We start from the raw sequence: 57,671 nt of genomic DNA, 5'->3' as shown, positions 1-57,671 counted from the left end.
GCAAACCGCCCGTGACTACGAAGGGGATCATGTGGCTCACGCCATTCATCAGGGATTTATACAGCGTCTGGCCAAAGCCGCGCAGACCCGAATCGGCAGTACCTTCTGTGCGGCCTCCCGCCGGGGTGGCGCTCTCGGCGGAGTCACGCCGGGCCTCAGCTGTAGTTAGCGCCGTTGCCTCCAGTGCACGGCCCAGTAGCTCCTCCGGGCGGCTAATGGCTTCGTCGACGCCGGTAGCTACGAGCCGCTTTCCGACGAAGCGGTCCTTAGCCACCACCGTATCCGCCGCGATGACAACGGCGTCTGCCGCATCGATGTCTGCCTGCGAAAACTTCCCCTCGACTCCGATGGAGCCGTGGGTTTCCACCTTAAGCTCGTAGCCCAGCTTCTGCGCCGCGGCCTCAAGGTTTTCCGCCGCCATGTAGGTATGTGCGATTCCCGTTGGGCAGGCCGTGATGGCAAGCAGCCTCGGCCTTGATTGCGATGTACTCATAACTGTGATCTAACAGGACGGGGAATCGGGAATCTAGCGGCGGTGGTGTTTGGCCTGAGAACCGAAGTGAGGGAAGAGGGAGCTGAATTGCGATAGTGTTTCGGATGTACGTGCTAATTGGAAAAGGGGAGAATGAAGATGATCAAAAAGGGTGACAGATTGGACTTGTCAGGCGTATTCGACGATGTAGGCATTACGCTAAAACGCACTGATGATAAAGATGTCGGCGAATATCAGTACTCAATTCCACTATCTTTCAGTGACGATCCAGCATCTATTGCTGGTGCTGTGGATGTGTCATCTTCCGGCGAAATCTTAGGAGTCGAGCTCGTGATGATTCAACAGGCTATAGCTAATCCGAAGCCTTCAAATCATGAGTAGCTAGTAACTTTTGGCCACACTGGAAGTCGGACAATTCCGAGTCACTCGCGAAATTGCTGTTGATGCAGGCATGACGTTGTCGGGCTTGAACGAGGTTTTGCAGGTGGCTTTTGCTTGGGAGGACTGCCATCGGGATCAGTTCACGCATCGAAATTGTGCTTTAAGGGATAGTTGGGTCCACCGCGTTGAAGCGCTGTTAATAACGTGTGGAAAAGCCACTTCGTGAGACTGATTAGCGTGGTAGGTTGCGTTTATGAATAAGTTCTCTCGTGTTTGTGCTCGTGCTTTGACAGTTGGGCTTTTGTCCCTTGGCGTGGTTAGTGGTGGTGGCGTGGGTGCGACTGCGCCAGAGGCTGCCGCGTTGACGCCGGAGGAGCAGCATCAGTTCCTAGTTGATCCGGTTGGGGCAGTCTTGTGGCAGGGAATCAAGGGTTCCTCTGATGCGCTGAACAGCAATCGCGGTGCGGCGATGGCAGCGTCGTTCTATTCGATGAATTCGCCGGCACCCGGTATCGGCTTGCCTGCCTTTGATCGTTGCGTGCAAGGCGTGGGTTCCTCCACCACGGTTCCCGGAGTCCGTTACGTGGTCGGCGGATTGTGCGCGATGTTGGACCCGGCCGCGCGAGCGGAGATTGAACGTATCAACTTCACCCCGCAGTACTAGTCTTGAAGGCTGTGAACTCTACTAAGGTGAACACGGACCTTGCCCATAAACACGTCATCGTGATGGGAGTGTCCAGCTGCGGGAAATCCACGGTGGGGCAGCTGCTGGGAGGCCAGGTGGGCCTCGTCTTTAAGGACGGCGACGACATGCATCCGGCCGCCAACATCGAAAAGATGTCCGCGGGGCACGCGCTTAACGACGCCGACCGCTGGCCCTGGCTCGAAGCAATCGGGCACTGGATGCAGGGGCAAACCGAAGGCGCCATCGTGGGATGTTCAGCGCTTAAGCGTTCGTACCGGGATCTGATTCGCACCCATGCGCCTGACACGGTTTTCGTTCATCTGCACGGCAGCTACGAGCTTTTGCTGGAACGCATGCAAAACCGTGCAGGCCATTTCATGCCGGTATCGCTTTTGCAATCGCAGTTCGAAACTTTAGAGGAACTGGGTGAGGACGAGCCGGGGATAGTGCTCGACGTAGCACAAAGCCCCGCAGAACTAGCTGCCGAAGCAGCGAGGTATCTGCGGGGCTAGATGCCCTAAACCGTTGTGGATTGGCTTTCTTGGACTGAGGCTAACTGGGGCTAAAGCGCTGCAGTAATCCCAAAGATAATAAGCACGAAGACGAAGCCGACGAAGGAAACGAGTGCCTGGTTGAGGGTCCACGTGCGCAGCGTGGTTGCCACGTCCATGCCCATGAGGCGGCCGACCAACCAGAAGCCCGAGTCATTGACGTGGCTGCCAAAAACCGAACCCGCGGCGGTGGCAAGCACGATAAGAGCAAGCTGCACTGCAGAGTAGTCTGCTGCTTCCACAGCCGGGACCATGAGCGCTGCTGCAGTAGTAAGAGCCACGGTGGCAGAACCCTGCGCAAGACGTAGCGCGACCGCAATGAGGTAGCAGGCAAGAATGACAGGAATGCCGAGGCCTGCCATCGAATCAGCCAGAGCATCGCCGATTCCAGAAGTGCGTAGCACGCCGCCGAACATGCCGCCGGCACCGGTAATCAGCACCACTGAGCAAATCGGCCTCAGGGAAGACTCCATGGTCTTTTCGATCGCCGTCTTATCCATTCCGCGCTTGAATCCGAGCGCAATCATCGCGGCAATCGCCGTGATGAGCAGTGCGATGGGGGTCTGGCCTAGGAAGATGAAGAATTTCACCCAGGTGGCATCGCCCGAAATGTGACCGGCGGAGGAAAGCGCCGACAAGCCGGTGTTGCCAAAGATAAGGAGCATTGGGATAAGAAGAATTCCGATGACCGTCGCCGGTGAAGCTGGCTTTTCCGGAAGCTTTTCATCCGCCACGCGTTCGCCGGTCAAAATATCGCCGACAACGAAGGGGTACTTCTTGCCCAAGTGCAGGCCCAGGCGGTAGCCGGAGAGATACCACGTAGGAAGCGCGACCAGCAGGCCGAAGACCAAAATGAGACCGATGTCAGCGCCATAGAATTCGCTGGCAGCGACAGGACCCGGGTGGGGCGGAAGGTAGATGTGCATTACTGAGAACGCGCCGGCCGCGGGAATACCGTAGGCGAGAACCGGGCCGTTAAGACGCCGCGCCACTGCGAAGATCACCGGCAGCATCACGATTAAGCCAGCGTCGAAGAAGATGGGGAAACCCATAATGAGCGAGGCAACGCCTAGCGCAAACGGTGCTTTATCTTCGCCGAAGAGTTTAACCAGGGCGTCGGCAAGCGATTTAGCGCCACCGGAGGTTTCAACCAAGCGCCCGATCATGGCGCCCAAACCAACCAACAGCGCAACGGAACCAAGCGTTGAACCAAAGCCCTTGGTTAGCGTCGGTACTACGCCTTCAAGAGGGATACCGGCAATAAGCGCAGTCAGGGTAGAAACTATGGTCAACACGATGAATGCGTGAACCTTGAAGTAGATCACCATGACCAGAATCAAGGCAACCGCGGCAGCTGCTATCCCCAGCAGAGGGCCGGTTGTAAGCACCGGCTCCCAGGTTTCCATGACGTCCATGGAACTAATCCTTTCTTAAGTTACGGCCTTGCTGTCAAGCCGTAGTTGTGAGTCAGATTATCATCGGAAATAAGCGTGGATATAACCACTCAAATGTGACTTTCGTACCGTGCAGCTCAAATTGGAACCTAAGCGTCAGCGCTACCTCGAAGGAGGACGATGACGACGATTCCATTTATTTAGGACACCGATCTGGGCCAGGCCGACAGACTCGAGACATGTCGACACATATGATGTGGTGTGCAGCGCAATTGAGTAGCTCAACGCATTGATCCAACAAGCTAGAAGGAAGGCCCCATGGTTGCCCCTAAGCGATACGCCGTCGTTGACTTCGAGACCACAGGCTTTGGCTCGACTGATCGAGTCATCGAGATAGGTGTGGTTCTGTTGGACCACAACCGGGATGTGGAGTCAACGTGGGAGACCTTGGTGCAGCCGCAGCGGGATATTCCGAACTCATTCGTTCACCGCATCACACCGACTGACGTTGTGGATGCGCCCCTTTTCGGCGAAGTCGCAGGGGAATTCTTCGAACTTCTCAACGGGCGCACGGTGGTCGCACACAATGCGCCTTTCGAGGCGCGGTTCTTGAAGAGGGAGTTTTCTAGTTTAGGGGTGGCGTGGCCCAACTACGGGGCGTGGGTGGTTGATACCAAGCGGTTGTTCCAGCAGACGTATCCAGGCGAGGGTGCAACCCTTGAGCACGCCTTGGAAGTTGTTGGGATTACAAACGCCCGTCCGCACTCGGCACTGGCAGATGCACTGGCGACTGCAGAGCTGTTTGCCCGGCTGGTTAGCCAAGGTACTGATGTGGTGATAAGCAGCAGAGCAATTACCCTCCCACCGCAGGAGTTTCCTGCTCGCGGCGCGCTTCTACCTCGCACCGCGTTGGCAGAAGATTTGACGCACAAGCGTGGTGAATGGCTGGTCCGCCTGGCAGATACTGCAGCACCTGAAGGCTCCGGAGATGCGGAGAAGTACAAGAAACTGCTCGCGGCAGCGTTGGTAGATAAGGAACTTTCCAAGTCTGAAATTGTCCAGCTGCAGAACCAAGCGCAGCAGGAGGGGCTCACCAGCAATGACGTGATGAGTATTCATGAAGAATTCATCCGGCAGCTCGCCGTGGAGGTTTGGCTTGATGGTGAGGTGACAGAGGAAGAACGTGCCACGCTGCTGTTGCTCAACGAGCAGCTGGGGCTGCCTGCCGATACCGCCGAGGCACTCCTTGCGGCACCACAGCGAGGGGAAAATGAACTGGGTATCAGCCTGTCTGCTGGGGACAGAGTGACGTTTACGGGGCAGTTCGATCTTCCCCGAGAAGAATGGGAACGTCGCGCAATGGCAGTAGGGCTAAGTGTCGGCGGCGTGACGAAGAAGTCCGTGCTACTCGTTGCAGCGAACCCTGACTCCATGAGTGGAAAGGCGCGCAAGGCCAGGGAGTACGGCGTCCCAATTATTGGTGAGACGGCTTTTGCTCGTCTGTTGGGCAATATGTCTGGGGGCGGACAACTCGTGGAGCAGGACCTGTCGGCACAGCCTGCTGAACTTGAGCTGACAGAAACCTACGGGATCTTCCCGTGGAGCACTGGCGTTTCTGGCACAAGTGCGCACACTGGCACAAAGGCATTGGCGGTGGAGTGGTGCGCCAAGCACCCAAGACGGAAGCTTTTGGAGCTCTCACCCCAGTTGACGCCGTTTAGTGAGATCGAGGTGCAAAGTTCTTACAAGAGCGGGTACACACAGTGGTTTGCGCGGTTCCCGCAACCGCTGGAGGCAACCGTGGAGGACTTGCGTGATCTTCCAGGAGTAGGCGAACACAAGCTTGTGGCCATGGTGGAAGCCGTGGTTCTTGCAGCCAGTGACAGCGGAAATGCCGCGGTGATCGATAGCATTGGCGCAGCGGAGAACCTTTATGGTGACATCCCCTTGGGGAACAATCCTTTTAGCGATGATGACTCCGCGGGGCGTGCTGCTGAATTTTTGTGTCGAACGTCCGAAGAAATCCGTGCGTTGGACCAAGCCGCGTTGTACATCGGGTGGGCACAGCTAAATGGCGCGGTTGTAGAGGTTGCGTCGTTACCAAGTGCCGTCGCAGCCGAGGTCCCCATAATTACTGCACACCTTGAGCACCAATCCCCAGTGCGGGCTTTGTTCCAACGCGCCGTGGATGAGCTCGATCGAGCCATTGACGGTGATGAACGCAAACGCGGAATCGTTTGCAGCCGGTGGCTTGGTGGGGCGACGTTGGATTCCATCGGCACCGCGTTTGGTCTCACGCGCGAGAGGATCCGTCAGTTGGAGCGACAATTGGCGGAAGATTTTGAGAAGGATAGTGCTCTCTTTAAAGAAGTCGTGGCGGCTGTGGGTAAGCGTGCCCGTCCAATCTTGCCTGTGGATGAGCTCCGAAGGGAGCTACCTGATCTCGTACGAAAGCCAGCAGGGTTTGACGCAACGTTCGGTGAAATTTTCACGGGCATTGGCAAGCAATGGGAAGTTGTTAACGGCTGGTTGGTGTTCAATGGCTTCACTCAGGCCTTGTCAGAGAGGTTAACAACGCTGGCGGACGACCACGGTATTGTTCGGATTGATGAACTCGCCGTGGGCTTAGAAGTTACGCCGGAACGGCTGGAGCAGTACATCGTGACCAACGATGAACTTAAGGTCGCAGTCTTGGACAACTACGTGCTGACAAAGGTCGGCAGCTACCAAGACCGTGCTGTGAGCGTGCTTGCTATAAACGGTGAGCCGATGACTGCAGAGGCGATCATGGATACCCTCGGGGGCGGCAGCCCACGGTCTGCTTCTAATCAATTCTCCATTGACCCTCGTCTGACAAAAGTCTCTGCCGATCAATGGGCGCTGACGGAGTGGGGACACGAGGAATTCAAGAGTATTGCTAGCTGGATCTCTACGCGCCTGGCCGCTAGCACCCGAACTCATACGGTTGTCGATGCCGCAGGCTCCTCGCAGGAAGTCCCTGCGATTGCTTTGAATGAGCTGCTAGCGCAGGCAGAGAGATTGCGAATTTCAGAACTCTCGATCCGCCAATATGCGGCCAATGGAGATTTTGAGACTCGCGACGGCATGGTTATTGCACGAGTGGATGAGTCTGGAAACGTCATGGAGGGCGATATCGCAGATGCCCGCGATGCCTATCTCCGTGACGGCGAGTGGAACCTCTTGCTGACAGTTAACAAGGACCACCTGCGTGGCAGCGGCTTCGCTGTGCCCGCGCCCATTGCTGCGTACTACGGAGTAAAAGTGGGCGAGAGCTGTGCGCTGAGTAGCCGGTTAGGTGAGGAGTTTGTTCGTGTCAATCGTCTTAAGCAAGTCTCGTTGTCAACGATAAAGCGGTTCCTCGACGAGCTCGGTGTCCGCGAGGGCCAGCGGGTGTGGCTCAAGCTGGGCAAAGAAAGGACCTTTGATGTCTCGATCGCACCTGCTGTCCAGCATCATGAGGCTGGGTTGGCTCGCCTCTATGACTTCGTGGGACTTGACGGCACGCTGATGCAGCCTGGTGAATCGACGGAAGATTCGCTAGCTCGAGTTAACGAGATACTGGGACTGAGCCCGCAGGCGCCGCGCCGGCGAACGGTGGCGGTCTTCCGTCATCGCCACCAGGACGAGATCGCTGACCTTATTCAGGAGCTCTAGGGGATTTCATGGAGCAAGGGGGGCTGAAATAACGCAGTCCCGTGCATTGCTTAAGATTAAAAAGGGCGAATTTTTCATTTTAGGCGAGTTTTTGGGGTAGATTAATTACAAAAATCGCGATTTTTAACGTTTAGGCGGTGTAATGCCTGTGGAAAAATACGAACCACTGAAAAAGGTGTTTTATCGTGCTACGAGCGGTGGCAGGGAGCTTGTTGCTGAGCAGCTCCGTGTGCGGCGTTCAAGTCCTGCTGCTTTTACCTGGCCCTATGAGGTGGGCAAGCACGGGCTTTTCTACGTTCACACCCGTGGTCTCGCAGAAAGGGTGGAGCGCGTCTGGCGCCAAGAGGTTCAGATTGCTGCGTTGTGGCAGAAGCTTCCAGTGACGGCTAGGGAACACTATTTTCACGAGCTGGTGGTCGATGAAATAAAGGCGACCAACGATATTGAGAACATTTCCTCCACCCGCAAAGAAGTCGCCGCTGCGGTTGAGGCTGAACGCAGCATGGGAAAGGCGTCGGAAGGCGCGCCAGTGCGACGATTCCGGGAAATGGTGCGGCAATACTTGGCCCTCCCCGGCGAATTTTTGGGGCGAGATGACCTTCCACCATTGGGTTTTCCCTCAAACCTGTCTGAGATTCGCTCGCTGTACGACTCCCTCGTCGGCGAAGAAGTAGACAAAGCCGATGTGCCCGATGGCGAGCTCTTCCGAACTGGTGATGTTTCGCTAAACGATGGAGTGCGTGAGCTTCATGCGGGCGCACGGGGCGAGTCCGCCATTCGGGCGCGCCTCGAGGTGATGCTCGATTCTGTTCATGAGTCTCGCGGGGTTCAGCTCTTCGCGGCCTTTGTGGAGCACTTCATGTTTGAACATACCCATCCGTTCTACGACGGCAACGGACGCATGGGGCGATTCCTCCTGAGCATTCGGCTATCACGGCTACTTTCTACCCCGACAGCGTTGTCGCTCTCGGCGGAAATCTTTAGGCAGAAGAGGCGCTACTACGATGCCTTCACTACGGCAGAAGACCCCATGAACTATGGTGAGCTGACTTTCTTTGTCGAGGATATGGCTGCGATGGTCAATGCTGCCCAGGCCCGTTTGTTGTCCTCCCTCGAGGAAAGAAGCGACCGACTGAATAGGCTGGAACAGAGCCTGCGTGCGCTAGAGAGCGAAGGAGCTGCAAGCGAGCTGGCATTGTCAATCGCATTCTTGCTTGGACAGGTCGCGCTTTTTGGTCCACGTGCTGGCCTGAGCTTGGACGAGGTAGCCGGCGTTGTCCGAGTGTCTAAGCAGACCGCGCGTAAAGGGATTGCCGAGCTCGAGAGCATGGGCTACGTCGAGTTCTTGTCGCGGCGCCCGCTCGTTACGGCACTTACCGCGCCGGGATTGACGTGGCTTGGGCTCGTAGAGTGACGAGCCCAGAAATCTTCGCTGCTGAGGTTGGTTACGCCCAAGGACTCGGCGGCTTCATCGAGGGTCTCGAAGATGTTGATGCCGTCGATGACAAGCTGGCCGTCGTCGTTGACCACAGCATCGACAACCCACTCTGGATCCACGGGATCGAGGAGGTCGCCGGCATCGCATGCCAATACATTTGATGTGCCAGCCACTCATCGCCTTGCGAGCGATCTGCAACCAATTCAGGCCAGTAATCGTGTGATGCACGGTCTGCGATGTGAATGTTGGTTGATCAGTCGGTGGGCGCGAAATTCGCGGCTTGGTTAATACGGCTAAAGCGCCAGAAGGCATCAGTGAGTTGTGTGCCGATGATGTGATTGGGAGCGTTTTTGAAAGCCACGGCGTAAAAACTTTCGGCCTGCTCTGCCTGAAGGTGTGCAGTTGCGAATGCGGCTTCCATTCTTGGTTGCGTGATAAAGGCAGCAACGAGTGTTGAGTGGCATGTGCCTAAATCTTCGTCAACGACTAGGTAAACGTTTGCATACCTGGTAATTACTTTAGCTAGGGCTGGTCATATCTTTCGTGGCCGGCAAAGAGTTAAGGTAGGAGGACACGTATGTCCATGCTGAATGCGTTACTCGCAGAAGGTGCAGTTGACCTGCACGGCCGCGCGAGTGACTGGCGTGAGGCTATTGAGTTGGCGGGCGGTTTGCTCGTTGCGGCGGGCAAGACGAGCCCGGCATACACCGAGGCGATGGTGCAGTCGGTGGAAGTAAATGGTCCATACATTGTGGTCGCACCGGGCTTTGCCTTTGCTCATGCGCGGCCGTCGGAAGCAGTGCGCGAAACGGCGTTGTCGTGGGTGCGCTTGGACACTCCAGTGGAGTTTGGCTCCAAGGCCAATGACCCCGTGACTCTTGTCGTAGCACTTGCAGCGAAGGATTCGTCCGAGCATCTGAAGGCTATGAAGGAGCTGGCCGGGCTGCTGGGGAAGAAGGACGTGCGTGCGCGTCTGGATTCTGTAGAAAGCGAAGCTGAGCTGCGCCAGGCGCTTGTGGATGTTGCGAACGGTGGGGCAGGAGCGGCGTCGGCAAGCGCGTCTCTTGCAGCTGATCACAGTGACGCGCGCGATGGCGCCGAGCACCAGACCGCGGCTGATTCGGTGGCCTCAAAGGGCAAAATCTACACCGTGTGCGGTAATGGCCTGGGCACGTCGTTGTTCCTGAAGAACACGCTGGAGCAGGTCCTTGATGAATGGGGCTGGGGCAAGTACCTCACCGTCGAGGCAACAGACACGATTTCGGCCAAGGGGCGTGCGAAGGAAGCTGATTTCCTGCTGACCTCCGGGGAGATCGCTGCAACGCTCGGCGATGTCGGAGTGCCCGTCCACGTCATCGAAGACTTTACGAACATGTCCGAAATCGATTCTGCTCTGCGCGAGCTTTACGACGTCTAAGGAGCACTCATGGATGTCCTATTGAACATTGCCAACTTCTTGGTCAATGAAATTCTCTCCGTGCCGGCGTTCCTAATCGGCATCATTACCGCGGTGGGTCTCGCCGCGATGGGCCGTGGCGTGGGCCAGGTCCTCGGCGGCGCTATCAAGGCAACGCTCGGCTTCTTGCTCGTGGGCGCGGGTGCCGGCTTGGTCACCGCCTCGCTGGAACCCCTCGGCGCCATGATCACCGGCGCCACCGGCGCGCAGGGCGTGGTGCCCACCAACGAGGCCATCGTGGGCATTGCCCAGGACCAGTTCGGTTCCCAAGTGGCGTGGATTATGATTCTGGGCTTCGTGGTCTCCTTGATCCTGGCCCGGTTTACCCCGATGAGCTATGTGTTCCTGACCGGCCACCACGTGCTGTTCATGGCCACCTTGCTGACCATGGTCCTTGCACCTGCTGGATACTCTTCCTGGATCGTGGTTGCCTTTGGCGCCGCGTTGCTGGGTATCTTGATGGTCTCCCTGCCTGCCATCGCACACCCGTGGACGCGCCGCATCACCGGCGACGACTCCATCGCAATTGGTCACTTCGGCACCGCCGGCTACCTCGCTGCCGGTGCCGTGGGCAAGGCAGTTGGCGGCAAGGGCGAGAAGATGTCCAAGTCCACGGAGGAGCTCAAGCTTCCCGAAGGCCTGCGCTTCCTGCGCGACTCTATGGTGGCTACCGCACTGTCCATGGCGCTCATGTACATCGTGCTCGCCGTCATGTTCATGGTGCGCGCTGGTACCGAGGAGGCCTTCACTGCATTCGAAGGCGGTGCCACCAACGTGGGTAACTACCTTATGCAGTCCTTTACCCAAGGCCTCCAATTCGGCGTGGCCGTGGCCGTGATCCTCTTCGGCGTGCGCACCATCCTGGGCGAGCTCGTCCCTGCATTCCAGGGCATCGCTGCCAAGGTCGTCCCCGGTGCCATCCCGGCTCTGGACGCGCCTATCGTCTTCCCGTATGCACAAAACGCCGTGCTGGTGGGCTTCATCTTCTCCTTCATCGGCGGCCTCATCGGCCTCGCTGTTCTGGCCGCATGGCTCGGCCCAACATTCGGCGTGGCGCTGATCCTGCCAGGCCTCGTGCCGCACTTCTTCACAGGTGGTGCAGCGGGCGTCTACGCCAACGCAACCGGCGGACGCCGCGGCGCCATCTTCGGTGCGTTTGTTAACGGCCTCATCATCACTTTCCTACCGGCCTTCCTCTTGGGCGTGCTCGGCTCCTTCGGCGATGCCAACACCACCTTTGGCGACGCCGACTTTGGCTGGTTCGGCCTGCTTTTGGGTTGGTCCTCCAAGGCCGGTGGAGCGTTGGGCCTCGTGCTCATCGCTGTACTTGGCTTGGTCGTCTTGGCCCTGGGCTGGTTCTCTCAGCGCAAGCTTGTGGCCACCAACTGGGACCCCACTCCGTGGCGTGAGCAGCCGGGCGCTGCCACCCCAAAGGCTGAGGAATCTGGCGTTAAGCCGCTTGCCGCTGGCCAGACCGCAGCTTCGAAGAAGTACCCCAAGGTGCTTCCTCCGAAGGGTGCTCCGGTTCCGCCTTTTCGGGGCTAACCTCCAAAGCGCGCAAGGTTCTCCTTGCGCGCTTTTTTGCGCGCCCGTGCACAGGATAAATTGGAGGCCTAACTAGCCGATGTCCACACTGCTTAAGGAAGATAATGTCTACTGTTCCTTTCATTCTCGATACCGATACCGCCCAAGACGATTGCGTAGCAATCTTGGTTGGATTGTTGGACAAGCGCGCGGATTTCCGTGCCATCACGATGGTGGCTGGCAACGTGGGCTTTGAGCAGCAGATTAAGAATGCGCACATGACCTTGAATGCGGCGGGCAAGCTGGGCGAGGTGCCTATCTATGCCGGTTGCTCGCAGCCGATGCTGCAGGAGTGGGCCTCGGCAGAAGACGTGCACGGTGACGGTTCGGGAGGCCTCAGCATGGACTACTCGGGCTGCGAGGTAGAAAAAGAGCATGCTGTCGACGCCCTGTTGCGTATCACCGCGGAGAACCCAGGCGAGGTGTCCGTGGTGGCAATCGGGCCGCTGACGAATATCGCAACGGCAGTGGTCAAAGACCGCAACTTTGTGAAGAACGTGAAGTCGCTCTACATCATGGGCGGTTCCAACAATGGCCGTGGAAACATTACGCCGGCCGCGGAGTTTAACTTTTACGTCGACCCGGAAGCGGCGCAGATTGTCTTCAGCGCCGGCTTCGCGGACATCGTCGTGATGCCATGGGATCCAGTGACCTTCAATGACGCCACCATGCCGCGTGCAGAGTATGACCAAAAGGTCGCGGTGGGTACCCCGATTGCCAAGTTTTTCAAGGCCATGTGCGATACCACCTTGGACTTCGATGAAGCCGCCGGTATTGGCGGTTCCACCCACCCGGATTCGATGACGCTAGCAACGCTGTTGCACCCAGAACTCATCCAAGAATCCGGGCGCTACAAGGTAGACGTGGTCACGGGCAACGGGATTACGCGAGGCTATGCGGCAATGGCGTGGGAGACCTTTGGCTTGGAAGCTAACGCGACGGTCATCGAAAAGGCGGACCGCGAAAGCTTCTTTGGCTTGCTTGACGACGTCCTGGAAACCCAGACCAACCCAAACCGTCCGATTCAGAAAGCGGACTAGAACAGGTCCCAGATGGTGACTGCCAGAATCACCGAACCAAAGAAGAACACAAAGTAGTTCCACGGGTCATGGCGGTAGGCCTTGTACTCCTTGACCCGGTGGAACATGTAGACCGGAAGCAGGAAGATAAGCACCGCATCGAAGACGCCACCCACCAAGTAGATGAGGTTGAGAATTGGCGGATTGAACACCGAGACCAGCGTGCCGGTGACAAAGATGAACGTGTAGACGATGGTGAGCAATCCGCGGCGGTTCAGACGGTTCGCAGTGCGTGGCGCGATGAGGCGCACCATGTAAGAGGTGCCCTCCTCAGCGCCGAGCATGGTGCCGAAGTAAGAGGTAATAATCGCGAAGATAACGACCATCGGGGCCAGCCAGGCAAGCAGCGGTACGCCGGTGACGTTGGCGAAGTAGGACAGCACGGGCAGGTTCTGCTCCGTTGCTTCCTTCATGCCATCGGCGCCCAAGGCCAACACGCAGGACCAGACAAAGAACATCGTGAAGATGACCAGCAGAGCGGCGGTGTAGAGCTCGATGCGGGTAACGCGCTTTTCCGTCTTCTCGCCGTAGGTTGGCTGCATATCCACGGAGAATTGGGAAAGGCCGGCCATGTGCGAGAAAGAAAAGGCAAGAACCGGCAGAATCAGCACCGAGCCCAGCAGAATATAAGGCCAGCTGCCATCTTGATATTCCACTTCCATGAAGGAACGCAGGTCCCACTGCGGGATCAGATAAATCGAGGTAGCAGCCAAAGAGATGATGAGCGGATAGACCAGTGCCTGCGCCAGCCACAGCATGGGCTTGCGGCCGATGGCGAAGATGCCGGTCAGGATGCCCACGCACAGGACCGAAAGAACCCAGCGGTTAATGGATGGTCCGTGGAGCTGATTGACAATGAAGCTGTCGATGGCGTTGGTCAACGAGATGGCGTAGATGAACACCGTGGGGATGTTCGCCAGCGAGTACATCAATGCCACGAAGAGGCCGGTATGCCGGCCCAAGTACTTGCGTACCAGCTCGAGGACGTCAAGCCCGTGGTCTTTGACCGGAGCGCCCGAGACGATGCGCGCGTAGGTGCGGTGGGAGAAATAGACCACTGGGAAGATGATGGCCGTAGCAAAGGCCAGCGGCCAGAAGCCAAAGGTGCCCGCCTGTAGCGGAAGGAAGAGGATACCTGCGCCCATCGCGGTGCCGAAGAGCGCGAGCACCCAGCCCAGCGCAGTACCTTCGGTCTTCTTTCCCTCGCGACCTACTGGGGAGGCAGTAGATGCGGTCTCGTCCGCGGCGGGCGCGGCAGTGTCAAAAGTTGTCATCGGCTAGTTCTCCCCTTAGTAGTCCACTGCATCGCGCACGATAGGGCAGGTCATGCAGTGTCCGCCACCGCGACCACGGCCCAGTTCGGCGGAGCCGATCTCGATGACTTCGACGCCGGCGTCGCGAAGCTTGGCATTGGTGTGTTTGTTGCGATCGTAAGCCACGACCACTCCGGGCTCCAAGGCAACCACGTTGTTGGCGTCATCCCACTGCTCACGCGCCGCGGCATAGGAATTGCCGCCAGTTTCTACGACGTGGAGCTTATCCAGGCCGAGCGCTTCCTCGACCACCGTGACGAAGTGCTTGTCTGGGCTTTCGAGTTCCAGCTTCTTCTGATCATCTGCAGGGCGCAGGATAAGCGGACGGATGGTATCCACCACGCGCGGATAGGCGGTGGCCTTGTCGGCGTCGAGGAAGGTGAACACGGTATCCAGGTGCATCGAGGCGCGATCTGGGGCCATGGCTGCGATGATGACCTTTTCTGCTGCACCCGCCTTGAACAGGTTGCTGGCCAAGCGGCTCACACCCTGCCAAGTAGTGCGCTCGCCCATGCCCACTAGGACTGCACCATTGCCCACCGGCATGATGTCGCCGCCTTCGAGGGCGGCAAGGCCTGGGTCCTCGTCCGTGTCGCCGTACCAGAACTCAAAGGATGCGTTGGCAAAGCGCGGATGGTAGCGGTAGATAGCACGCGTGAGCATCGTCTCCTGGTGGCGGGCAGGAAGGCGCATCGGATTCAGCGAGACACCGCCGTAAATCCAGGCGGAGTTATCGCGGGAGAACTGGCTATTGGGCAGAGGACGCAGCGCGAACTCATCGGGAGCGTACACGTTGCGCATGGTGTCAATGACGCCGTGGCCGAGGCCTTTGGGGATTTCGTTGAAAGGCACTCCGCCGATGAGAAGTTCGGCCAGAGTCTTGTTGTCCAGCCCGCTAAACCACTCGCGCAATTCGCTGCCCACGCCCACGCCGACGTTCTTATCCAGTAGCTTGTTGCCGAGGATGAACTCGCGGCCTTCCTTGGTCGCCAGCGTTTCTTCTAGCAGGATGCGCATGTGCAACACCTCGACGCCGCGCTCTTCCATGCGGGCGACGAACTCATCGTGGTGGCGTTGCGCTTCCTCGACCCACAGGACGTCGTCGAAAAGCAGCTCCTTGCAGTTGTTTGGAGTGAGCCTCTCGTGTGCCAAGCCGGGGCGGCAGACCATTACCTGGCGGAGTTTGCCTACCTCTGACCAAGCGCCGAGTTGCTGTCCGTCTTTGTTACCGGAGGTTTCAACAGAATCCATCATGTAAATCTGTGCCTTCCTTTTTCAAGTATTTGGTGCTGGAGGCAACAGTAACTAAACCCTTATGAGTTATGGGTCACATAATGAAATGAATAGTAATTTGAATCATACATATCATTCATGCTGCTGGTAGTGAATAAGATTTGCATAATTCGCAAAAGATTCAGGAATCTCGTGTTGCACCCGTCTGGGGGTGGGACTCGTCGTAGGAGGCGGGGAGAAGCGCAACGACGATAATCGTCGCGATGACGACGGCGCAGAAAACCAAAACCCACGGCCAAAACTTGATGAAGATGCTGATACCTACCAATGCGCACAGCACGGCCAACAGATAGGTGGTGCCGCGTCCGGCCTCTTGCTCCTCCCGCTTGGCGGTCTCCAAAGCCTTTGCCATGCGTGCCGATTCGCGGGCTTTTTCCGCGAAGGCGTTGCTGCGGTATCGGTTGGGAATGTCCATCGTGGTCACCACGGCATTCTCACCTAAACCAAAGCGGCAGCCATCAGCGCCATGTAGACCAGCAGGGCCCCAGACAGGATGCCTAGGAACACGGTATCGAAGTCGCGTTCCTGCTTGCGTGCCTTAGACAAGGCTTCACGCTCGAGCTTGGCGACGCGCGCCATTGCCTTCTTGTTGGACTGAATCCGGGAGCGTTCCTGTGCGATGCGTTCAGGCATTAGAGCTGGCATCTGCGTGGTCTGGGACTGCATGAGAGATCTAGGTTCCTTCCTTATCGAGGTCAGCGATTCTGATAAGGAGTATGCGGTAAAAGTCCCAAGTGCCCTCTGAAAATGGGGATTATTCCTCTAGCTCTAGTTCTGGGTCTTCTGCCTGGGCGGCTTCTAGAACTTCCTTCGCAGCGCTCAAGTTGATAGCGCCTACTACAATGCCGACAGCGATGTCCGGCCACGGGCTAAACCACCAGATGGTGATAACGCCAGCCAGCAGGATAAGAAGATTGGCCGCTACGTCGTTACGGGCCGCCAGCCAGGCGCCCTTGGTCAGCGCGCTTCCATGCTTGCGCAGGCTAAGTAGCAATACCGCGCAAAGTAGGTTGATGAGCATAGCAAATACCGCGGTACCGGAAAGCAGGAAGGCTTCTGGCGGAGTGCCGCTAATCATCTTCCAGATTGCAGTGGCAAAGGCCGCGATTGCCGGAATGAGGATAAGTCCCGCAAGCCCGTAACTTGCTTTCCGACGCCCCGCTACCGACCATCCAAGCGCCGCCAAGACGAGTGTGTTGATGAGGAAGTCTTCGAGGAAATCCGCGGCGTCGGCCAGCAGCGAAGCTGACCCGATGTGCCAGGCCATGGCCACTTCAACGAAAAAGCCAAACAGGTTCAATGCTGCAACCCCCGCCACCACGCGCCGGGCGCGGGTGCCGAGGGTGGAAGAAGTTAGTTCAGAGCTCACGGAGCTCGATATTAGTCTTTAACGACCACGTCATCGGTACGACGGTGACGCTCAGCCCAGAATGAGCCCAACGCTGTAATCAGGGAGATTGCCACGAGGATGATAACTCCAGGAATCGAGCTTGGCGTCTCGTTTGAAGCGTTCATTGCAGTCGCGATAAACGGCAGGAGTCCGGAAATTGCTCCAGCGATGTTTGCAGCGATAGCGACGCCGGAATAGCGGACGTTCGCTGGGAAGATTTCGGACAAAAGAACGCCGGAGACAGAGTAGGTGCTCGTTACTAACGAGAGGCCGAGACAGACAGCCACAGTTAACAAGGCTGCGTTTCCAGAGTCGATCATTGCCCAGATGGGATAGGCCATGACAGCAGTTGCAATACCTCCCCAGCCCATTACTTTGCCTGGCCCGATCTTCTCGCCGAGCCGGCCAAAGTAAAGGTTGATGAAGATCTGGCAAACAGCGGCAGCGAGCGTCGCATTGACTACCGTTTGGCGCTCGAAGTTCAAGGTGATTGTGGCGTAACTGATGGTGTAGGTGGTCAATACGAAGAACCCGCCGATTCCGAGCAGGGCTGCTGCAGCGGCAAGAACTATTTGCCCGAAGTGCTCGGTAAATAGTTCTTTGAGGGATCCTTTGTGTTTCGCTTCATCTTCTTCTGCTTCCTTCTCCAAGGCTTGATAGACCGGAGATTCCTCTACTTTTGTGCGGATATAAAGCGCAATTGCGAGGAATGGGAACGCGATCAAGAAAGGAATGCGCCAACCCCAGCTTGAAACTGCGTCATCAGGCAGCATGAGGATGAGGGAGAAGACGCCAGAAGAAAGGAGCGTGCCAGCGGGCGAGCCAATTTGGACGAATGCGGCGTAGCGCCCTCGCTTTTCTGCAGGTGCGTGTTCAATTGCCATCGTGGTGGCGCCGCCCCACTCGCCACCAACTGCAATTCCCTGTACAAGACGTAGAACGGTTAGCGCAATCGGAGCCCAAATGCCGATTGAATTGTAATTAGGTAATAGGCCGATTAAGCCCGTTGCTACGCCGATAGCGACAATCGAGATGAGAAGTGCTGGGCGACGTCCCATCCTGTCGCCGATCTGGCCGAATAAAATTGCGCCAAAAGGTCGAGCAAGGAAGCCAACGCCTAGCGTCGCGAAAGACGCGAGAGTTGCTGTGGTTTCGCTGGCGTCGGAGAAGAAGAGGTCATTGAAGACCAATGCTGAGGCGGTGCCGAACAGGAAGAAGTCATACCACTCAAGCGCGGTACCAATGAATGCTGAGCTAGCAATTTTGAATACGTCTTTGGAGTTGACTTCGACTTGCTCGGGGGTTGAAGACTGAGTGTCTAGGGGAGCGGTCGGGCCAGTCAAGATATTCCCTCCTGTCGTTAAGGTGTGGTGTGGATAACACAATAACGGTGGAGAAATTGTAGCGGGATGAAAAATATAAAAGTTGGGATTTTTTCCTGCGGATTGAACATGGGCTGTGCAATTGCACAGCCCATGGCTTGAAGGGCGTGTTTGCCGTGTGGATCGAGAGGCGGGGGAAGAGGATTAGAAAGTGGTTACCGGTTTATAGTTGAGCGCGAGAATGACTGCGGCAGCGTCGTAAGGACGCGTGACGTCGTAGCCTGTTGCATCTGCGAATTGGCTGAGCCGATTGATGACAGTGTTGCGGTGGCAGTAGCTGATGGCTGCTGTTTGTTTGATTGAGCCGGTGCGAAGATAAGCTTCTACAGTTTCTAGGGCCGGGGAGTTGGAATTGCGTAACTTCGTAATATCGGCGCTTAGCTCGTTTTGCTTCGAACCGGGAAAAGATGCGAGTGCGCTTCCTGCAATTGCCCAAGATAGTTCATGGGCTGGGGTCGGCTGTGTGGGCGTGCGTGAAGCCTCAAAGAGTTTGGGGCTAGCTAGTACTGCATCGCGGACATTTGCAAGCCCTTCGACCTTACTGAAAACAGCGCTGGGTAATGCTGGAATGTTCGGCTGATTCTCGGCGCTTATGGGCCAGAAAGCGGTGAATAAACCATTGTGCGGATAGCCGAAGATCTTTCCTTCCGCTGTTGCAAGTTCGAGTGCGTCTCGAGCTTTCAAGGCGCTGTTTGCGTGGAAAACGACGACTTTGAAATTGCTATGTGCGTCGCAGCCTATTGCTTGGGCTATTTCCTTGATTGTGATGGTGTCAATGGAGGCGGAGGAGAATAATTTGTCGAGATGGCGGGCGTTGGCTAGGCGTAAATCTTGCGCAATACGGGCATTTTCTCTCCGGAAGCCATCGCGAACGAAGAAATTGTATTTTGCGACCGCATTGTGCAGTTGGTCCACGTGAGAGATAAGTACTTCTTGGTTTCCTCCGGCGGCTTGACGGATGCGGTTCCAAATCACCAGAAAATCCAGTTGAACTGCATCTATGAGCGTGCTGATGGGGACGCCTTGCTGCGCGCGTCTGCGTCCTAAGGCGTCTGCATGCTGGCGAAAAGTCGTGTCGTCCAGTGTGCCTGCGATGGCCTCCATCAGCATGGTGAGCACCTCAAAAGCAGTGCGGCGAAGTTCTTTCTCACTGACAGGGGAGTTGCCATAGCTGCCAAGACTGCTGAAATCAGCAATGAAGTCATCGACCAATCCTGGGATGTCTGACTGAACTTCTTTGAGGATTCTTTCCCAATCGCCATCGTGCATATGCACAACACTACTGGCTAAAGGGTGGGAAAATGACTCAATTTGTGGGAAATGACTGTGCAGCTGCCCTTCTTCGCTTAGTGTGACTTGCAGCATAAGTAAGGAGGAGTGAATGAATCAGAATCAAATCACTATCATCTACGATGCTCATGTACTGACTCAGGATCCGTCTTACCCTGAAGCGCATGCGATTGCCTTCGCGAATGGGAAGATACTTGCCCTTGATGATGCTGCGTTAGCTCTTCCGGGTGAACGTTGGGATGCACAAGGAAAAGTCCTTACCCCAGGGTTTAACGATGTGCATTCGCACTCCGTGTGGTTCGGGCAAACGCTCATGGAAGTTGATTTGTCCAAGGTTGTTAGCGCGCAAGATGTATATGATGCAGTTGCCTCCGCTGAGCCTTCTGGCGAATGGATTATTGCTTCGGGCTTCGTCGCATCTAGCTTGGGTGGACAGACCCTTGAACTTAGCGAGTTGGATCGCGCGGCCGCTGGACGTCCGCTTCTTATCAAACACAACTCTGGCCATGCTTATACCGTTAATACTCGTGCACTCGAATTAGCGGGAATTGATCCTGCGGCGCCGCCGACAGTAGAAGGCGGAGAATTCGTTCGCGATTCAGCTGGTCGATGTACTGGTTTGCTGGACGAAAATGCGATGCGCCCGATTCAGCAGGTGCTTTTGCCTGAATCTCAAACTGAGATTTCAAGTGCATTGGAACGAGCGCACCAAGTTTACCTCGAACGAGGAATTACGTCAGTTACTGATGCTGGTGTAGCGGGCGGATGGATTGGACATAGCCCTCGCGAGATTGCGGCTTACCAAGCTGCTGATTTACAAGTCCGTACGCAGGTAATGGTGACCATGGATGTTCTCCACGAACTCGATGGGCATCAAACTGATGGCATAGGTTGGGGTATCGACGCCGGCATCCGAAGCGGGCTCGGTAACGAATGGTTGCAAATTGGCCCCACCAAGATTTTTACGGACGGCTCCCTGCTTGGGACTACGGCTGCGATGACGGAAAATTATGAGTGCTGCCAGCATTCAGGCTATTTTCAAGGCGACCCGGAGCTAATCAAGCGTAATGCCTTAATGGCAGCGGGCGCCGGATGGTCACTCGCTTTACACGCAATCGGTGATGCTGCGGTTGACTTCGCGATTGAAACGCTCGAAGAAGCCATTCGTGTGCACGGCGCACCCAAGATTCCGCACCGAATCGAACATGGAGGCGTTGTTAGAGCAGAACAGATTGATCGCTTGGCGAAGCTGCCTGTAGTTCTGGTCCCACAGCCGTATTTCATTAAAGAATTCGGTGATGCAATGGCGCAGAAACTCGGTGCCAAGCGTGTAGAGCTGTCTTATCCAGCTAAGCGTCTCCTTGATGCCGGAATGACTCTGCCTGGTAGTTCAGATCAACCGGTGACGCGTGGTATCCCACTCGAAGTCATGCAAGCTTTCGCGCAAAGAACTACTGCTGCGGGCAATGAATATGGGCCTGCAGACAAGATCACCGTATCTGAAGCTCTTTACGCGTATACCGCGGGTTCAGCGGCAGCTACAGGCTGGGCAGGTCGAAAGGGACAAATAAAGCCCGGGCAGCTCGCGGATTTCGTTCTGTTGGGCTCGAACCCACTGGAAACACAAGTGGAAGCGCTATCTGAGATAGAAATTCTGGCGACTGTGGTCGGTGGCGAACTTCGCTACGGAAGCTTCTAAAACCCAAAAAATCTAATACACATTGCGAATTAACTCGGAAAGGAATACATAATGCGAGCAACAACTGATGAACAGTACCTGGCGGACTTTCGTGAGATGTCGGCGAACGGCGCGACTGCGGGAGGTGGCGTCGAAAGGCAGGCTGCGAGCGAAGGCGACCGCGTTAATCGTGCGTGGTTTGCGCAGGTGCTGGAGTCGATGGGTGCGCGCGTGCACTACGACGAGATTGGCAATCAGTACGGTCTCTTCGAGTTCGTTCCGGACGCGCCTTTTGTAGGCCTGGGTTCGCACCTCGATTCACAGCCTTTGGCCGGGCGCTATGACGGTGCATACGGCGTGCTGGCGGCAGCGCATGCGGCAAACCGGGTGGCCCGCCATGCGGAAGAGGGGAAGATTTCGCCGCGTTATAACCTGGCCGTAATCAACTGGTTCAACGAGGAAGGCTCGCGTTTTTCTCCGTCCATGATGGGCAGCTCCGTGTTCACCGGAGTTATGCCGTTGGAAAAGGCGCTGGAATCGACGGACCTTGCAGGAACCACCGTGGCAGAGGCTTTTGAGGAAGCGAAATGGACCCCGGTCGAGCAGGCCCCGAAGGTGGTTTCCTATGGCGAAATCCATGTTGAACAGGGCAAGGGTTTGGAGGCTGCTGGCAACACCATCGGCCTGGTGACCGCGACCTGGGGCGCGAAGAAGTTCCAGGCGGTAGTGCACGGTGAGCAGGGACATACCGGTTCCACCATGATGGTGGATCGTCGTGATGCGCTGTTTGGCGCTTCTCTCATCATTGCCGAAGTACAGCGTTTAACGCGAGAGTTTCCAGAGTTTGAGCTTCAGGCATCTGTGTCCCAGCTGACCTTGGAGCCAAACTCGCCGGTGACCATTGCCCGTGAGGTGCGCTTCAATATCGACCTACGCTCGCCGAATAGCGAGACGCTGGAGACCGCGCAGAAGCGCGTTCGGGAGATTATTGCGGCAGCGGAAGAAGAGTCCCGTACCCGTGTTGAGCTGAACACTACCCATGAGTGGGCGCTCAACCCGTATCCAGAGGCCGGTGTGGAACTTGCGCGTGAAGTGGTTGAAGAGCTGGGCTATTCTCACCAGGAGATCTTCACCGTGGCTGGGCACGACTCGACGAATATGAAGGAGCACGTACCGACCGTCATGCTCTTTATCCCAAGCGTTGACGGCGTCTCCCACAATGAGGCGGAATACACCAAGGATGAAGACTGCGTTGCAGGTCTTGATGTATTTACCCACGTGGCAGCGCGCCTGGTTGAGGGCGCGCTGACCTAAAACACCTGGCTCGAGTTACTTGTCCAGCGGCGTTACCTGCGCGCTTGCCAGCCGCCACGGCCCGCGATTACAACGGTTGCCGGTTTTATAGCATTCCAATCGGCAGTAATTTCGCGGGATACGCGAACCTCAATTGAGGCGGTCTGCGCGTTGAACATACTCTAAGACCCCAGCAGCCCCGGATAAAGCGCAGCGAAATCTTGCCAGCGAGAACCTTCTGATCCAGAATCGGGAAGTAGCTTTCGCCCCAGCTGCCGATGTCGCTTGGCAGCAGCGTGAGGTTGTCAGCGTGCCCGTATTTTACGAGTTGTTCGACGTCATCGCCCTCGTTGAGCGGACGGTCCATCACGATTTCGCCGTTTTCTACGCGGGCGATCATTCCCACTGGGCTGACCCACTCGCTCTTTCCAAAGCCACCGAGGTAGGAACCCCCAAACGATGACCCGGAGCTAAACCCTTGGGCAGTAGGCACGACCGTGCTGTTTAAGGACAGAGCGACGATTGCAGTTACGGCAAGAGGACGGAGCAATTCCTTAGTCATCTCGAAAGCCTTGCCTCGAGGAAGCTGGTACCGCACTGTTCTCTATCTCTCTTTGCGCGTTCTCTCAAACACACGCGCAAATTATGAGCCCTCAAAACCCAGAAACCGGCGCAAGAACGCTGTGCAAAAGATAGTAGGTTTGTATATCGTTAGATTTTGCACAACGAAAGCGCCCAGGTCTTCGAAAAGGCTCTGGGCGCTATCGCTGTCTCTCTCTAAACGCCTCCGATTATCAGCCAAGGCTGCCCTCCGGAAGCTGAGGGGTTCTCTCTATCTCTCTCATGCGCTCTCTCAAACGCACAACAAAAGTATGAGGCATGCAGCTGGCACAGCAATGATGTGTGGCTGTTAGGTCGCTGGGACTGCCTGTGCAATCACTGGCGGTTTATGGAAGCTTGCCGTTTGCCTCTAGTCCTTGCCCATTAGTTGATGCGGTTGCCGCTTTCGCGGTCGAAGATATGCACGTTCGAGGTATTTGGCTTCAGCCAGATGGTTTCGCCGATGCTTTGATGGCTGCGCGGTTCCACGAGCACACCGGTATTGCCACCCAGACGAGTAGTGGAGCTAAACACCGTGCCGTCCTCGCCAGTGAGATCGCCGTAGAGGTAGGACTCGTGGCCAAGTTCCTCAACATGGTGAATGACAAACTTTACGCCGCCTTCGCCTTCAGAACTCTGCTTCCAATCTTCAGGGCGAATGCCCACCGTAAGTGGACCTTCTGGCGCTTGCTCGAAACCCCAGCGGCGCAGAACGGAAGCGTTGATGTCATAGAGGTTCATTGCAGGCGATCCGATGAATCCCGCGACGAAGGTATTAGCGGGACGGTCATAAATTTCCCGAGTTGGTGCTACTTGTTGCAGAACACCCGCATTTAGTACCGCCACGCGGTCGCCCATGGTCATAGCCTCTGTCTGGTCATGGGTGACATAAACCGTCGTGGTACCGAGGCGTCGCTGTAATTCGGAAATCTGCGCACGGGTAGATACGCGCAGCTTGGCATCGAGGTTAGACAGTGGTTCGTCCATGCAGAACACCGCCGGTTCGCGCACAATAGCGCGCCCCATCGCTACGCGTTGGCGTTGGCCGCCCGACAAGTTTGCAGGTTTGCGGTCGAGTAGGTCTTCCATCTGCAGGATCTTCGCCGCTTCCTGAACGCGCTCCTTGATGAGGGCTTTGTTCATCTTCCGGTTTTCCAAGGCGAAGCTCATGTTCTGGGCAACGGTCATGTTGGGGTAGAGGGCGTAGTTCTGGAAGACCATGGCAACATCACGATCGGATGGGCTAACGCCCGTGACGTCCTTGCCGTCGATGCGGATGGAGCCGGAATCGGTTGGCTCCAGTCCAGCGAGCATGCGAAGACTCGTTGATTTTCCGCAACCAGACGGTCCGACGAGCACAAGGAACTCGCCGTCGGCGATGTCGAGGTTGAGCGAATCGACAGCGGGGCGTTCGGCGTCCTTGGAATAAATCCGCGAGACACCATCAAAAGTGACAGTTGCCATGGTTTCCTCTCAGTTCAGGTACGAAGACGGGGCGGCGAGATGAATTACTTCTTGATGACCGGCTTGACCTGGTTGTCGTAGATAGACTGCAGTGTCTTTTCCAGATCGGTTAGGGTCTTCTTGACGTCATCGCGGTTGGTCACGATCTTCTCGAAGGCACCGCCGATTTCCTGATCGGCGCCGGGGAGGAATACACGTGCGTAATCCTGTGGACGGGTATCCGGTAGCTGTTCAATAGCAGTCTTGAAGTTCGGGTTTTCTTCCATGAACTTCTTTTGCTCATCCAGTTCCATTGCAGTCTTGCGCACGGGCATGTAACCGACGTTCTGCGACCAGTAGGAAGTGTTTTGGTCGTTGGTTACAAAGTCGATGAACTTGATCGCTGCGATTTGGCGATTCTTGTCGATGCCGGCTGGGATAGCCAGACCAGCTCCGCCGGTTGGGCAAGCACCATCGCCGTTTGGGTTAGGCAGGAACGCGGTGCCCAAGTCGAACTTGGCGTTTTCGGTGATGCCGCTGAGATCACCGGTGGACAGCACCGTGGCAGCGGCGCGGCCGGTGGAAAATTCCATCGCCATATCGTTGCCCACGTAGGAGTAGCCTTCTTTTTCATCGGTGACCTTCTTCAGCCACTCGACGGCTTCGATGGTCTTGGGATCAGTGAACTTGAGCTCCCATTCATCGGAGTATGCGCCGCCCTTGGACCACAGCGGCCCCTGGAAGATCCAACCCAGGTAGTCAACAGCATCGCCCCAGCCAAAGGCTTGCATATCGGGGTTTGCATCCGCGAGCTTTGTAGCCCACTTATCCATCTCGTCCCAAGACTTTGGTCCGCGGTCAGGTAGACCAGCCTTCTTCCATGCGTCCTTGTTGTAGTAGAAGAGCGGAGTAGAGCGGGCAAATGGAAGTGCAAAGTGGCCGCCGTCGTAGGCGTAGTCCTCATACAGTGGCTGCACGTAGGAGGAAAGGTCGACGTTTGCTTCCTTGGCGAGCTCGTCGACGTTCGCGATCTGACCGTTGATAGCGAAGTTGTACCACCAGACATCGGAGAGAACCACGATGTCGGGAAGGTCGCTGCCGGTCAGTGCCGCGTTAAACTTTTGGGCTGCTTCCTCGTAGTTCTTGCCGGCATCAATCAGGTTGATTTTGATGTCCGGGTTTTCTTTTTCGAAGCGGGAGATGATCTCGTTCTCGATGTCCTTCGAGGAACCCGGGTGGTTGGACCACCAGGTCAGCTCGGTGACTTCCCCGGAACCAGAGGAATTCTTCTTAGCTTGTGGGTCAGTGGAGGAAGTGCCTGCGCAGGCAGTCAGAGAAACCGAGGCGGTGCTCAGTGCAAGAACAGAGAGGAATGAACGGCGGTCCATGAATTAACTCCTTGTAGAAATAGAAAGATTAAACGGCGAGCGTGGTTGAGGTAGCCATCTGCGGCTATCCCTTGACGGCACCAGTGGTAAGGCCCTTGATCATGTATTTCTGAAGGGCCAGGAAGATGATGAGAATCGGAATGATGGTGAGGATGGTGGCGGCCATAACTGGACCCCAGTTGGTGACGCCGTCGTTGTTTTGCAGCATGGTTAGACCCACCTGTAGCGGCGCGACGTCGGCAGTATCGGACATCAAGAATGGCCACAGGTATTGGTTCCATTCGTTGACGATGGTGATCACTGCGAAGGCTGTCAACGTTGGCCAAGAGATCGGAAGCAAGACCTTTGTCAGCAGGCGAATAGGTCCAGCGCCGTCCATTCTTGCGGCCTCAACCAGTTCAAAGGGCAGCGATAAGAAGTGATTGCGCATCAGGAAGGTGCCGAATGCGACGCCAGCCAAAGGCACGATGATGCCTGTGAAAGTATTTCGCCAGCCCAGCGCGTTGACCAGTGCGTAATTGGAAATGACGGTGATTTCGGAAGGCACCATCAGCGCTGAAATGACTACTAGGAAGACGATGTTGCGACCCGGAAAACGCAGGATTGCCAGCGCATACGCAGAAATCACGCCAAGCACGATCTTCAGCACAGACAGCACAGCTGTGATGAGCACCGAGTTGCGCAGGTACGTCCAGAAAGGAACGCGGGTGGTTGCGTCTTTGTAGTTCGCGGTTTCCCAGCTGGGGGGAAGCCAATTTACTGGATCTGTGTAGATGTCGCCTTTGGCTTTGAAGGAGGTCATCAAAATCCAAAACAGCGGTAGGCCAACCAGCAGGAGGACGGCGACGATGCCGATGTATCCAAAAACTTTTTTCAGGGTGTTATCCATTTAGGCTTCGCTCCCATTAGTGGTTTTGCTTGTCCATGATGCGTACCTGAATCAAGGTGATGATTAGCAAGATCAAGAACATAATTGTGGCGGCGGTAGCGCCGTAGCCAGCGCGGAAGTTCACGAAGGTCTCTTGATAAATCTGGAACACAAGAGTGGTAGTGCCGTTACCCTGTGGGCCGCCACGGGTCATTACGTTGATGATGTCGAAGACCTGTACAGAGTTCAGTGTCACCGTAATCGAAAGAAAGAATGTAGTGGGACGAAGCTGTGGCAGCGTCACGCGGCGGAAACGCGTCCAAGTGGACGCACCGTCGATAGCCGCGGCCTCGTCCAAGTCCTTGGAAAGGCCTTGTAGAGCAGCCAAATAAATGACGAAGGTATAGCCCAGGTTCTTCCACACGAAAGTGAAAGTCACCATGAACAGCGCCCAACCGGGTATTGCATAGAAGTTAGGACTTTCAACGCCTACCCAACTGAGCATCTCTTGAATAAGCCCGAAGTTGGGATCGAAGATGAACTGGAAAGCAATGCCGATGGCAGCTCCGGAAATTGCGAAAGGTGCGAAGACCACCGATCGGGTGAAATTGCGGCCCTTCAAGTTTTGATTGAGCAAGAGAGCTAGCGCGAGCCCCAATACCAGGGAGCCGATTACGGCAAAGAAAGTAAAGATGAGGGTATTCGCGATGATGGTCTTCGTATCGTCGCGCGTGAACCACTCAACGTAGTTCTGAAAACCTACGAATGTCGACGTTGGGCTCGAGATATTCCAGTTAAAAAAGGAAAGCCGGATATTGTCGATGAGTGGGCGATAGGTAAAGATTCCCAACAAAATGAGGTTGGGGGCTAAGAGTACTAGCGCGAGCCACCACTCTTGACGCTTTTTCCCCTCTGCTTTCTTGCGTAAAGCAGCTGTATCGGGACTATGCTCCGATTGTTTAATAACCACTTTGGAGAAGCTAGGCTGAGAAGGTTAAAACCCGCTACCGGTGGGGTGAAAACTTAGCTAACTAAAGATGAACGAAAAAATACTCAAGAACTAAGGCAAAGTAGCAGTGCCTCCGCTCGAATCACGGGGTTGGCAAGATCGATGCCGCACAGGGCTTGGACCTTTTCGATGCGGGCGCGCACGGTGTGGCGGTGCACGCCCAGCTCGCTGGCAGCGGCGGCGAGCTGGGCGTCGGCAAGCAAGTAGGTGCGCAAGGTGCGCAGCAGCTCCGTATTGTGTGCGGCGTCATGGTGCTTAAGCTTTCCGACGATCGAGGCGCGGCGCTTTCCCAAGGCCTCGTGGACTGCGGATTCACCGAGCCAGGCGGGGGCGTCGGAGCTAAACTCCGCCATGGTTCCAGGAGGCAAGCTGCGCGCGTGGGTCTTCAGGGCCGTTACGCGGTCGGCGCTGATTTCCTCCCACGGAGTGTCCTTGAGCACGGATACCTGCAAGTTTTTGGCGTACCGGCCGAATAGTTCCTGTGCATCGATGGTTTCGGGAGGCAAGGCAATGAGTGCGCTTTCCGACGCCGTGCCTTCCAAAGGCAGCACGAAGCAGGCATAGCCGCCTTTGTTTGCCGCACGATGCACCAACCCCAACGCGCGGCTAAGACGCGTGGGGGAGTCGGCCTGCACCAGGCAGAGGTGGAGACGGCCGTGGGAGGCCACCGAGTTGAAAGCGGCGTCTAAAGCCGTGGCGCCAAGCGCAGGCGTGGTGCCGGAGACCTGCGTTGCAAGGGCGAGCGCACCTAAGACGATGCGGGCCGAAGAGTCGCGGTTTTGCAGCAACATCTCCGCCAAGCCGGCAAGGTGGCGGGTCAATGCGCGGTCATAAGAGTCGAATTTTTGCTCGCGGGATACCGCAAGCGCGATGCGCCGTCGGCCGTGGGTATTAAACACGTTGGTGATGGTGGCGATAGTCGTGCCGTCTTTGGTGATGCTCGAGCGCGCGCCTGAAGTCCGTCCCGAGCTTTGGCTTGCCGCGGCAATAGCGAATTCGGCGGCGGAAAGTTCGCCTAAGTCGTGACGATTGATGACGTTTCCTGAATCGTTAGCCACGGCCACGGCAGCGCCGAGTTCTTTCGACGCCCGCTCCAGCAGCGCATTAGTGCCATTCGACGCCGCCTGATTCAAACGCTCCTGTTGACGGTGCAAGGTGAACTGGAGGTTGTTCTCAATGCGCGATTGCTCCGTAGTCACCGTATTGATGATCGAGATGAAAGGCGTGGCGCGGGGGACTTCAAAAAGCGTTAGGTGGTGGCGCGCCGCGGCGTCGATAAGCTCTTGCGGAACCGTGGAGAAGGTCAGGCCAGTGCCGAAGCCAATGGCACCCACGCCCGCTGCCGCCAGGGTGCGCGCATAGACGGAAAAGTCGCTGGGCGAGTGCTCGAAGGCCAGTCCCAAGGTCAAGATGATGGCGCCCTGAGTGGTGAACTCGCTGGGATCGCGCAACTCGCTGGCTTGGATGGTGGTGAACTCACGCGGGCCTTCGAGAATCGGGCGCAGGTTTAGTTTGCGCTGGTTAAACAGCCATTGAAAGCGAAGCTCGCTCATTGCCGGGTCCTTCTTGCAGCAACTCGTCGATAGACATAGTGAATAGTCTTTTACCCAAAATATATACGCGTTGTCTATGGCCTGTGGCTAGTTGTGACATCCACAATGATTCACATCACAAAGCAAGACGATTGAAGGAGAATCATGCAGGAACTTGAATACCGCATCGAGCAGACCCGCCACCTCGCGCAAGAGGTCCCAGGGCCAGCCAGCGCTGCTCTTGATGAGCGCCGCAAGAACGCCATCCCAGCTGGCATGGCGCCTGCGCTGCCGGGCTATGTCGTGGACGCTGATGGTGGCATCCTCGCCGATGCAGACGGCAACCGTTTCATTGACTTGGCCTCCGGCATCGCTGTTACCTCCGCGGGCGCTTCCAACCCGGCCGTCGTCAAAGCCGTGCAGGAGGCCGTCGCGCACTTCACTCACACCTCTTTCACTATCTCCCCGTACGAGTCCTACGTTGAGGTCGCTGAAAAGCTCAACGAGGTTACTCCTGGCGATCACCCGAAGAAGACCGCGCTATTCAACTCCGGTGCGGAAGCAGTGGAAAACGCCGTGAAGATCGCCCGCAACTACACCGGCAAGCGCGGCGTCGTGGTCATGGACCGCGCATTCCACGGCCGCACCAACCTGACCATGGCCATGACCGCAAAGCAGTCTCCGTACAAGAATGGCTTTGGCCCGTTCGCGCCGGAAATCTACCGCGCGCCGATGTCCTACCCGCTGCGCGACCAACTCAGTGGCGAGGAAGCCGCAAAGCGCACCACCACGATGATCGAGCAGGAAGTTGGCGCAGCCAACCTCGCTTGCGTTGTGGTCGAGCCAATTCAGGGCGAGGGCGGCTTCGTTGTTCCGGCTGAGGGCTACCTGCCAGCTATCCAGAAGTGGTGCAACGACAACGACGTCGTCTTCATCGTTGATGAGATTCAGGCTGGCATGATGCGCACCGGCACCTGGTTCGCTTCCGACCACGAGGGCATCGTCCCTGACCTGGTCACCATCGCCAAGGGTATTGCTTCCGGCATGCCGCTTTCCGCAGTGACCGGCCGCGCGGAGATTATGGATGCACCGCAGCCAGGCGGCCTGGGCGGCACCTACACCGGCAACCCTGTTTCCTGCGCCGCAGCGCTGGCCACCCTCAAGGAATTTGAGGAGAAGGACTTTGGCACCCGCGCGCTGAACCTGGAAAAGATTGCCCGCGAGGAGCTGGAGCCAATCCTGGGCAACGAGCGCGTCGCCGAGTTCCGCGGCCGTGGCGCCATGCTTGCACTCGAGTTCGTCACCGCTGATGGCGAGCCAGACTCCGAGCTCGTCCACAAGATTGCAGATGCCGCAAAGGCAGAGGGCGTCCTCATCCTCACCTGCGGCCTTGACCACAACGTTATCCGCTTCCTGCCTTCCCTGGCCATCCCGGAGGATCTGTGGCGCGAGGCCCTGCAGGTAGTGGTCAAGCAGTTCAACGAGTACAAGTAAGTCCGGGCTGCAGCCAAAAGGGTAGAAGCAAATGACAAACTTTGATTATTCGCAGGTTTCTGAGCTGTTGGGTTCTCTGCCAATTGGCCTTTGGCTGGAGGGCACGAACGTCGCAGCCACCGGCGGCGCCACTTTCGAGGTCCTCGACCCAGCAACGGAAGAAGTCATTGCCAACGTTGCAGATGGCACCTCCGCTGACTGGATGCGCGCGCTGGAGCTTGCCGACGCCGCGCAAAAGGAATGGGCCGGTTTTGCGCCGCGCACGCGCTCTATCATCCTCACTGACATCTTCAACGCCATTATTGAGCGCAAGGAAGACTTCGCTCGCGTGATGACCTTGGAGATGGGAAAGCCTTACGCGGAAGCGCTGGGCGAGGTGGCCTATGGTGCTGAGTACATGCGCTGGTTCGCGGAAGAAGCCGTGCGCATTCCGGGCCGCTACTCCCAGTCCCCGGCAGGCAATGGTTCCATTACCGTCTCCCACACCCCGGTGGGCCCAGTGCTGGCAATCACCCCGTGGAACTTCCCGCTGGCCATGGCCACCCGTAAGATTGCCCCGGCCTTTGCCGCTGGCTGCCCGGTCGTGGTTAAGCCCGCTGCGGAAACCCCGCTGACCATGCTGCTGTTGGGTGAGGTCATCGCAGAGGTCTTCACCCGCCACGAGGTGCCGGCTGGTGTGTTTTCCATCGTGACCACCACGCAGTCGAGCGCGCTGTCCTCCGAGCTCATGGCGGATCCGCGCCTGCGCAAGGTGACATTCACTGGTTCTACTGGTGTGGGCAAGATTCTGGTGCGCCAGTCTGCCGATAATCTGCAACGCACCTCCATGGAACTCGGTGGCAATGCCCCGTTCCTGGTCCACGAGGACGCCAACCTTGACCTAGTGCTTGACTGCGCGATGCAGGCGAAGATGCGCAACGGTGGTGAGGCTTGCATCGCGGCCAACCGCTTCATCGTGCACGAGGCTGTGGCTGAGGAGTTCACCCAGCGCCTGACGGAGAAGATGGCTGCTATCCAGGCAGGCCATGGTTTGGAAGAAGGCACCACCCTCGGCCCGCTGATCAGCGCGAAGCAGCGCGACGGAGTGGCTCAGTTGGTTGAGCGCGCGCTCGAGCAAGGGGCCACCGCCACCACCGGCGGCGAGCGCCCGGATGGTGCCGGCTTCTTTTATCCAGCGACCGTTCTGGCGAACGTGCCTGACGACGCCGAGATCCTGCGCCAGGAGATCTTCGGGCCGGTAGCCACCGTGACCACCTTCTCCACCTTGGAGGAAGGAGTCGCCAAGGCCAACGACACCGAGTTCGGTTTGGCAGCCTATGCCTTCACCGAGAACTTCCACACCGCGGAGTACCTCGCGCACGCGCTGGAGGCAGGCATGGTGGGCATCAACCGTTCCGCCATCTCTGACGCTGCCGCTCCATTCGGTGGCATCAAGGAATCCGGCTTCGGCCGCGAAGGTGGTGCCGAAGGCATCGAGGAGTACATCTCCGTGCGCTACATCGCTAAGCCTTAGCGCTAACCGGCAAGCCTCAGCGAGCTGATTTTTCACAGGCATTGCCCCTCGGAGCCCTCACTTTTTGCAGAAAAGGAGAGGGTGCCGAGGGGCCCAGTTGTTCCATGCGCAGTTACTTATATTTCTATTTTAGATTCGGGAGAAAATATGACGGTTGTTGAAAAGACAGAAGGGGCGGCTCCGCAGGCTGCGAAACCGGCCTTGAGTTTCGTCCAAGGCATTGCCCTTATCTTTGGCACCAACATTGGTGCAGGCATTCTTTCCATTCCCTATGCCGCGCGTAACGGCGGATTTATGGCGCTCGTTATTGCGCTTCTCGTGGCGGGTACCCTGACCACGATTTCTATGCTTTATGTTGCGGAAAGTGCGATGCGCACAAAAGCGCCTCTGCAGGTTTCCGGTTTGGCGGAGCACTATCTGGGGCAGTGGGGCCGTTGGCTGGTCTTTCTTGCCATCATTATTAACGGCGTGGGTGCTTTGATTGCCTATGCTTCTGGCTCTGGCCAGCTGATAAGCAATATTTTCGGTGCGCCGCCGCTATTGGGAACGCTCATCTTCTTTGGTTTCGGCTCTTGGGTTATGTACCGCGGCCTGCACACCACCGGAGCTACTGAGGGGGCTATCACCGCCGGAATGGCGATTATTATCGCGATTTTGTGTGGTTGGACCTTCATTGGGCCAGGCATTAAAGCGGAAAACCTCCTGGTGCTGCACCCATTTTTCATCGTTCCGATTTTGAACCTGGCTGTTTTCTCGTTCGTGGCGCAGTACGTCGTGCCGGAACTGGTGCAGGGAATGGATCCGGAAAAACCGCATGAGACCGCACGCGCCATCGTCGTGGGTATGGTCATCACCGGCTTTACCTTGGCGCTCGTTCCTTTCGCTGCGCTCGGCCTCCTTGGTATGGATGTGACCGAAGTCGTGACTATCGCGTGGGGTGAGAAGCTTGGACCGGTGGCCTATTATCTGGCGAATATCTTCGCTTTGGCTGCAATGCTGACATCTTTCTTGGCAATTGGTTTTACCACGATGCGCAACATCTTGGACATGCTGCACTGGGAGGGAAGTAACCGCCAGCGTGCGATTGGTGTTGCGCTGACGGTGCTGCCGCCGCTAGTTATCTCCGTTTTAGGGTTGGGCGGCTTCGTTGCCGCGCTGTCTTATGCGGGCGGATTTGCCGGCGCTATCATGTCGATCATTCCCGTGATGCTGTTGCATGCCTCCCGCAAGCATGGCGACAAGGAAACGCGATGGAAAGTTGGCGTTCTTGCGCATCCGCTGATTCAGGGTGTCATCATCGTGGTTTATTTCTTGGCTTTCGTTTATTCGGTTGTCTCGATCGTGGGCCTGGTTCCGGCGGGCTGGGCTTGAGAAAGTGGCGTCGGCAAGCGCTCCTGCATGGGGGTGGGCAGGGGTGTTTGTCAAAAGTATTGCTGGAATTTATTTTTCCAGCCGGGCCTGACTGTCGGTGCAGCGTATAGAAAAATAGAACAAAATTCTATGGGACGAGAACTCTGAAAACCTAATCATTTTAGGGTGATTAGGGTCACATATTCTCTAGGGTTGCTCGGCTAGGGGTTGTTACTGCTATAAACTTAGAATTTGCCCAGAGAACTCCAAGGATTTTGCTAAGGAGCTCAGCATGCCGACATAACATCCCGAGTCGTTCGATCCCTATAAGAATAGTCAACGTTCACACGTGCCCTGTTATCGCCCACGTCTGTTCTTACAGCCGCGACAACACGTGAGTTAGAGAAAGAATTGGTCATGTCCAAGATATCTTTTCGGCCACCTCGTTCTGTAACTGCACTCAGCGGGCTTAATTTAAGCGGCCGCTGGCGCATGCTCACTGCCTCAGGCATGGCTGCTGCGCTAGTTATGGGCGGGGTTGTTGTTGTACCCAACCTCCTCGATAATGAGCCTGCAGCCCAAGCGGTGACCGCAGCGCCAGGTTCCTCCGAAGAAACCGCCATAAACACCACGGTTCCCGCGGGAAGCAACCGCTCCGTGAACGGCTTCGTGGGCCTGCAGACCGGCGGCACCATGCAATCGAACCTGAGCGATCCAAACGTTGCGCCCATGTCTGGCGTGAAAGTTTTTGCCCAGTGGTTTGAAAAAGATGGCACCGCTTCGCCGATTTACACCACCACCACCGGCGCCGATGGTCAGTTCCACATCGGCATGACTTCCTTTACTGACGCCAAGGGTGTCCGGCGCAACTTCGACGCAGACCCCAACTTGCCGGAGGGAGAAAAGCTCCGCATCTGGTCCATCAATCCGGATACCTCACAGTACAATCTGCTCTACTCCTATGGCCAAGAGCAGATCATGCCGGAAAGCAACGTCGCCAACACCGAGGCCGGCGCTAGCCAGTCCGTGGGGTCTGATACCTATAACGATATCAAGATCGCTTACTCGCCCATCGCTAACAACAACGTGATGCACGACCTGGCGAATGTCGCGGACAACCCTCAGACTGGCTCCTATGGCCAATACTCCGGTACCGTCTTCTGGAACCAAACCAACGCCGCCGCCGGCGCCCTCTTGTGGCAGAACTACCAGTCCGTCAACGGTATCGACTCCGTGGCTCCAGACGTCACTGTGTATGGCTCCTACCTTTCTGATTACGCGCTTTCGCGCATCTACGATCCCGCAACCATGGCCGCCATCGGTTACAAGGGCCGCGTGCGCGATGCCGGCTGGAGTACCCAGCAAGAACTCGCGCTGCAGCAGTGGATCAAGACGCGGATGGCCGCAGAGGGCCAGCAGAAGTGGATCGCAGAGACCGTCCAAGCCAAGACCGATGCCAACGGTAAGTACACGCTGCAGTTCCGCGGTATCTGGGGAAATAGCTGGGACGATCGCGGTATTTTGTCCAAGGGCTATACCTGGCACGACTTGGCTGATTCCGCCGAGGCAGGTAATTGGGCCAACGGCAACATGAAGTCGAAGCACGTCAATGACGAGTGGATGTTCTTCTCCTTGCAGGACATGCCAGGCATTTCCGTGAACACGCCGTTTAACTACAACGGTTACACCGGCAACACCACCAGCACCTTAACCTCCGCCGGCACCTTGGCCGGATGGCCAGCTAACTGGGGCGGTACGCTGGATTACGCCAGCAACCTCAACTTTGCGCTGTACCCGGGCAACCTGAAGTTTGACGTCACCCCGTATGACTCTTTCTCCAACTTCGCTACTGCGGGTCAAGCCATCGAGACCACCACGACGGGCCTGCAGTACGACAAAATCGGTAACACGCGTTATCAGATCGCGTGGTTCGACGAGGCTGGCAATGAACTGCCCCAGTACACCTGCCCGCCGGTAGCGCCGGATGCGAGTGGCAGGCTTCCTTCCTGCGGTTTTGTCACCGACCCTAACTTGAAGAAGACCACCACCTACACCGCACGCTTGTTTGCGGTCTCGCCCTCTGGCGTGCGCGATGGCCTGGCGATAACGCAGGATTCCTTCACCGTTAAGCCACTGCCGGCGTCCGGGCACTACGAGCCCACCTATGGTTCTACAACCGTGGCTCAAAGCAGCATTGGTTCCGTTGCGGCGCCGCTTTTCGACGACTCGACTACCGCAACAACCGCTGAAACCCTGCCAGCACCAGCCGGTACCACCTTCAAGCTGGCGGATGGCGCCCCAACGTGGGTAAAGATTGATGACCAAGGCACCATCACCGCCACACCGGGCACCGATGTTGCGCTGGAAGATTACACCGTCCCGGTCATTGTCACCTACGCCGATGGCTCGACCGACCTCGTCAATGCCAAGGTCACGGTCACTGACGGCAACCCGCCGCAGATTGAGCAGATCGATTCGCAGTCCCTGGAGCTGGGCAAAGCCATCGCGCCGATTAAGGTTACGACGAAGGATAACATCGGTGTGACCAGCGTTGAGGTCAGTGGCCTGCCAGATGGCGTCACCTATGATCCTGCGACCGGAACCATTAGTGGTACTCCGTCGGCCACCGGGGCGTCGACAGTTAACGTCCGCGTCACCGATGCCGCCGGAAATGTCACCGAAACTGCATTCAGTATCAACGTCGTGGATACTTCCGCGCCGGTTCTCACCAGCCCGGATGCCACCGTCCCAGAGGATAAGCCTGCTTCGATTCCGATCAAGGTGGACGATCCTAAAGCCTCCGTCACCGTGGAAGGTGATATCCCGCCGGGCATGACCTGGAACGAGCAAAACGGTGCCCTCGAAGGTACCCCAACCGAACCGGGCATTTACACGGTCGCCGTATCGGCCACCGATCCCCAGGGCAATAACTCTGTATCCAACCTGGTCGTTACTGTTACCGACACCACGGAACCGACCATTGCCAAGATCAACGACGCCACCGCAGAGGCCGGTCAACCGATCACCGCAATTCCAGTAGACGTCACCGATAACTTTGACAAGTCCGTCAGTAACGTTGTAGTCGCGGGCCTGCCACCATTACTGACCTATAACCCGGAGACCCACCAGATCGAAGGAACCCCGCAGGCACCGGGGGAGTACCCAATTACGGTGACTGCGACCGATGCCGCCGGTAATACCTCGACCCAGGAATTCCTTCTCAAGGTAGTCGACACCACCGCGCCGCAGGTGGGCGATATCGCTGATGTGAGCGTGGAAAACGGCACCCTTTTGGAACCGATTAGCGTGACCAGCAATGAGCCGAATTCTACGTTCAGCGCGTCCGGGCTACCAGAAGGCGTCAGTATCGATCCCACCACGGGCACCATCTCTGGTACACCAAAGACTGAAGTCACGAGCCAAGATGGCAAGGTCTTCCCGGTCACCGTCAAGGTAACTGATCCTTATGGAAACGTCACCGAGAAGACTTTTAACATCACGGTCACCGATACCGTTGCCCCGGCTCTGCGCCCGCTTCGCGACGTCTCGGTTCCTGAAGATCAGCCGCTCAACCTGGAGCCTGTCACCAGCCCGGACCCGACTGCCAAGATCACCGTTACCGGCCTGCCAGAGGGGAGTGACCTTTGATAGCGAAACGGGGCTCGTTACGGGCACCCCAACCGCTCCGGGGCGCTACCTCGTTACCGTTACCGCCACCGACCCAGCCGGTAATTCCACGAGCGAGACCGTTGTCTTGCTCGTGGGCGATGCCACCGCGCCTACCTTCGATGATCCGGAGGATCAGACGATTAACCAGGGGAAGCCCATCAAAGATATCGATCTGATGAGCCTAAACCCGGCCGACAACTCCACCGCACCGCAGGATCTCGCCTGGACCGTCACCGGCCTGCCCGAGGGTGTGACCTACGATCCCGCGACCAAGAAAATCTCCGGCACCCCGAAGGAAATCGGCTCTTCCGTAGTAACCGTCACGGTTTCCGATGCTGCGGGCAATACAACGACTCAGACCTTCGTCATTGCGGTTAACGATGCAACGGCGCCTGCCATCACTCCGGTGGACAATGTCAGCGTCCCGGAGGGTGACCAAATCACTGAGATTCCGGTCGCTACCGATGATCCAGACGCGAAGATTGAAGTCACGGGCCTGCCTGATGGCTTGAGCTACAACTCGGAGACCAAGAAGATCGAGGGCACCCCGACTAAGCCGGGTACCTATGATGTCGTTATTGCGGCAACTGATGCAGCGGGCAACGTTTCCTACGAACCGTTTACCATCACCGTCGAAGACACGACCGCCCCGGTTATCGATCCGATTGAGGCCCAGGATATCGCTCTGAACGAGACGATTAAGCCGGTCGTGGTCTCGGTAAATGATCCGGATGCCACCGTCCAGGTTGATCCGGAGACCCTGCCGAAGGGGGTTAGCTTCGACCCCGCGACCAACACCTTTACCGGCCGCCCAGAGAAGCCGGGAACCTACACCATTAAGGTCACGGCTACCGATGCCGCTGGCAATACCTCGGAGCCCGTCGATTTTGTCATCACCGTTTCCGATAAGACCGCGCCGCAGATCGCGCCGATTTCGGATCCTACCGTTCCCGCGGATTCCCCGATCACGCCAATCGAGATCACCGCTGAGGACAACGTTGCGGTGACCTCCTTGACGTTCACTGGCTTGCCTGATGGCTTGAGCTATAACCCCAATACCAAGCAGATTGAGGGCACCCCGACTAAGCCGGGAAGCTACCCAGTGACGATCACCGCTAAGGACAACGCTGGCAATACCACCGAAGAAGTCTTCAACATCAACGTCAATGACGCCGGTGCACCAGTCATCCAGCCGCTGCCCGATAGCACGGTCGCTGCGGGAACTGATGCCAACCCGATTCCAGTGCGCGTAGATGATCCTTCTGCGAAGGTAACGGTCGAAGGTCTACCTGATGGCATGACTTTTGACCCAGAGACGGGACTAATCACCGGTACCCCGACCAAGCCGGGCACCTACCCCGTGACCGTGACCGCGGTCGACGAAGCGGGCAACAAGGCTATCGATACCTCGACCATCACCGTCACCGATGCCCAGGGGCCAAAGCTGGACGAGATCAGTGACCAAGACGTTGCTGCCGGCAGCGCCATTGAAGATATCGCTGTCAAGGCGGATGACCCCGATGCCAAGATTTCCGTAGTCGGCCTGCCAGAGGGCGTTCAGTATGACGCCGCTACCAACACGATTTCCGGCAAGCCAACTACCGCGGGCACCTACCCAGTGCGCGTCTTGGCAACCGATGCAGCCGGAAACACCTCCGACGTTGACTTCACCATCACGGTCAGCGATTCCACTGCTCCGAAGGTCGACCCCATCGACGATCAAACGGTAGAGAAGGGCGATGCGATCACCGATATCAAGGTAGTCAGCGACGATCCGAACGCCACCGTGACGGTCACCGGTCTGCCTGATGGTCTCAGCTTCGACCCAGAAACCGGAACCATCTCTGGCACGCCAACCACCGCTGGTGAGCTGCCTGTCACCGTGAACGTGACCGATGCCGCGGGCAACACGACCACGGAGACCTTCACCATCACCGTCGTCGACCCTGGAGCGCCGGTTCTGAAACCAATTTCGGATCAGGAGGTGCCGCTAGGGGAAGCGATTACGGAGATTAAGCCAACCGTGACGGATCCGTCGATTTCTACGACGATCACCGTGACCGGGCTGCCGGATGGCGTTACTTACGACACCAATACCAATACGATTTCGGGTACTCCAACCCGCGCGGGTGACTTCCCCATCGTGGTCACCGTAACGGCCACTGATGAGAACGGTAAGTCTTCCGTCGAGCAGTTCACGATCCACGTGGTCGATTCTGAGGCGCCTTCCTTAGAAGGCGTCGCCGATCGGACCGTCGAGGAAGACGAACCGCTTGACCCGATTCACATCACCTCGGATGACCCGCAGGATACCCTGACCGTGACTGGCTTGCCTGATGGCGTTCGGTTCTTCGCGTCCACCGGCGAGATTTCCGGTGTGCCAACTACTCCGGGCACCTATACCGTGACGGTGACCGCCACCGATGCGGCAGGCAATACTACCGAGAAGCAGCTCACCATCACCGTCAAGGATGCAACCGGTCCGCAGGTGGATCCGATTGCAGATCAGGCTGTCGATGCCGATACGCCGATTGAGCCGATTCGGGTCTCTTCTGATTCGGACACGGATACGGTAAAGGCCTCCGGTCTGCCGGATGGCGTGAAGCTTGAGCCCGTTGACGGCGTTGCCACCATCACCGGCACCCCGACCAAGCCGGGCACCTACGAGGTCACCGTGACGGTCACCGATGCCAACGGCAATGCCACCGACGAAACCTTCACCATCGTGGTCCGTGAGCTAGCCGATACCACCGCGCCGAAGCTTGACCCGATTTCGGATCAGATCGTGAAGCTGGGCGAAGACGTCACTGAAGTCACCGTTCACAGCGATGACCCAACAGCAACGCTGAGCGCAACCGGCCTGCCTACTGGCGTCGAATTTGACCCAGCTACCGGCACCATCAGCGGCAAGCCGAGCGCCTTTGGCCGCAGCACGGTTACTATCACGGCAACCAACGCCGCTGGCAACAAGGCAACCACTACGTTCACCATCGACGTCGTGGCACCTACCCCGGGTGATACCACTACGACGCCAGGTACCGATACTTCGGAGACCTCCACTCCAGGTACCACCACGCCAAGCACCGATACTTCGGAGACCTCTACACCAGGTACTACCGACGTAGAGCCGACCACCAACCCAACCCCGGCTGATCCGGTCACGGCACCGGTGATTGCACCTATTGCTGACGTGAATGTTGCAACCAATACGACGATGCTGCCAATCAACGTCGTGGTTGATAACGAGGAAGCAGACGTCACCGTCACCGGCCTGCCGGATGGCGTGACCTATGATGAGGCCACCGGCCAAATCTCTGGCAAGCCAACCAAGGCTGGCGACTACACCGTGACTGTTAAAGCAACGGTGAATGGCGTATCTTCGACCAGCGAATTCCATATCGTGGTCAAGGATCCGCAGCAACCGCTAGCAGACGCAAATAACCCGGCCTACCCGCCGGTAGACGTCGCGCCGGGCAGCGAGGTCAAGGTCCCACAAACCGGCGATACGGTACTTCCTGAGGGCGCTAAGTTCTCCACCACGGATCTGAACGCGAGCGTTGACCCAGTAACGGGTGAACTGACCGTCAAGGTCCCGGAGGATGCAACCCCGGGTGAGACCATCACCATTCCGGTGACCGTGACTTATCCAGACGGCTCTACTGATGAGGTAGAAGTTGTTGTCACGGTTGTTGAGCCGGCGTCTGCCGACGTCACGGATTACAAACCTGCTTATTCCGAACCCGTAGAGGTTGCATCCGGTGAGACTGGTTCTGCTGAAGTTCGGTACGGTTCTGATGATGCTCCGAGCGGCACGACCTATAAGATTCCTGCTGATTGGGCCGGCCAAGGTGGTTGGAACGTAAGCATTGATGAAGCCACCGGTAAGCTGACGGCTATCGCGCCGAAGGCAGGGACGGCAACTCCGGATGATCTCGAACTCGTTGTTCCGGTAGTCATCACCTACCCGGATGGGGCAGTGGCTGACACCATTGCGGCAACGTTCACCCTGGATACCTCCAGCGATACTCCGGAAACCCCGGATGAACCGTCTTGGAACGATGCGAAGGCCCCGGCTGGTGGCGCCGTGAAGGTTCCAAATGTCGGCGGCAAGGTACCGGCAGGTGCCAACGTCGATAAGACCACCGGCCCAGGTTCCGCGACCTTGGAAGAGAACGGCGATGTCATCGTCACCATCAAGCCAGACGCCAAGCCAGGCGATACCGTAACCGTCATCGTCCGCGATGACTCCGACAAGGAAATCGACAGCATCACCGTGACCGTCACCGAGCCGAACACTGATCCGGGTACTGACCCCGGCAAGAACCCAGGCAGCTCGGATGGGTCTTCTGATGGCTCTTCGGATGGTTCCTCGAGCTACCAGCCTTCTGAGCGTTGTGTGGCTACCGGCTTGGCAGTGGGTCTGCCACTGTTGCTGCTCATCCCGGCAGGTCTGGCAGCACAGGTTCGCATTCCAGGTCTGTCTGAGATGCAGGCACAGCTGGCACGCCAGTGGCAGCAGTTCAACACTCAGACGCAGAAGCAGCTGGGTATCTTCAACCCGCAGCTGGCCGGCCAGGTCGAGCAGGCTAATCGCCAGCTCGCGGCCTTCAACGCGAAGATTTCCCCGGAGGTGCGCAAGCTAGGCGCCGGTCTTGCCCTCGTGGCTGCCGGACTTCTGGTAGGCGGTCTGGTCTACGATGCCTGTGCTTCCGACGACGGGTCTTCCACCGGATCTTCTGACTAGTCAGTTGGCAAGCTCAACTGATTGAGCCCTAGGGCTTAATCAAAAGAAGGGAGGCTGTCACTAACGCTTTGGTTAGTGACAGCCTCCCTTTTGTGTATGAGCGTGGGCGGGCTAAGTAGCAAATGCTACTTAACCCTCAGTTTTTATATTGGGGGTGATGCTCTGCGCCGAGATTAGTTTTCGATGTAGTACATCTGCTTGTTGACGAACTCATCCATGCCCAGCGGGCCGAGCTCACGGCCGAAGCCAGAGCGCTTCACGCCGCCGAAAGGCAGCTCTTCACCCTCACCGGCCGGGGTGTTGACGTTGGCCATACCCACCTCGAGGCGGCGGGAGATGGCCGCTGCGCGCTCGGTGTCCTTGGAAAAGACGGTGCCGCCCAGGCCGAACTGGGTGTTGTTGGCCAGCTCGAGCGCTTCCTCGTCGGAGGAAACCTGGTAGACCACGGCAACCGGGCCGAAGAACTCCTCGTAGTAGATGTCGGAGCCGACTGGAATGTCGGTGATAACGGCCGGGGAGACAAAGGCGCCCTTGTCCGCCAGCTCGCCGCCAGCGCGCAGGGTAGCGCCTTCCTTCACCGCGCGCTGAATCTGATCGTGCAGGGTCTCCGCCGCCGCACGCGAGGACAGGCAGGAGTAGGTGCCCTCACCCTGGGCGTCGGCAGGCGCTGCCTTTGCTGCCTGCGCGAGCTTGGTCAGCTCAGCCACGAACTCCTCGTAGATGTCTTCCATGACGATCATGCGCTTGTTGGAGTTGCAGGCCTGGCCCGTGTTGTACATGCGGGTCGTCCACGCCAGCTTGGCTGCTTCTTTGACGTCGTCGGTATCGAGAAGAATATAAGGATCGGATCCACCGAGCTCGAGCACGGCCTTCTTCAGGTGCTGGCCGGCCTGGGCACCCACGATGGCGCCGGCGCGCTCGGAACCAGTCAGGGAAACGCCCTGGATGCGTGGATCCGCGATGATGGTGGAAATCTGCTCGTGGGTGGCGAAGATGTTGTTGTACACGCCTTCTGGAATGCCAGCGTCATCCATGATCTTCTGCACGGCGAGTGCGGAGCGAGGGCAGATTTCTGCGTCCTTTAAGATAATGGTGTTGCCGAGGACCAGGTTCGGGCCCACGAAGCGGGCAATCTGGTAGTAGGGGAAGTTCCACGGCATGATGCCAAGCAGCGGGCCGATGGGCAGGCGGCGGATTACCGCAGTGCCATTGGCAGAAGCCGGAATCGGCTGATCCTTGGTGAACTCCTCGCCGTTATCGGCGTAGTACTTGATGATGGCCGCTGAGAACTCTGCTTCCTCGATACCTTCGGAGATAGGCTTGCCCATCTCTTCCGCGGCAATCTTGGCCAGCTCCTCCTTGCGCTCCGCAAAGAGGTGTGCTGCGCGGGCAACGATTTCCGCGCGCTCGGACATCGGGCGCGCGCTCCACTCGCGGTAGGCTGCGGCGGCCTTCGCCAGTGCGCCTTCTACCTCGGCGTCGGTGGCAGAGTCGAAGGTCTCGACGATCTCGTCGGTAGCAGGGTTTTGAACTCGGTAAGTGTTAGACATTAATACTCCTTGTTGTGTGATCCAGCTCTTTTTAGAGCCTAATAGTGAACTAGGTTGAAATAGGGCTAGCCTCTAAACTAGCGGCAATTGAGAGTCTTCGCCGGACGTTATCCGCTTCAATGTGCGGCCTTTGAAGAAATCCGGATGGGCAAAGCGCGTGAACAGCATTAATACGGCGCCGAGCAGCAGAATTCCCATGCCCAGCACGAAGACGGTGCCCACTCCGAAAATTGAGGAGCCAGAACCGTATTCCGGGCTAAGCGAATCGAATGCGGTGGTAAAGAACATCAGCAGCAAGAAGCCGCCACCCAGCAGGGGGAAGACGAACTTGAAGATGATGTTGTGTACGCTGCTGAAAAGCTCGTGGCGGAAGTACCAAATGCAGGCCACGGCGGTGATGCCGTAGTAGAAGCAGATCATCAATCCGAGGGCAGAGATGGTGTCCCACAGAGCGTTCTCAGAAAGGATGCGCGTGACCGTGTAGAAACCGCCCGCTGCAATAGCGGAGGCAATCGTGGCCGTAGACGGCGTGCGGAACTTGGGGCTGATCTTGGAAAAGACCGGAGGCAACGCCTTGTAATAGCCCATCGCCAGCAGCGTACGGGCGGGGCCCACCATCGTGGACTGCAGCGAGGCGAAGGAACTTGAGAGCACAGCGACGTAGATAAGCAGGGCAGCCGAGCCGAGCACGGGGGAGGAGAGCGCAGCGAAGATCGATTCCTGGTTCTCCGGGTTGCCAGCACCCAGGCCTTCATCACCCGTTCCTGCCCACGTGATGACGGCCAAGGCAGTCAGAATGTAGAGGCTGATGATGACCAAGACCGTGATGGTTGCAGCGCGCCCTGGAGTCTTTTCTGGGTCCTTCGTTTCCTCGTTCATCGTCAGCGTGACGTCCCAGCCCCAGAACATGAAGATGGACAAGGAAATGCCGGCCGCGATGAGGGAGAAGTTGCCGATTTCCAGCGTATTAAACCATGAAACTGAAATCGGGGTGAAGTCGAATCCGCCGCCCTTATAAGCGCGCACGATGGCCACGATGTCAAAGACCACAATGGCCATTATCTGGATGGCAACCAGCACGTATTGCAACTTCTGCGTGGAATCTAGGCCACGATAGGAAACCCAGGCTGCGATCGCGATGAAGACCATCGTGGTGGGGATATTAATCCAGAGATTGCGCGTCAGGTCTGCAATTTCGGGGCGGCCTGATATCTGGGCAAGGAAGAGATAGAAGAAGTCCACAGCGACTGCGGCAAGGTTCGAAAGCACCAGGATGGTGGCAGTAATAAGGCCCCATCCGCCCATCCAGCCCACCCAGGGGCCAAAGGCTTTGGTGGCCCAAGTAAACGAGGTACCGGAATCCGGAACCGCATTGTTGAGCTCACGGTAGGCAAAGGCCACCAGGAGCATCGGGATGAATCCCAAAAGGAGGACCGCCGGAACAAACTCGCCCACCGCGGAAATGGTGGGGCCAAGTCCGGAAGTCAGCGTATAGGTCGGCGCGATGCAGCTGATGCCGATGACGACTGCGCCGAGTAAGCCGACGCGTCCGGTAGCCAGGCCTTTGGTGGAGGCGATGTTATCGCCGCTGCCCGGCGTGGGCTGAATCGGTGGTGCAGGAGTGGCACTAGTCATGACTACTCACCGCCTTTCAAAAAGAACTAGGAAATACGGTCTGGTGGTAGGAAGCGATTTGGGCGAAAGCGCCTGCTAGATCGCTTCGTGTTCGGCGCCGGCGTGCATGTAGCCGGCTGGTACGACGACCATAGGGACAGGGATGGAGCGCAGCATTCGCGACGCCGTGCCACCCAAGAAGAGCCGGCCGGGAACCGCGAGGCGAGAAGAGCCAACCACGGCGAGCTCTCCGTCTTGCCAGGTGACGTTTTCCATTGCTGCTTCGACGTCGCGCCCAGTGGCGACGTCGGTTGTGGCGTAACCAGCCGAGAGCATTTCTTCGGCGATATCGCCCAGCTTGCGGTTGGCATAAGCGCGTACCGCATTGGGAACGTCGGTGCCGAGGCCATGCAGATTGGACTCGCCAGGCAGCACGAGCGAAAGCAGGCGCAGCGGAATGCGACGGCGCCGCGCGCGGTCCAAACCAATCGCGATGACATCCGTGGTGCCTGGGCGCGGACCAAACATGGCGGTGATGCGGCTAATCGGGCCGGGGTAGGAGTAGCCGTGTGGCGCGAGAGCGATAGGGACAGTACCGGAGTGCAACAACGTGTTGACCGCAGTACCCATTTGGAAGCGGCCGAAAAGGCCGCCCTTGCGCGCACCAACCACGATCATGTCGCAGTCCAGTTCTTCCGCCGCGCGATTGAGTGCCTCGGCCTCAGACTCGCCAGGGACGATCCGGGCGGTGGCGCGGATGTCACTGGGGATTTCGCCCAGCGCCTCCTGCAACCAACCTGCAATCTGTTCTTCCAGGATGGAGCTGTATCCGCGGTCGTGCGGGTAGACACCGGAGAAGGAATTATTGGCCGGCGCGGCCATGACGATCTCAAGGTTGACGTTGCGGGTTTTGGCAAGGGCGATGCCCAAGCGGAGCGCGTCCTTGCCGTAGTCCGTAGCAACGTAGCCCACCAAGATATGTCCGGTGGCTGCGCGACGATCAAAATCAGAAGCAGACAATATTTAACCCTTATCGGCAATCTTCTGGGCGACGAGCTCGCCCTGGCGGATAGCGCCGTCGACGTGCTGGTAGCCCTCGGCCGCGATGTCGGAGCAGGCGTAGTAGATGGAGCCGGTCGGCTCGTTCTGCAGGTGGCCCCAGCGGGATAGGCCGCCTAGGTCATAAGAGGTGGCGTAGGCGCCGCGGGTCCACTCCTCAGCGGCCATGTCGGAGAGGTAAAACGCGATTGGCTCCTTGGTCTTCGGGCCCAGGTAGTCCGCCATGGCAGAAAGTATGCGCTCCTTGCGCTCTTCTTCTGGCAGGTGCCACATTTCCTCGGCATAAACGTCGGAGACGAAGCCAACCAAGGTGCCGTACTGGTCTTCTTCGCCCTCGGCGGAGGCAGCAAAGTTCTTGCCGTAGTTGGTGTTGTCGTAGACCTCCTGAACCAAACGGCCGCCGCCGAAGCCGGTGCCGGAAAGACCCTCTTCGCGCCAGAAAGGCTTGTCGTAGATGGCGTGGACCTTGATGACCAAGCCCATGGAGATGTGCTGGTGCACGATCTGCTGGTCTCGTGGCAGCGGCGGAACGAAGGAGATGCGGTTGTACAGGTTTGGTGGAACCGCGAGCACGGCGTAGCGCGCCTTCACGGTGACCTTCTCGGAGTAGGCGGTCACCTGGCCAGCAGCGCCGTTGTTGGGCACGCCGTTGCGAACGTCGGCAGCGACCTTATTCAGGTCATCTGCGGTGGTCGGATCAACCTCGGCCCAGTGCAGCTCGCGCACAGGGGTGCCGAGGAAAACATCTTCACCTAGCTCTTCTGCCATGGTCAGCGATACGGACTGCATGCCGCCGATCACGCGGCGGTCCAGGATGAAGTCCTCGTCGACCAAGTTGGAGAAGGAACCTGCGGAAGCAGCCATCAGGACTGCCTGCAGGGTGGAGAAAGCATAGGAAGGCTTGGTGAGCATGCCCGAGGCGACGTAGATGGAGACGTTGTCGATTGCCTCCGGGTCATCAGACAGGCCTTCGAGCCACTTGCGGAAGGAGATGGAGTCCAGCTCCTTCGCACGCGGGTGTGCCCAGGGGCGCGCCGGGTCCATTTCGGCTGCGAGGTCATCCATGATCTTGATGAGGCGGTCCATCTCCGCGATGGTCTTCTCGGAAGCAGGGAAGACGGTGCCCTCGTACTCGTGGCGGGTGCCGTCTGGGGCAACGTAGATGGACTTGCCCTCGCGGTAGCGCTGGAAGGTCTCGAGTCCTAGCTCATCAACGAGCTCGATGAGCCGCGTCTGATCCGGGGAAATCCACTGTCCGCCCAGCTCCACGAAGTGCTCGACGCCCTCGGCATCCTTGACCTTGCCATTCCAGGTACGGCCGCCGACGCGGTCGCGGGCTTCCAGGACTGCGACGGAAAGGCCCTTCTTCTTCAGCGTGCGTGCTGCCATGAGGCCGGCAGGGCCCGCGCCGATGACGACAACGTCGCGCTCGAGGACCGGGTTGGTGTTGGATTCGTTGCTAAATAATGACGACATGGTGGGTTCTCCTGTGTGAAGTGGTGAACATCTTCCTCTACGCGGTGCAGAGGAAACGTCTATGGGAAGATTGTTTGAAAGCTCAGCGCAAAATGAACAATATTCATTTTGTGTTGCGTGTCACTGTATAGGAATCGATGTGACTCTGAATAGAGGTTTGAGCCATGAATTTTTCGCGCGCTAAAGGTCGGCCGCCAAAGGCGCTGGTAAACCGTGAGAAAATTGCCGAGGCCGCTTTAAAAATTGTGGAGGAAAGTGGCTATGCCAAACTCACGATGGCCCGAATTGCCCGCGAAGTGGGGGTGGCGCCGAGCGCGTTGTACAACCATGTACTTAACAAACATGAGTTGCTCATCCTTGTAGAGGATGCGGTTATGGCGCAGGTAGACGCATCGCTTCTCGACGCGGCTTTAGCGGGCGAGGTGAGCGTGCGTCACGCATTAGAGTTCTGGGCGCGTTCCTACCGCGATGTATTCGCGCGGCATTATCCGCTGGTGGAGGTCATTGCTTCTACCCCCGTGTCAGGTGCTCCACGGGCAGTGAAAATGTACGAAAAATTAGCTGAGGTACTGGCATTTGCCGGCGTCGAATCCGCGCAGATTCTGCCGCGGATTATCATGTTGGAGTCCTTCATCTACGGCTCCGCTTTCGACGCTAATGCTCCCCAAGAAATCTTCGAGGTTCCCGAAGACGGTGATGTAGAAGCACCGCATCTGCGCAGCGCCCGGGCTGCATGGCAGGAAAAACTTTCGGCTGCGGCAATTGAAGAGCAAAAAGCCGCCAACCCGTTTGCGGAAGATCCGTTTCAAACGGGTTTGGCGGCGTTATTGGCAGACTTCCTGCCGGCGGTTCCAGGTGAGTAACCGCCATCTAAGTAGGGAAAGGGCGATGGGATAGAAGGCGATTATTCGCCGAATGGGCGAATGCCCGCACGCTCCCAGGCGGCCAAGAAGATGTTTGTTTCTTCCTCAGTGGTAATGGAAACGCGAACGCCCTCATCCAGGTAGCGGCGGATGATGACGCCTTCGTCGGAAAGCTTGCGTTCAACCTCTTCGGCGTCGCCGCGTGGAATCCAAACGAAGTTGCCCTTGGAAGGGCGCGCGCCAATTGCCTCTGCTACGCGCTCGCGCTGCACCTTGGTCTCTTCGACGCGGGCAAGCAGCTCCTCTGCCGAGTTAAGCGCTGCGATGGCAGCCTTTTCTGCCATGTAGGTAACCGTTAGCGGCATGGTCATTAGCTTGAGGCCGTGGATGAGCTCCGGGGAGGCGATGCCGTAACCCACGCGTGCACCGGCAAGGCCGAAGGCCTTGGAGAAGGTGCGGGCGCCCACCAGGTTCGGGTAGTTGAAAATCTCCTCGGCAGAATCCGGGGTATCCTCCGCGTCGTTGTACTCCCAGTAGGCCTCATCGAGGATAACCACGATGTCCTTCGGAACCTGCTTCATGAAGTCACGGAACTCGCCCTTGGTGATGGTGGTGCCGGTTGGGTTATTCGGGTTGCAGAGGATGATGACGCGGGTCTTGTCCGTGATGGCCTCGATTACGGCATCCAAGCCCAAGCGGTCGTCCTCGGTAAGCGGAGTCATCACTGGTTCCGCGCCGGCCATGCGCACGTAGAGCGGGTAAGCCTCGAAGCTGCGCCACGGGAAGATTACTTCGTCGCCAGTGTGGCAGGACATTCCGATGGCCTGCTGAACGATGGCCGAGGCGCCTGCCGCGATGGTGAGGTGATCTTCAGGAACGCCCAGGTACTTAGAAAGCTCAGTGGTCAGTTCTGGGCAGCCATCGATCTGGTAGCGGTTGGTCTCCGCTGCCGCCCGCGTCATTGCCTCGAGCACGGAGGGAAGCGGTGGGTTAGGGATTTCGTTGGAGGAGAGCTTCAGCTTGTCGCCGTCGGACTTGCCGGGCTTGTAATCAGGGAACTTGTTGAGATCAGAGCGAAGCATATGGTTTTAAAACTCCTAACTTTAAAGCGACTTTTAAGAAGTGATAGATAAGAATTAGAACATGTTCCACACGGTAACCGCCATAATGACGATTCCCATGCCGAATACGAAGTAGTTCCACGGGTCATTTTTGAACTTGGAATAAGCGTCGAACTTCTTGAACATGTAGACCGGGACCAGGTAAACGAGGAAAGCCACGAAGATGCCACCGACGACCGAAATCATCGACACGATGGATGGGTTATAGACCGCCACCAGGGTAGTGCCAACGAAGGTGATGAGATAAATGATGTTGAGCAGGCTGCGGTGCGAGATACGCTCAGCCATCTTTGGCGCTGCTAGGCGCAGCAGGTACTCTGTGCCTTCCTCGGTGCCCAGCATGTGGCCGAAGTAGGAGGAGATGATGGCGCACATGACCACAACGGGTGCCATGTAGGCCATGAACGGGGTGCCGGTGACGTTAGCGAAGTAGGACAGTACCGGAATGTTTTGTTCCAGCGCCTCATTCATTCCATCGGCGCCCAAAGCCAGGACGCATGACCAAACAAAGAACATGGTAAAGACCACCAGCAAGATGGCGGTAAGCAGCTCCGTGCGGTCAACGCGCTTGGCGGTCTTCTCGCCATAGGCCGGCTGCATGTCTAGTGCGAACTGAGACAGTGCCGCCATGTGGGAAAAGGAAAATACAAGCACCGGCAGAATCAGCAGGATTCCCTTGAGGATTCCAAAGTCACCTTCGCCGTTGTCGTAGTGCAGGAAGCTCTGAAAATCCCAGCGTGGGATGAGATAGATGGACGTTGCTGCCAAAGCGAAGATGAGCGGATAGACCAGCACCTGGGCCAGCCACAGCATGGGCTTGCGGCCCACGGCGAACGCGCCGGTCATAATGCCCACGCAAAGGATGGCGAGTACCCACCGGTTGATGGAAGGTCCACCCAGTTGGTTGACGATGAAGCTATCGACCGAGTTGGTGATGCTGATGCCGTAAATCAGCACCGTGGGGAAGATAGCGAGCCAGTACAAAATGGCGATAACGATGCCGGAGGTGCGGCCAAAATACTGCGTGGCCAGTTCCAGGACGTCCTTGCCGTGGTCGCGGATGGGCGCGCCACTGACTATTCGGACATAGGTGCGGTGCGAGAAATAGACCAGCGGCAGGATGAAGACCGTGGCAAAGACCAGTGGCCAGAAACCAAATCCACCAGCGTTAAGTGGAAGGAACAAAATTCCTGCGCCGACGGCAGTGCCGAACAGGGTGATGACCCAAGTCATGGTGGAGCCAGCAGGTTTGGCCTCCGTATGCTCAACAGCGGTAGCAACGGTATCGCTCATTGAAAAATCCTTTGTTTGGGGACAGGTTTAGTCGTTGTCAGGCAGCGACAGAGCTTGATCCACAATCACGTTGATGACTGCTGGAATCTGCTTCTCGCGCATAGCCTGCAGGGCGCGCTCGACGGCAGGGCCTGCCTCGGCGTCGGAAGTGACAAGCTCGCCGTGTGCGCCGAAGCCACGGGCGACGGCGGCGAAATCCGGGTTGGAAAGCTGGGTGCCGGAAACGCGATCAGGGAAGTGGTTCTTTTGGTGATCGCGGATGGTGCCGAACTCGCCGTTGGACATCACGACGGTCAAATAAGGAGCGCCGTACTGCAGGGCGGTAGCCAGCTCTTGGCCATTCATCAGGTACTCGCCGTCGCCAGCAATGGCGATGACGGTGCGCTCAGGAAACTCCAGCTTGGTGGAGACTGCACCTGGAACGGAGTAGCCCATCGAGCCATTGCGCACGCTGAACTGGGAGGGGTAGACGTTGGTGTGCATAAACTGCTGCGCCCAGATGCAGTGGTTGCCGGCGCCGAAGGTGTAGATGGAATCCTCTGGGGCCTGCTCCTGAATGGCGCGCATGAGTGATTCGATGTGTGCGGTTCCCTCAGGAGCCGGGCGCCAGTCGGCTTCGTCCTGAACCGTAGAGAAAGCCACCTGCGCCGCGTGCGCATCCGCGAACCACTGCTGCTGGGCAGCAGAGGCCTCGCCCGCATTGATCTCAGATAGCGCTTCGGCGAAGGCTACCGGGCTGGCCAGGATGTGGCGGGTGACGGCTGCGGAGTTGCCACGCAGGCTGGAATCGATGTTGATGAAGAAGTTGCGGTCATTTGCGCCTTGACGCAGCGTGTAGCCGTCAGTCGGGACGTCGCCAAGCACTGCTCCAACGGCGAGTACGAGGTCGGAATTCTCGAGCAGTGCAGCTGCCTTCTCGTCGCGGCCGTAGCCCAGCCAGCCGGCGTTGGCCGGGGAAGAAAAAGGGATGCGGTCGCTGGCGCGGAAATCGTGGACCACCGGAATCTGGTTGGTCTCTGCAAACTCGGTGATTTGGCGTGCGGACTCTGGGGTCCAGCGCGGGCCGCCGGCGAAGATGAGTGGGCGCTCGGCGGAGCGTAGGGCCTCGGAAAGCTCGGCGATATCGCTTGGGGATACTGCGCCGTCTGTCACGTTGATTGGCTGGATAATCTCCCCGTCGAAGTCCATGTGGAGAATGTCCTCCGGCAGGCCCACCACTACTGGGCCTGGGCGGCCCTGCTTGGCCTGGAAGAATGCCTCGGCCACCACGTGGGAAGCACGGGATGAGTCATCGAGGATGAAGACCTGCTTGGTCTGGGTGCCAAACCAAGCCTTTGGGTCGAACTCCTGGAAGGACTCACGGTCACGGTCGGGGAAGGGAATAAGGCCCACGAAGAGGACCATCGGGGTGGAATCCTGCCAGGCGGTGTGAATGCCAACGAAAGCATTGGAGGCGCCTGGGCCGCGGGTGACCATTGCGACGCCCGGCTCACCGGTGGCCTTGCCGTGTGCCTCTGCCATGTAGGAGGCGCCGCCTTCCTGGCGGGTAACGATGGCTTCGATGGGGCTGTCATAGAGCCCATCAAGTACTGGCAGGAAGCTCTCGCCTGGGACGAGGTATGCGCGCTTGACGTTGTGTGCTGCGAGAGATTCAGCGATGGCGGTGCCAACATGGCGACGAGTCATAGTTTTCAGACAATCCTTCTTTTGTGATTGGTGCAACAATTTCACCCTATTGTGAAGGACTTTCGTCCATGTTGTCTAATGCGTAAGATTTTTCAAATCCATGCCCATTGGTAATAGCTCGTGTTAAATGAAGTTTTATGGATTACACGAGGGCGAAATATTTCTTGGCGCTCGCGCGCACCGGTTCCGTGACCACCGCGGCAGAGCAATTGAGCATCACCCAGCCGGCGCTAAGCCGCCAGCTGCGGCGCTTTGAGGGGGAGCTGGGGCTCGAGCTTTTCGAACGCGCAGCTGGGGTGCTGCGTCTCAACGAGGCGGGCAAGGCATTGATTCCCGTGTGCCAGCAATTGGTGGCAGATAATAACAGGGCTACGCAGGCGGTTTCGGCGCTGCAACGTGGCGAGATGCGCACCTTGCAAGTGGCGGCAACGCCGACGACCATCTCGACGATCTTGGCGCCTTTCATCGTTGACGCGCGCGAGGACATTCCGCTTCTGACCACGCTGGCGGTCGAGCACTACGAGGTGTACCAGGCGCTAGATACCACCGCCGATGTGGTGGTGACGCCAATTCCAGTAAAGGAGGGGCTTGATTCCGTTCCGCTGGGGGAGGCCACTATCCGGGCTTGGGTAAACAAGGAGCACCCTCTAGCGGGCCAAGACAGCATTGAGGTGGAGGACTTGGTCACTCATCGCCTAGCCATGTCAGGCCGGCGCAGCGTCTCGCGCGGGCTCTTCGATGCCTTTGTAGGGCGCAGCCACGCTGTGCTTGGCGACGTCGTCGAGTGTGAGGACACCGTTACGCTCATCGCCCTCGCGCGAGCCGGGCGCGCAATCGCCATCTCCAGTGCTCTGCAGGCTCACGACGCGGTAGGCCTGCGCATCTGCAACGCGGAGGAGATGCTAGGCGGTGTGCCCCTGCACGCGGCTTGGCGTAGCGGGCACTTCGCCGCCGCGGAAATCCATGCCGTGGTCACGCGCCTCCAGGAGTTTCTGGGAATTAACCCCGCCGATGGCGTTCGTGCCAGCTAAAGACGCAGATCCACCTTCTCGTTGGCGGCGATTTCTTCTAAACGCTCGGCAGTGCACATGCCGGCGACAATCACGGCGGAGCCTCCACATGCGAGCGGTTCGAGAATCAACTTCTTAAAGGAATCCTTGTCCTTCCACCCCGCGGACATTACGCGTTGGGCAGGGCCGGCGGCAGGATAAAGCTCCGGTAAAGCGGTGGTGGGGCCATAGAACTGATCACCGTAGAAACGCACGGTGGGCCCAAAATCAATGGCGCCGGCGGGCAATTCGCCGCCAGATTCGATGACGCCGCGCCCGAATGGATCATCGGTAACGAGCACAACATCGGCGCCTGTGAATTCCTCGCTCAACTCTGCAAAGCCCTCGGGCGCGGCAAAAATAACATCGGGGCTTGCGCCGTCTAGCTCGGCGCGCGTGAACGCTGTGTCGACGCCGGCAGCAATGGCACCCAAAGCGATAACTGCGGGCTGCCAGGAAACAGGAAGGTCGAGGAAAATGAGGGAATCGGAAGCGAGCTCAAGCTCTTCTAAGAGCATGTTGGCAATCTTGGAGACCCAGTTATCCAAGGTCTGTGCGGAAAAATCCATGCGCGCGCCGGTGGCTTCGTTGTAGAAAGTCAGGCGCGGCGCTGCGGCATCTGCGGAAAGTAGGTGCTGAAGCATATCCATGTCCGCCCATGGTAGGTGACTGAGCCTTTGCGCGGCAGGGAATGCTTTCACACCACGGTCCTAGGCCCCCGAGCGCCCCGGAAGGTGAGTGATAGGGATACTCATTTTCTAACATTAAATGGCAACTACCTGCCAAAAAAATTGGGGAACGATCCCTAAGAAAAGCCAGGAACCTTTTGGATTAGGTCCCTGGCTTGAGAATTACTTAGTTTGTGTGGCGTTTAGTTTACGCAGCGCGGGCCCTCGCCGCCGGCGTCGATTTCCGGGGCAACCTCTGCCGCGCCCATGTCGCTGCCTGGGGTGCCGACCTGCTCGCTCGGTGCGGTGTCGGTAGGTTCTGCGTCCTGTGCTTCCTTGTCGGACGGGCCTTCGTAGTCGTCGTAAGCCACGACGACAAAGGTGTTTTCATCCAGCGACGGGCTGGACGTAACCGGCAGACCGCCGAGCTGCTCAGCCAAGTCTTTGGCGCGTTGATCGTTCTCATCCGCGGCGACAACCTGGGACTCGTAGTACAAGCCCGGCTCGGCATTGCTGGTCTGGCCGACCTTGTATCCCACGCCAGTCAGCCACGTGCCAACGCCGGAGGCCAGGCCGTCGATGCTGCCCGCGTTGAGCACGTTGACCTCGATGCCATCGGCCACTGGCTTTTCGGAAGGGTTGGAGCCTGCCTCTGCGCTTGACGACGCCGCGGCTTCCTCCGTCTGCTCCGCAGTCTTGGCGAGGTCATCCATAAACTTATGGACCTCTTGCTTGTTGATGGTCACGACGGACTCACCGTAGTCACCCACGCCGTCGATGGAGGTCACCGGAATGGTGGTGAAGGTGACGTTGCCGCCGGCCAAGCCCGAAAGCTGGGTGACCAACCCCATGACGTCCCAGCCCTCATCGATGACTACAGAGCGTTCGATTGCGTCAGCAATCTTGGAGAGCTTATTCGGGTTAGCTAGGGTGCCAGAGGAGAGCACCTTGGAAACCAAGGAAGCCATATATGCCTGCTGGCGCACGATGCGGTCCAAGTCGCCGCGCGGAAGCTCGTAACGCTGGCGGACGAAGGACAGGCCCTGGGCGCCGTGGAGGGTCTGGCGGCCCTTTTTGAAATCAGCGCCAGACATGACGTCCTTGACGTCGTTGTTCAAGCACACGTCGACGCCACCGACGGCGTCGGTAAGCAGCACGAAGCCCAGCAGGCCGACCTCAGCGTAGTGATCGATGTCGATGTCTGTGAGCGAGCGCACCATGCTGATAAGTCCCTGGCGGCCGGCCTCCACGCCCTGCTGCTCGATCTCCTTCGCGGAATGCGGCTTCTTCTTGCCTTCAGCCTCTGCCTCGGCGTTTTCTTGCTCTAGCTCTTCGACCTTGTCCGTCTTGTGGTTGGCGAAAACGCCGTTAATCTTGGTGTTTCCAAAATCGCCGTCGTCGACGTAGGTATCGCGCGGAATCGAAACCGCAGTTGCACGGGAGCCGTCATCCGGGATGCGGATGATCATGATTGTGTCGGTGTTTTCCTCGCCCTCGTCCACACCGGCGTGCAGGTCCGCCAGTTCCTTCTCCGATAGTGGGTTACCCTTGGCATCCGTGCGCGAATCCTTGCCCACCAGCAAGATATCCATCGCGCCATCTTCGGTGTCTGCCTTAAAACCACCCTTGTTGCCTAACGCGAGGTTAGAGACAGAGGACATGCCATCTCCCACGCGGCCCACGGTGGCATAGCCAACGCCAGAGAACACCAAGATTGCCGCCGACACAAATGCCATGATGGCCTTCAGGGGCTTGGACCCCTGTTGCTTTACCGCCGTCGCCGAATTGGGCGAGGGCGAGATGGCGCGGGAACGACGCTGCTTGTCTGACTTTTTCTCAGAAGACACAGGTGGAGGACTTTCTAATTGTGGCGTTCAAAGGTGGCAGCAAGCAAGGTGGCTTCTCTCGGTGCTTGCCGTGTAGCCAAGTTAGGGCTGATCTTGTGACAGTTTAGGCGAGAAGATAAAGAAATCGTGATCTATACATGATTTTTGTCAAGCTTGTAGTGTCTTGGCAGTAACCTAGCAGCGAGTATGGGTACGCTAAGCAGCATTGTGAACACAGATAACGTAACTGCCCTCGCAGTGGTCACGGTGACGTATTCGCCGGGCCATTACCTCGGGGATTTCCTTAAATCGCTGGAAAGCGCAACCAACCGGCCCACGGCTGTGGTCTTGGCGGATAACGGCTCCACCGATTCAGTGCCGCAGGCCGCGGCTGCTGGCCGTGACGACGTTGTGTTTTTAGACACGGGCGGCAACATCGGTTACGGCGGCGGAATGAATGCCGGCGCGCGGCTCGTCAGCTCTGGCGCGCTGGGTGAGGTCGATGAAGAGTTCTTCCTCATCAGCAACCCAGACGTGACTTTTACTCCTGGAGCTTTGGATAAGTTGGTGGAGTGCGCGCGCCGGAATCCACAAGCCGCAGCCGTAGGCCCGCGCATCGTGGAACCGGATGGCTCGTATTATCCTTCCGCGCGTGCGATCCCCACATTGACCACCGGCATCGGCCACGCCCTGTTTGGCACCATCTGGCCTAGCAACCCGTGGTCGCGTGCCTATCGCAATGACGCCGATATGTCCGTTGAGCGCGAGGCGGGCTGGCTTTCGGGTTCCTGCCTTTTGGTGCGGTGGGATGCGTTCCAGCAGATCGGCGGCTTTGACGAGCGCTACTTCATGTACATGGAAGACGTCGATCTGGGCGACCGTTTTAGTCGTGCGGGCTGGAGCAACGTCTTTTGCCCTGAGGCAATCATCACCCATGCCAAAGGGCACTCTACCCAGGCGCACGCGGGTGCGATGCTGCGAGCCCACCACGACTCGGCCTACCGCTTCCAAGCGGACCGCCATCCGCAGTGGTGGCAAGCGCCAGTCCGACTGGCGCTCAAGGCCGGGCTGCGGTTGCGCGGGTTTGCTCTAAGCGCCCTAGCGTGCCGCAGCAGTAGCTAAGCGCCTTGGGCGTATACACTGACCCCGATAAAACACGTCGATTTATTCGCATAAGGAATTCTTCTATGAGTCAAGCAGCTGTCCAATGGGGCGCTTCTACCGATGCCGTCATCCTCGTCGGTGGCCGTGGAACCCGCCTGCGCCCGCTGACCATCGGCACCCCAAAGCCGATGCTGCCGACTGCTAACTATCCGTTCCTGCAGCACCTTCTTGCCCGCATCAAGGCTGCGGGCATTACCCACGTGGTGCTGTCGACGTCGTTTAAGGCAGAAGTCTTCGAAGAGTACTTCGGTGACGGTTCCGATATGGGCCTGGAAATCGAATACGTAGTAGAAGAGACCGCGCTGGGTACCGGCGGT

At 57.7% G+C, this 57,671-nt stretch carries 46 protein-coding genes (2 of these 46 only partly in view); 20 read left to right on the top strand and 26 right to left on the bottom strand.

Annotated elements, in window-relative coordinates; all coding sequences use genetic code 11:
* Positions 1 to 493, bottom strand: the start of a protein-coding gene (locus HMPREF2888_RS02695) for a fructose-specific PTS transporter subunit EIIC (protein WP_061920884.1). Its footprint begins 1,478 nt before the window's first position; 493 of the gene's 1,971 nt are visible here — the first part of the coding sequence; it begins with the start codon at positions 491 to 493; the stop codon falls past the left edge of the window.
* 132 nt (positions 494 to 625) lie between these two features.
* Here HMPREF2888_RS02695 and HMPREF2888_RS02690 point away from each other — a divergent pair, with 132 nt between their 5' ends.
* The 4 genes from HMPREF2888_RS02690 (at position 626) to HMPREF2888_RS02680 (ending at position 2,071) form a co-directional block, all read left to right on the top strand.
* Positions 626 to 874: a hypothetical protein gene (locus HMPREF2888_RS02690; protein ID WP_061920887.1), complete on the top strand. Its 249-nt coding sequence runs from the start codon at positions 626 to 628 to the stop codon at positions 872 to 874.
* Between the two features lie 10 nt (positions 875 to 884).
* The gene (locus HMPREF2888_RS13275; RefSeq protein WP_080970051.1) at positions 885 to 1,100 is read left to right on the top strand and encodes an IS1096 element passenger TnpR family protein; all 216 of its coding nucleotides are present in this window, start codon (positions 885 to 887) and stop codon (positions 1,098 to 1,100) included.
* 27 nt (positions 1,101 to 1,127) lie between these two features.
* Positions 1,128 to 1,538, top strand: a complete 411-nt coding sequence (locus HMPREF2888_RS02685; protein ID WP_223197716.1) for a hypothetical protein — start codon at positions 1,128 to 1,130, stop codon at positions 1,536 to 1,538.
* 62 nt (positions 1,539 to 1,600) lie between these two features.
* On the top strand, positions 1,601 to 2,071 hold the full coding sequence (locus tag HMPREF2888_RS02680; protein ID WP_061920936.1) for a gluconokinase: 471 nt from the start codon (positions 1,601 to 1,603) through the stop codon (positions 2,069 to 2,071).
* A 50-nt stretch (positions 2,072 to 2,121) separates the two neighbouring features.
* Here HMPREF2888_RS02680 and HMPREF2888_RS02675 read toward each other — a convergent pair whose 3' ends face one another.
* Positions 2,122 to 3,516, bottom strand: coding sequence for a GntP family permease (locus HMPREF2888_RS02675; RefSeq protein WP_061920939.1), 1,395 nt, complete (start codon positions 3,514 to 3,516; stop codon positions 2,122 to 2,124).
* A 306-nt stretch (positions 3,517 to 3,822) separates the two neighbouring features.
* On the opposite strand from HMPREF2888_RS02675, the gene HMPREF2888_RS02670 reads away from it, so the two are divergent.
* Both HMPREF2888_RS02670 and HMPREF2888_RS02665 read left to right on the top strand, forming a co-directional pair.
* A complete protein-coding gene (locus HMPREF2888_RS02670; RefSeq protein ID WP_070518199.1) occupies positions 3,823 to 7,179 on the top strand; it encodes an exonuclease domain-containing protein in 3,357 nt (1,118 codons plus the stop codon).
* A 142-nt stretch (positions 7,180 to 7,321) separates the two neighbouring features.
* Positions 7,322 to 8,593 carry a Fic family protein gene (locus HMPREF2888_RS02665; RefSeq protein WP_061920892.1) on the top strand — a complete coding sequence of 424 codons (1,272 nt, stop codon included), beginning with the start codon at positions 7,322 to 7,324 and terminating at the stop codon, positions 8,591 to 8,593.
* Here HMPREF2888_RS02665 and HMPREF2888_RS12950 read toward each other — a convergent pair.
* Together HMPREF2888_RS12950 and HMPREF2888_RS12945 are read right to left on the bottom strand one after the other, a co-directional pair.
* Positions 8,512 to 8,790, bottom strand: a complete 279-nt coding sequence (locus HMPREF2888_RS12950) for a hypothetical protein (RefSeq protein WP_201040650.1) — start codon at positions 8,788 to 8,790, stop codon at positions 8,512 to 8,514. The two genes, HMPREF2888_RS02665 and HMPREF2888_RS12950, sit on opposite strands and share 82 nt — an antisense overlap.
* A gap of 80 nt (positions 8,791 to 8,870) precedes the next feature.
* Positions 8,871 to 9,038, bottom strand: a complete 168-nt coding sequence (locus HMPREF2888_RS12945) for a hypothetical protein (protein ID WP_201040651.1) — start codon at positions 9,036 to 9,038, stop codon at positions 8,871 to 8,873.
* Between the two features lie 156 nt (positions 9,039 to 9,194).
* Here HMPREF2888_RS12945 and HMPREF2888_RS02655 point away from each other — a divergent pair, with 156 nt between their 5' ends.
* The 3 genes from HMPREF2888_RS02655 to HMPREF2888_RS02645 all read left to right on the top strand — a co-directional run bounded on the left by HMPREF2888_RS02655 (position 9,195) and on the right by HMPREF2888_RS02645 (position 12,697).
* Positions 9,195 to 10,034 carry a PTS sugar transporter subunit IIAB gene (locus tag HMPREF2888_RS02655; protein ID WP_061920895.1) on the top strand — a complete coding sequence of 280 codons (840 nt, stop codon included), beginning with the start codon at positions 9,195 to 9,197 and terminating at the stop codon, positions 10,032 to 10,034.
* A gap of 9 nt (positions 10,035 to 10,043) precedes the next feature.
* The gene (locus HMPREF2888_RS02650) at positions 10,044 to 11,618 is read left to right on the top strand and encodes a PTS ascorbate transporter subunit IIC (protein WP_070518195.1); all 1,575 of its coding nucleotides are present in this window, start codon (positions 10,044 to 10,046) and stop codon (positions 11,616 to 11,618) included.
* Between the two features lie 104 nt (positions 11,619 to 11,722).
* Positions 11,723 to 12,697, top strand: a complete 975-nt coding sequence (locus HMPREF2888_RS02645) for a nucleoside hydrolase (RefSeq protein WP_061920899.1) — start codon at positions 11,723 to 11,725, stop codon at positions 12,695 to 12,697.
* On the opposite strand, the gene HMPREF2888_RS02640 is transcribed toward HMPREF2888_RS02645, so the two are convergent.
* The 7 genes from HMPREF2888_RS02640 to HMPREF2888_RS02610 all read right to left on the bottom strand — a co-directional run bounded on the left by HMPREF2888_RS02640 (position 12,694) and on the right by HMPREF2888_RS02610 (position 19,383).
* The gene (locus HMPREF2888_RS02640; RefSeq protein ID WP_061920901.1) at positions 12,694 to 14,010 is read right to left on the bottom strand and encodes an amino acid permease; all 1,317 of its coding nucleotides are present in this window, start codon (positions 14,008 to 14,010) and stop codon (positions 12,694 to 12,696) included. The genes HMPREF2888_RS02645 and HMPREF2888_RS02640 overlap by 4 nt on opposite strands.
* Before the next feature lie 15 nt (positions 14,011 to 14,025).
* Positions 14,026 to 15,303, bottom strand: coding sequence for an arginine deiminase (locus HMPREF2888_RS02635; protein WP_061920904.1), 1,278 nt, complete (start codon positions 15,301 to 15,303; stop codon positions 14,026 to 14,028).
* Between the two features lie 160 nt (positions 15,304 to 15,463).
* Positions 15,464 to 15,769, bottom strand: a complete 306-nt coding sequence (locus HMPREF2888_RS02630) for a hypothetical protein (protein WP_061920906.1) — start codon at positions 15,767 to 15,769, stop codon at positions 15,464 to 15,466.
* 11 nt (positions 15,770 to 15,780) lie between these two features.
* A complete protein-coding gene (locus HMPREF2888_RS02625; protein ID WP_061920908.1) occupies positions 15,781 to 16,008 on the bottom strand; it encodes a hypothetical protein in 228 nt (75 codons plus the stop codon).
* A gap of 88 nt (positions 16,009 to 16,096) precedes the next feature.
* The gene (locus HMPREF2888_RS02620) at positions 16,097 to 16,711 is read right to left on the bottom strand and encodes a cation efflux transmembrane domain-containing protein (protein WP_070455528.1); all 615 of its coding nucleotides are present in this window, start codon (positions 16,709 to 16,711) and stop codon (positions 16,097 to 16,099) included.
* An 11-nt stretch (positions 16,712 to 16,722) separates the two neighbouring features.
* Positions 16,723 to 18,075, bottom strand: coding sequence for an MFS transporter (locus HMPREF2888_RS02615; RefSeq protein WP_070432400.1), 1,353 nt, complete (start codon positions 18,073 to 18,075; stop codon positions 16,723 to 16,725).
* 183 nt (positions 18,076 to 18,258) lie between these two features.
* A complete protein-coding gene (locus HMPREF2888_RS02610; protein ID WP_070497582.1) occupies positions 18,259 to 19,383 on the bottom strand; it encodes a helix-turn-helix domain-containing protein in 1,125 nt (374 codons plus the stop codon).
* A gap of 112 nt (positions 19,384 to 19,495) precedes the next feature.
* Here HMPREF2888_RS02610 and HMPREF2888_RS02605 point away from each other — a divergent pair, with 112 nt between their 5' ends.
* Positions 19,496 to 21,103, top strand: coding sequence for an amidohydrolase (locus HMPREF2888_RS02605; protein WP_070455522.1), 1,608 nt, complete (start codon positions 19,496 to 19,498; stop codon positions 21,101 to 21,103).
* 51 nt (positions 21,104 to 21,154) lie between these two features.
* Positions 21,155 to 22,396 carry a M20 family metallo-hydrolase gene (locus HMPREF2888_RS02600; RefSeq protein ID WP_070432403.1) on the top strand — a complete coding sequence of 414 codons (1,242 nt, stop codon included), beginning with the start codon at positions 21,155 to 21,157 and terminating at the stop codon, positions 22,394 to 22,396.
* A gap of 85 nt (positions 22,397 to 22,481) precedes the next feature.
* Here HMPREF2888_RS02600 and HMPREF2888_RS02595 read toward each other — a convergent pair whose 3' ends face one another.
* The 6 genes from HMPREF2888_RS02595 to HMPREF2888_RS02570 form a co-directional block, all read right to left on the bottom strand.
* Positions 22,482 to 22,937, bottom strand: a complete 456-nt coding sequence (locus HMPREF2888_RS02595; RefSeq protein ID WP_141744808.1) for a hypothetical protein — start codon at positions 22,935 to 22,937, stop codon at positions 22,482 to 22,484.
* Positions 22,938 to 23,359: 422 nt separating this feature from the next.
* A complete protein-coding gene (locus tag HMPREF2888_RS02590) occupies positions 23,360 to 24,439 on the bottom strand; it encodes an ABC transporter ATP-binding protein (RefSeq protein WP_061920917.1) in 1,080 nt (359 codons plus the stop codon).
* Positions 24,440 to 24,483: 44 nt separating this feature from the next.
* Positions 24,484 to 25,806 carry an ABC transporter substrate-binding protein gene (locus tag HMPREF2888_RS02585; protein WP_070518192.1) on the bottom strand — a complete coding sequence of 441 codons (1,323 nt, stop codon included), beginning with the start codon at positions 25,804 to 25,806 and terminating at the stop codon, positions 24,484 to 24,486.
* Between the two features lie 64 nt (positions 25,807 to 25,870).
* Positions 25,871 to 26,695, bottom strand: a complete 825-nt coding sequence (locus tag HMPREF2888_RS02580; RefSeq protein ID WP_070518190.1) for a carbohydrate ABC transporter permease — start codon at positions 26,693 to 26,695, stop codon at positions 25,871 to 25,873.
* A 16-nt stretch (positions 26,696 to 26,711) separates the two neighbouring features.
* Positions 26,712 to 27,644: a carbohydrate ABC transporter permease gene (locus tag HMPREF2888_RS02575; protein WP_371326264.1), complete on the bottom strand. Its 933-nt coding sequence runs from the start codon at positions 27,642 to 27,644 to the stop codon at positions 26,712 to 26,714.
* Positions 27,645 to 27,727: 83 nt separating this feature from the next.
* Positions 27,728 to 29,236, bottom strand: coding sequence for a PucR family transcriptional regulator (locus HMPREF2888_RS02570; RefSeq protein WP_070518189.1), 1,509 nt, complete (start codon positions 29,234 to 29,236; stop codon positions 27,728 to 27,730).
* A gap of 144 nt (positions 29,237 to 29,380) precedes the next feature.
* On the opposite strand from HMPREF2888_RS02570, the gene gabT reads away from it, so the two are divergent.
* From gabT to HMPREF2888_RS02545, 5 genes are all read left to right on the top strand, one after another.
* Entirely contained in the window at positions 29,381 to 30,709 is a 1,329-nt protein-coding gene (gabT, locus tag HMPREF2888_RS02565; RefSeq protein ID WP_070518188.1) for a 4-aminobutyrate--2-oxoglutarate transaminase, read from the top strand.
* A gap of 31 nt (positions 30,710 to 30,740) precedes the next feature.
* Entirely contained in the window at positions 30,741 to 32,222 is a 1,482-nt protein-coding gene (locus tag HMPREF2888_RS02560) for an NAD-dependent succinate-semialdehyde dehydrogenase (RefSeq protein WP_070518187.1), read from the top strand.
* Positions 32,223 to 32,369: 147 nt separating this feature from the next.
* Positions 32,370 to 33,593 (top strand): aromatic amino acid transport family protein, encoded by a 1,224-nt coding sequence (locus HMPREF2888_RS02555; RefSeq protein WP_070518185.1) that lies wholly within the window; start codon positions 32,370 to 32,372, stop codon positions 33,591 to 33,593.
* Positions 33,594 to 34,064: 471 nt separating this feature from the next.
* Positions 34,065 to 37,220 (top strand): putative Ig domain-containing protein, encoded by a 3,156-nt coding sequence (locus tag HMPREF2888_RS02550; protein ID WP_070518183.1) that lies wholly within the window; start codon positions 34,065 to 34,067, stop codon positions 37,218 to 37,220.
* The gene (locus tag HMPREF2888_RS02545) at positions 37,210 to 41,985 is read left to right on the top strand and encodes a putative Ig domain-containing protein (RefSeq protein ID WP_070518181.1); all 4,776 of its coding nucleotides are present in this window, start codon (positions 37,210 to 37,212) and stop codon (positions 41,983 to 41,985) included. The genes HMPREF2888_RS02550 and HMPREF2888_RS02545 overlap by 11 nt, the downstream gene beginning before the upstream one ends.
* A gap of 173 nt (positions 41,986 to 42,158) precedes the next feature.
* Here HMPREF2888_RS02545 and HMPREF2888_RS02540 read toward each other — a convergent pair whose 3' ends face one another.
* The 4 genes from HMPREF2888_RS02540 to HMPREF2888_RS02525 all read right to left on the bottom strand — a co-directional run bounded on the left by HMPREF2888_RS02540 (position 42,159) and on the right by HMPREF2888_RS02525 (position 47,684).
* Positions 42,159 to 43,535 (bottom strand): NAD-dependent succinate-semialdehyde dehydrogenase, encoded by a 1,377-nt coding sequence (locus tag HMPREF2888_RS02540; RefSeq protein ID WP_070518179.1) that lies wholly within the window; start codon positions 43,533 to 43,535, stop codon positions 42,159 to 42,161.
* Between the two features lie 72 nt (positions 43,536 to 43,607).
* Entirely contained in the window at positions 43,608 to 45,170 is a 1,563-nt protein-coding gene (locus HMPREF2888_RS02535; protein WP_070518177.1) for an APC family permease, read from the bottom strand.
* 75 nt (positions 45,171 to 45,245) lie between these two features.
* On the bottom strand, positions 45,246 to 46,169 hold the full coding sequence (locus HMPREF2888_RS02530; RefSeq protein WP_070518175.1) for a universal stress protein: 924 nt from the start codon (positions 46,167 to 46,169) through the stop codon (positions 45,246 to 45,248).
* A gap of 3 nt (positions 46,170 to 46,172) precedes the next feature.
* Entirely contained in the window at positions 46,173 to 47,684 is a 1,512-nt protein-coding gene (locus tag HMPREF2888_RS02525; RefSeq protein WP_070518173.1) for a flavin monoamine oxidase family protein, read from the bottom strand.
* A 164-nt stretch (positions 47,685 to 47,848) separates the two neighbouring features.
* On the opposite strand from HMPREF2888_RS02525, the gene HMPREF2888_RS02520 reads away from it, so the two are divergent.
* Positions 47,849 to 48,547, top strand: a complete 699-nt coding sequence (locus HMPREF2888_RS02520) for a TetR/AcrR family transcriptional regulator (RefSeq protein ID WP_070518172.1) — start codon at positions 47,849 to 47,851, stop codon at positions 48,545 to 48,547.
* 41 nt (positions 48,548 to 48,588) lie between these two features.
* Here HMPREF2888_RS02520 and HMPREF2888_RS02515 read toward each other — a convergent pair whose 3' ends face one another.
* Genes HMPREF2888_RS02515 through HMPREF2888_RS02505 form a run of 3 tightly spaced genes read right to left on the bottom strand, consistent with a single transcriptional unit; the run spans position 48,589 to position 52,647 of the window.
* On the bottom strand, positions 48,589 to 49,629 hold the full coding sequence (locus HMPREF2888_RS02515) for a histidinol-phosphate transaminase (protein ID WP_070518170.1): 1,041 nt from the start codon (positions 49,627 to 49,629) through the stop codon (positions 48,589 to 48,591).
* 54 nt (positions 49,630 to 49,683) lie between these two features.
* Positions 49,684 to 50,961, bottom strand: a complete 1,278-nt coding sequence (locus HMPREF2888_RS02510) for an amino acid permease (protein ID WP_070518169.1) — start codon at positions 50,959 to 50,961, stop codon at positions 49,684 to 49,686.
* A 27-nt stretch (positions 50,962 to 50,988) separates the two neighbouring features.
* Positions 50,989 to 52,647, bottom strand: a complete 1,659-nt coding sequence (locus HMPREF2888_RS02505) for a thiamine pyrophosphate-dependent enzyme (protein ID WP_070518167.1) — start codon at positions 52,645 to 52,647, stop codon at positions 50,989 to 50,991.
* Positions 52,648 to 52,784: 137 nt separating this feature from the next.
* Here HMPREF2888_RS02505 and HMPREF2888_RS02500 point away from each other — a divergent pair, with 137 nt between their 5' ends.
* Positions 52,785 to 53,678 carry a LysR family transcriptional regulator gene (locus HMPREF2888_RS02500; protein WP_070518166.1) on the top strand — a complete coding sequence of 298 codons (894 nt, stop codon included), beginning with the start codon at positions 52,785 to 52,787 and terminating at the stop codon, positions 53,676 to 53,678.
* Here the strand turns inward: HMPREF2888_RS02500 and HMPREF2888_RS02495 are convergent.
* Both HMPREF2888_RS02495 and HMPREF2888_RS02490 read right to left on the bottom strand, forming a co-directional pair.
* Positions 53,675 to 54,346 carry a TIGR03089 family protein gene (locus HMPREF2888_RS02495; protein ID WP_062041833.1) on the bottom strand — a complete coding sequence of 224 codons (672 nt, stop codon included), beginning with the start codon at positions 54,344 to 54,346 and terminating at the stop codon, positions 53,675 to 53,677. The genes HMPREF2888_RS02500 and HMPREF2888_RS02495 overlap by 4 nt on opposite strands.
* A 221-nt stretch (positions 54,347 to 54,567) precedes the next feature.
* Complete coding sequence (locus tag HMPREF2888_RS02490; protein WP_179294277.1) at positions 54,568 to 56,211, bottom strand: LCP family protein; 1,644 nt, start codon at positions 56,209 to 56,211, stop codon at positions 54,568 to 54,570.
* A gap of 186 nt (positions 56,212 to 56,397) precedes the next feature.
* Between HMPREF2888_RS02490 and HMPREF2888_RS02485 the strand changes: the two genes are divergently transcribed.
* The gene (locus HMPREF2888_RS02485) at positions 56,398 to 57,312 is read left to right on the top strand and encodes a glycosyltransferase family 2 protein (RefSeq protein WP_070518164.1); all 915 of its coding nucleotides are present in this window, start codon (positions 56,398 to 56,400) and stop codon (positions 57,310 to 57,312) included.
* A gap of 65 nt (positions 57,313 to 57,377) precedes the next feature.
* Positions 57,378 to 57,671: the 5' end (the start) of a mannose-1-phosphate guanylyltransferase gene (locus tag HMPREF2888_RS02480; protein WP_070518162.1), read on the top strand. The gene runs 801 nt beyond the window's last position; only the first 294 of its 1,095 coding nucleotides appear in the window; it begins with the start codon at positions 57,378 to 57,380; the stop codon falls past the right edge of the window.

Origin of the sequence: Corynebacterium sp. HMSC077D03, from assembly GCF_001808545.1 — a bacterium.
Taxonomy (GTDB): domain Bacteria; phylum Actinomycetota; class Actinomycetes; order Mycobacteriales; family Mycobacteriaceae; genus Corynebacterium; species Corynebacterium simulans.
Note: the sequence above shows the minus strand (reverse complement) of the source record. Positions and strands in the feature narration are given on the sequence as shown.

Excerpts from the sequence above, each read along its gene's own strand:
- HMPREF2888_RS02690 (WP_061920887.1), top strand. The coding sequence starts at position 626 with ATGAAGATGATCAAAAAGGGTGACAGATTGGACTTGTCAGGCGTATTC.
- HMPREF2888_RS02685 (WP_223197716.1), top strand. The coding sequence starts at position 1,128 with ATGAATAAGTTCTCTCGTGTTTGTGCTCGTGCTTTGACAGTTGGGCTT.
- HMPREF2888_RS02680 (WP_061920936.1), top strand. The coding sequence starts at position 1,601 with ATGGGAGTGTCCAGCTGCGGGAAATCCACGGTGGGGCAGCTGCTGGGA.
- HMPREF2888_RS02675 (WP_061920939.1), bottom strand. The coding sequence starts at position 3,516 with ATGGAAACCTGGGAGCCGGTGCTTACAACCGGCCCTCTGCTGGGGATA.
- HMPREF2888_RS02670 (WP_070518199.1), top strand. The coding sequence starts at position 3,823 with ATGGTTGCCCCTAAGCGATACGCCGTCGTTGACTTCGAGACCACAGGC.
- HMPREF2888_RS02665 (WP_061920892.1), top strand. The coding sequence starts at position 7,322 with ATGCCTGTGGAAAAATACGAACCACTGAAAAAGGTGTTTTATCGTGCT.
- HMPREF2888_RS12945 (WP_201040651.1), bottom strand. The coding sequence starts at position 9,038 with ATGGAAGCCGCATTCGCAACTGCACACCTTCAGGCAGAGCAGGCCGAA.
- HMPREF2888_RS02655 (WP_061920895.1), top strand. The coding sequence starts at position 9,195 with ATGTCCATGCTGAATGCGTTACTCGCAGAAGGTGCAGTTGACCTGCAC.
- HMPREF2888_RS02650 (WP_070518195.1), top strand. The coding sequence starts at position 10,044 with ATGGATGTCCTATTGAACATTGCCAACTTCTTGGTCAATGAAATTCTC.
- HMPREF2888_RS02645 (WP_061920899.1), top strand. The coding sequence starts at position 11,723 with ATGTCTACTGTTCCTTTCATTCTCGATACCGATACCGCCCAAGACGAT.
- HMPREF2888_RS02640 (WP_061920901.1), bottom strand. The coding sequence starts at position 14,010 with ATGACAACTTTTGACACTGCCGCGCCCGCCGCGGACGAGACCGCATCT.
- HMPREF2888_RS02635 (WP_061920904.1), bottom strand. The coding sequence starts at position 15,303 with ATGATGGATTCTGTTGAAACCTCCGGTAACAAAGACGGACAGCAACTC.
- HMPREF2888_RS02625 (WP_061920908.1), bottom strand. The coding sequence starts at position 16,008 with ATGCAGTCCCAGACCACGCAGATGCCAGCTCTAATGCCTGAACGCATC.
- HMPREF2888_RS02610 (WP_070497582.1), bottom strand. The coding sequence starts at position 19,383 with ATGCACGATGGCGATTGGGAAAGAATCCTCAAAGAAGTTCAGTCAGAC.
- HMPREF2888_RS02605 (WP_070455522.1), top strand. The coding sequence starts at position 19,496 with ATGAATCAGAATCAAATCACTATCATCTACGATGCTCATGTACTGACT.
- HMPREF2888_RS02600 (WP_070432403.1), top strand. The coding sequence starts at position 21,155 with ATGCGAGCAACAACTGATGAACAGTACCTGGCGGACTTTCGTGAGATG.
- HMPREF2888_RS02595 (WP_141744808.1), bottom strand. The coding sequence starts at position 22,937 with ATGACTAAGGAATTGCTCCGTCCTCTTGCCGTAACTGCAATCGTCGCT.
- HMPREF2888_RS02590 (WP_061920917.1), bottom strand. The coding sequence starts at position 24,439 with ATGGCAACTGTCACTTTTGATGGTGTCTCGCGGATTTATTCCAAGGAC.
- HMPREF2888_RS02585 (WP_070518192.1), bottom strand. The coding sequence starts at position 25,806 with ATGGACCGCCGTTCATTCCTCTCTGTTCTTGCACTGAGCACCGCCTCG.
- HMPREF2888_RS02580 (WP_070518190.1), bottom strand. The coding sequence starts at position 26,695 with ATGGATAACACCCTGAAAAAAGTTTTTGGATACATCGGCATCGTCGCC.
- HMPREF2888_RS02570 (WP_070518189.1), bottom strand. The coding sequence starts at position 29,236 with ATGAGCGAGCTTCGCTTTCAATGGCTGTTTAACCAGCGCAAACTAAAC.
- gabT (WP_070518188.1), top strand. The coding sequence starts at position 29,381 with ATGCAGGAACTTGAATACCGCATCGAGCAGACCCGCCACCTCGCGCAA.
- HMPREF2888_RS02560 (WP_070518187.1), top strand. The coding sequence starts at position 30,741 with ATGACAAACTTTGATTATTCGCAGGTTTCTGAGCTGTTGGGTTCTCTG.
- HMPREF2888_RS02555 (WP_070518185.1), top strand. The coding sequence starts at position 32,370 with ATGACGGTTGTTGAAAAGACAGAAGGGGCGGCTCCGCAGGCTGCGAAA.
- HMPREF2888_RS02550 (WP_070518183.1), top strand. The coding sequence starts at position 34,065 with ATGCTCACTGCCTCAGGCATGGCTGCTGCGCTAGTTATGGGCGGGGTT.
- HMPREF2888_RS02540 (WP_070518179.1), bottom strand. The coding sequence starts at position 43,535 with ATGTCTAACACTTACCGAGTTCAAAACCCTGCTACCGACGAGATCGTC.
- HMPREF2888_RS02535 (WP_070518177.1), bottom strand. The coding sequence starts at position 45,170 with ATGACTAGTGCCACTCCTGCACCACCGATTCAGCCCACGCCGGGCAGC.
- HMPREF2888_RS02525 (WP_070518173.1), bottom strand. The coding sequence starts at position 47,684 with ATGTCGTCATTATTTAGCAACGAATCCAACACCAACCCGGTCCTCGAG.
- HMPREF2888_RS02520 (WP_070518172.1), top strand. The coding sequence starts at position 47,849 with ATGAATTTTTCGCGCGCTAAAGGTCGGCCGCCAAAGGCGCTGGTAAAC.
- HMPREF2888_RS02515 (WP_070518170.1), bottom strand. The coding sequence starts at position 49,629 with ATGCTTCGCTCTGATCTCAACAAGTTCCCTGATTACAAGCCCGGCAAG.
- HMPREF2888_RS02510 (WP_070518169.1), bottom strand. The coding sequence starts at position 50,961 with ATGAGCGATACCGTTGCTACCGCTGTTGAGCATACGGAGGCCAAACCT.
- HMPREF2888_RS02505 (WP_070518167.1), bottom strand. The coding sequence starts at position 52,647 with ATGACTCGTCGCCATGTTGGCACCGCCATCGCTGAATCTCTCGCAGCA.
- HMPREF2888_RS02500 (WP_070518166.1), top strand. The coding sequence starts at position 52,785 with ATGGATTACACGAGGGCGAAATATTTCTTGGCGCTCGCGCGCACCGGT.
- HMPREF2888_RS02495 (WP_062041833.1), bottom strand. The coding sequence starts at position 54,346 with ATGGATATGCTTCAGCACCTACTTTCCGCAGATGCCGCAGCGCCGCGC.
- HMPREF2888_RS02485 (WP_070518164.1), top strand. The coding sequence starts at position 56,398 with ATGGGTACGCTAAGCAGCATTGTGAACACAGATAACGTAACTGCCCTC.